The following is a 57,361-nucleotide window of genomic DNA, read 5'->3' on the forward strand; positions in this document are numbered from 1 at the left end:
TCCTATTTTTGGGGAAGCTTACACCGAAACTGTTCTAAAAACTGACGGATGAAATTTGGGAGTTCAGGACAAAATATAGCGGACTGCAATATCGACTTTTCGCATTTTGGGACAAAACTGACAAATCTGAAACACTTGTCATTTCAACGCATGGAATTGTGAAAAAAGTTGATAAAGTTCCGAAAGCTGATATCGAAAAAGCGGAAAGGATTAGAAAAGAATACCTTGCCTACCGGCAGGCAGGCTTTGAACAATAAAATTATGGAAACAAAGAATAAAAAAATGAAAATGATGACCCTTGACCAGCTCAAAGACAGAGATATAGGGGAAATCGGAACTCCAGAAAGGGATAAATACGAATTTGACCTGCGAATGGAATTACTTGGAGAAATGATAAAATCCGTGCGGAAAAAAAGGAATTTGACCCAAAAACAACTTGGAGAACTTATAGGTGTCCAAAAATCCCAGATTTCAAAATTAGAACGGAGTACAAAAAATGTTACCATCGAAACGATTTTGAAAGTCTTTAAAGCATTAAAAGCTAACGTTAAGTTCAGTGTAGAAATGAACGAATTAGAATTTAATGTAGCGTGAAAATAAAGATACTACTGGCAACAGCACCTAAGAAAACATGGTACGGTCAGTGATATCCGATAGGTTTGTTCCACGAACTTATTTTGTCCTTGGTGGCAAGAAAATCGCTCCGAAATGCCCCACGTTTCTTAGCTGAGAAACGTTATTATTCCCCTAATTCAATCCTTTATTTCTTTAACTCCGGTCCCGTCACTCACAGTGACGGGGAGTTCAATTCCATTCAAAAACCTTATTTAAAAGCCGGAATTCCAGTAATCTCATTGCCTAAAATGAGCAAATGGATATCATGGGTGCCTTCATAGGTAATTACAGATTCTAGATTCATCATGTGTCTCATGATAGGGTATTCACCGGTGATTCCCATTCCTCCATGAATTTGTCTGGCTTCACGGGCTATATGAAGCGCCATATCCACATTGTTGCGCTTGGCCATGGAGATATGCACGGTCTTGGCTTTGCCTTCATTCATCATTTTTCCCACTTTCCAGGCTAATAATTGAGCTTTGGTGATCTCAGTTAGCATTTCTGTCAATTTCTTCTGAACCAACTGGAAGCTTGCGATAGGCTTATCGAATTGGATACGCTCGGCAGCATATTTTCTAGCAGACTTATAGCAGTCCATGGCAGCTCCTATAGCGCCCCAGGCGATTCCGAAGCGGGCCGAATCCAAGCACATCAAAGGGGCTCTTAATCCTGATTTACCTTTGCATATCATACCGAATAAACCTTCAGCGAAAATAAACTCGGACAATGCTGTTTCTATATTTGGAAACTTCAATTATCTTTGTGACGTTAAACAAGACAATATTGAATGAGATTTTTTGAGACAAAATTTTTAGAAGAAGCTGACAAGTTCATTTCAAAACTAGATCCAAAGACAATTAAGAAAATCTTTTACAATATTGACCTTGCAGAACAGACGAATGACCCAAAACTTTTTAAGAAACTTCAAAATGATATTTGGGAGTTTCGGACAAAGTTCGCGGGACTTCAAATAAGACTTCTCGCTTTTTGGGACAAGACGGATAACAAAGAAACTTTGGTAATAGCAACCCACGGATTTATAAAGAAAGTTGACAAAGTTTCGGCAAACGAAATTAGCCGGGCGGTAAGACTGAGAGATAAATATTTTAGTAACAAACAAAAAAAGTAATCATATGGCAACCAAGGAATTGAAGACATACTCACTTGCCGAGATGAAAGACAAGTATATCGGCAAAGTAGGAACGGCCGAACGAGACGAATACGAATACGAACTTCGTATGGACGTTTTGGGAAAAATGATTAAGGCAGCAAGGCAAGAAAGAAATTTGACACAAGAAGAACTTGGTCGGCTTGTGGGGGTTCAAAAATCTCAAATTTCAAAGCTTGAAAGTAGTGCAAATAGTGCGACCATTGACACCATTATTAGGGTGTTCAGAGCATTGAAAGCAGAAATCAACTTTAACGTAAAAATAGAAGACAATTTTGTTAAACTCGCTTGACAGAAAAAGCCCTACCAGGAGTATCTTTCATTAATGACCCAAAAACGATGGAAAGCTTTTATTCTATCGTCTATTCACCAATCTCCGCCATTTCTCAAGAGCGGATTATGATGTAAAGCCATTCGTGGAAAAAAATTAAAGCGATTCCGATAAAGGTTGGGGGAGAGCCTTCACTCCGCTTTGTTAATTATGTTGTAATTTCCCCTCCTTAGAGGAGAATGTTAAACGAGTACTAAGCGTAGATTGAATCTACACTTTTCTATCTTAGAGAATTTACAATTCTATTAAAATCCCATTTTCAAAAGCCCCAAAAACCCCATCCTGAATTTCAGGACGGGGCTTAAGACCTACATCAAAAACCTTATTTAAAAGCCGGAATCCCGGTTATCTCATTTCCTAAAATCAGCAAGTGAATATCATGGGTTCCCTCATAGGTGATCACAGATTCAAGGTTCATCATATGTCTCATGATTGGGTATTCACCGGTGATTCCCATACCTCCATGAATTTGTCGGGCTTCACGGGCGATATGTAGCGCCATATCTACGTTGTTGCGCTTGGCCATGGAGATGTGGACAGTCTTGGCTTTGCCTTCATTCATCATTTTTCCCACTTTCCAGGCCAGTAATTGGGCTTTGGTGATCTCAGTTAGCATTTCAGCCAATTTCTTCTGAACTAACTGGAAGCTTGCAATAGGCTTATCGAATTGGATACGCTCGGCAGCGTATTTTCTTGCAGACTCATAGCAGTCCATGGCAGCTCCGATTGCTCCCCAGGCGATGCCAAAACGGGCAGAATCCAAACACATCAAAGGAGCTCCCAAACCAGATTTATTTGGAAGAAGATTATCCTTTGGTACTTTGATATTATCAAAAACCAACTCACCGGTACAGGAAGCCCTTAAGGACCATTTGTTATGTGTCTCTGGTGTAGAAAACCCTTCCATGCCTCTTTCTACAATCAATCCATGAATTCGGCCTTCCTCATTTTTAGCCCAGACCACAGCAATATCCGCTTTCGGAGAATTGGAAATCCACATTTTTGCACCATTGAGCAAGTAGTGGTCTCCCATATCTTTGAAATTGGTTGTCATACCAGATGGGTTAGAGCCATGGTCTGGTTCTGTCAAACCGAAGCAGCCTAACATTTCTCCTGATGCCAGTTTAGGAAGGTACTTTTTGCGCTGTTCCTCTGAACCAAACTTGTAAATCGGATACATCACCAAAGAACCCTGAACTGAGGCTGTGGATCGCATCCCAGAATCGCCACGCTCAATTTCTTGCATGATCAAACCATAGGCGATATAATCCAGTCCGCCGCCTCCGTATTCCTCTGGAATCTGAGGACCAAAAGCTCCCACATCACCAAACTTCTTCACTATTTCATAAGGAAAATGAGCCTTTTGAGCCCAGTCCTCTATGTATGGAGAAATTTCTTTTTTCACGAAATCTCGAATGGAACCTCTAATCAATTTATGCTCCTCAGTGAGCAAATCGTCCATATCGAGAAAATCTACCCCCTCAAACGTATCCTGCTTCTGTGACTTATGGATTTCTACTGCCTCCATGGTATTTTGGTTTATTAAAATGAATCTCTGATTTTTGTCGGGAAGAATAAGTGTTCCCGCCTTTCGAAGTAAATAGATAAGCACCTAAAAAACTATCATTTTTCCCAAAAAATCCCCATGCACGAATCTGAATTTGACCCGAAGATATTAGACAAAATCAAGCAGCTGGAAGAGAAGTTCAAAGCCTCCGGTCAGGATATGCTTTCCTATCTCGAAGGTCTGCTATATGCTGATTATTTGACCTATTGGGAATACATCAATTTAGATGTGCTCTTGTCCTTACAGCAACCCAAAACCAGCTTTAAGGATGAGAAAATTTTTATCATTTATCATCAGATTACAGAGCTCTACTTCAAGCTGATCATCTCTGAAATGGAGCAAATTGCTGATGAAAAAGAATTGACTGAGGAATTCTTTCAATCCAGATTGGAAAGGATACTGATGTATTTTGATCATTTGATCAGCTCTTTTGCCATGATGTGGAAAGGGATGGAAAAGGAGCAGTTTTTGAAGTTTAGAATGTCTCTTTTGCCTTCTTCCGGTTTTCAAAGTGCCCAGTATAGAGAGATTGAATTGATGGCTACGGATGCTTTTCAATTGGTCACTTTATCCAAAAGATCTCAATTTGATTATCATTCTCCTGCTGATGATTTATTTGAACACCTGTATTGGCAGCAAGGAGCCATAGAATTGGCCAGTGGGAAAAAGACCTTGACGCTCAAAAACTTCGAACTGAAATACGGGAAGAAATTAAAAGAACTCATTGAAGGCTATAGAAGGAAAAACTTATGGCATAAGTATATGGAGATTGATCATCCTTCTGATGAGTTGACGGATTTAATGAAAAAGTTTGATTTAAAAGCGAATGTATTTTGGCCATTGGCTCATTATAAATCAGCTGTAAGGTATTTACAAAAAGACCCGGTGGATATTGCTGCTACTGGCGGAACCAACTGGCAAAAATACCTTCCTCCACGCTTTCAGAAGGTGATATTTTATCCTGAGTTGTGGACAGAAAAGGAAATGGAAGAGTGGGGGAAAGGCTGGGTTGTAAAGGAGATTTTTGGAGAGGAAAAGGAGGGGTGAGGATGGCCTATGATTATCTAAGATGATGCTTTTTTAATTTTGTTCTTTGCTTTTAAGGCCTGATGTCCGATGTCTGTTCCACGGACAGGTGACGGATGTAGGCATAAACTGATCATTTTTGCAGAAATTCAGCCATTCATTTCGCTATTGTTAAGGTAGCGGATTTACAAGACTCTTGATAAAGAAAAGGTGCTTTTCTTCTTTTCTGACTTTCCAAAAGCAACATTGCGAAAAAGAGTACCACAGGCGCGATTTATTAAAGCCTCTTCCTAATTCCCACTTCTTTCTTCCCACTACTCTTTACGAATTGAAGGTACTGCTTCTGGAGAAGCAGCACAACTAGACTGCAAATTTGTTTTATCGGATTACAAATCCTAGGTTAGGAGTTCGGAATTATATCCCGATGGTTATTGGAAACCGAACAGTTTGAATATTGGGCCCCGAACAGCGAGATATTTTAAGTAATGACTTTAGCACTTTTTGTCAAGGTTATTTTTAAAGAAATTATAGTTTTTTTGAAAAAAAACTCCTAATTGTTTGTTTGTTTGTTTGTTTGTTTGTTTGTATAATTGATTAGTTGATTGATTTTCAAACACTTAAACTACTCAATTATGAAAAAGTTAGATTTCTTAACAAGTTTAGCAGTAGTGCTAATGTTTGTGGCATTTTCGTTATTCTCTTTGCCAAAGTCTAGTGACGCTCAGGGAGGAAGTAAGCAATGGATCAGTACTACCTGTCAAGTTGAGGGTGGAGGTTCTTGGCCTTGTAATGATTGTACTTTTGGTGAAAATACCTGTAATGACAATACCTGTTTGCAGTGTAGAAACCCAGGTATGGGTGAATAGCTCTGATTCACATTTAAAAATTGCTCAAGCCTATTCCGATGGCTTGAGCCTAATTTATTTTATCTTATGATTAGTAAAATTTTAAAAATTTTAATTGTTTTTTCTATAGCCTCATGTGTTAGTAAAAGTGATAAAGATTACATCGAAAATCCTACAATCATCGATTTTAACAATGTTGAGAAAACAGATGAACTGATATCAATTAGAGCATTGTTGAAGAATATTGAGTATCTAAAGTTAAATACCCCTGATACTGTTCAAATAACAATCGCTCAAAAAATTTTGGAATTTCAAGATAAAATTTTAATTCATGATAAGAAGAAAAAGGTGGTTTTTGCTTTTGATCAATCAGGGAATTATTTAGGGATGGTAGGAAACAAAGGTCAAGGTCCTGGCGAATTTATAGAGGTTACAGATGTTGCAGTGAGTGATGATTTAATTTTTATCTATTCAAGAGGAGATTTTAAGGTTTTTATTTTTGACGATACTTTAAGTTTTTTAAAAGATTTCACAACCAAAAAATGGGGGACACAAATAAGTATTCTTTCTTCTGGTAATTTGGCACTATATTCATTTTTAATTGAAGGTGATGATGAATATAACATAGATATTTATGATTTAGAAGGAAATCTCTTAGGAAAAAGAATGTTTGTCGATAGAAGTGGGGACTATCAGGCAATGGATTTTTCAGGTTTCCTTGATAATAATTATTTTTCATACCCTTTATCATCAAAAATATATAGGATATCAGAAGATCATTCCAAAGACTCGTTAGTATTCGAAGTATTATTTCCAAATCAGTTTCCTGAAAAGGATTTTGTAAATTATACACAATATCTTAGAAATTCCAGAGATCAAACCGATAGTAATATATTGACAAAATATCAGATAGTTTCAAATCAGGAATTTATATGTTACTATGGATTTCGGGAAGGTGAATTAAATGGATATACCTTAGGTGTAAGGTTATCTAGTGGTCAAACCTTTGGCCATTTAAATCTAATTCATGGATCTTTAGACAAAGAAGAAATGGATGTTTATGTGAAATTATTTTTTATAGGACCTTACAATATCCCTCATTTTTCAAATGTAAGTAAGACTTACTTAATTGCATCTAATATTGAATCCATTGGGTTTTATTATAATGATATTCAGGAATCATTGACAGACCTTAGAGTTTCTGATCCAGAATTATATAATGTATTATTAGGTAGCGATCCAGAGGAAACGATTCTAATGAGATTTAAATTAAAAGAGCGGTTATGAAAAATTTTTTTGTTTATTCATTACTATTTATTTCTATTTTGCTATTGTCTTATGCGATTTATAATCGTTTTTTTAAAGAAAAAACGTATGATCCGCTTGAAGGGGTTGAACTTACAACAGTTTCAATTTCTAAACGAAATATTAACCTTGGCGAAGTAGGAAAAAGAGAGGATGCTGTTGGAGAATTTATTGTAAAAAATACGGGTAGTAATGACTTGGTTATTACAAATGTTGAGGTTTCCTGCACCTGTAGTGCAGCGGTATTATTGGATAATAAAATTGCTCCAAATGATTCTGTTTTCATTAAAGTTCGCTATGCTAAGAAACTCCCGAGTTACTTTTATTCAGATGTTTTGGTGCATGGGAATTTTCCAGGGTCACCTCAAATTTTAAGTTTTGAGGGAATTTACAATGGTAATGATATTGAGATTCCAAATTAAATTATCCTTCATTTGTTGTAGTTTTACAAAACAAACCGCTTCGAATTATTAAAACAAAAATCCTCCACCGCTTTCTCTACATCTTCACGGGATTTGAAATGGGCGAGGTGTTTTTGTCCGATCTTCTTGCGTGCCTGCTCGATTTCGAAAGTCAAATTGTTGTTGAATAAACCAAACTCCAAAGCAGTAGGGTAGTAGTCTACCGGATCGATCAAGCCTTCAAAGTCCGTCCCGATGGTCAGGCATTTCCAGACCAGTGGTTTTTCTTCATCGTTTAAATTTGGATTGGCATAGGCACTTTTGATGATGGTTTCGATATTTTGCCAAATGAGCTGAATGCCGTTTCGTTTGGGATTGGTTTTCAGATCATGCTTGGTAATTCCCAGAATCCGCTGATCGAAGGAAATCCCAAACATCCCTCTGGTTCGGACAATCCATTCGATATCCTTATTACACATGTTGATGTTCCAGGCATTGAATTTCCAGCTTTCATCTGTGTAATCGTCCACCTCGCAGTTTTCCAATTCGATATGCCTATCCAGGGTAGAAATCTCATACTATGCCAAATTCCATTTTTTCTCCATGGTGGGAGAGCGATTATCCATATTAAGAAATTGATAATTTCTATTTTGGATAATTTTTATCCAGATTATTTTGGTCATTTTTAAGCTTTTCAATCAAAATATAGATCCATGTTTAATAGACGAGATTTCATCAAAGGACTTGGCTTAAGTTCTTTGGGTTGGTTAGGCTTTCAGTCCTCCTCCTTGGCAAAGGAAGTTTTAGATGCTCCTTATTCTGATGAATTGCGATTATTTAATCCGATTAGGATTAAAGGAAAGATTACATCCAATGGAAAAGGCATTCCCAATGTGGGAGTTTCTGATGGTAGGGTTATTTCAAAATCAAATTCGAATGGAGAGTTTGAATTGGTTTCCGGATCTGATAAGGAATTTGTTTTTGTGATACTTCCATCCGGATATACCATAGAAAAGCAGGCAAATGGCTCAGCCAGTTTTTTCAAGAAAATTGATACTAGATATGCTGAGCAGAATTTTAGCTTTGAATTAAAGCCTCTTCGTAATTCCGATGGTAATCATCACTTTTTGTTATTGTCTGATACCCAGATTCAGAATGAGTATGAAGCCAACCAGTTACTGACTGTGTCAATTCCTGATGTGCAAAAAACCATTCAAAATATAAATGACCCAAATATATTTGCAATAGGTTGCGGGGATTTGGTTTACGATAGACTTGAACTGTTCAAAGAATACAACCAAGGAATAGCCGCTACAGGAATTCCATTTTTTCAAGTAATAGGAAATCATGATATGGATTTCAAAGTTCGTTCAGATGAGGGTACGGCAAAGACTTTCAAAGGTCATTTTGGACCTACCTATTATTCTTGGAACAGGGGGGAGGTCCATTATATCGTATTGGATGACGTCTTTTATCTGGGAACTGGATCAAAATACATTGGATATATTCCTGAGGAACAATTGGCTTGGTTAGAGCAAGATTTAGCTTTGGTTGAGAAAGGGAAAACGGTAGTAATTTCTTTACACATTCCCACTTTTACAGGAAATGTAAAGCGTTATCCTGAGAGGGATGTTTTGGGCGGAACTGTCAGCAATAGAGAACATCTTTATCGTATGCTGGAGGGGTATCAGGCCCATATTTTATCAGGACATACTCACTTCAATGATAATATGATTATGGGGCATGTGTATGAGCATTGTCATGGTACAGTTTGTGGAGCTTGGTGGTCCGGACCCATTTGTTACGATGGTACCCCAAATGGCTATGCTATATATGAAGCTAGAGGAAGTGAATTAAAGTGGACTTACAAGGGCACAGGTTTAGGATTAGATGAGCAGTTTAGAGTTTATGGAAAAGGCTATCATCCAGATTTTCCTGAATATCACACCGTGAATTGCTGGAATTATGATCCAAACTGGGAGATTTCATGGTATGAAAATGGAATCAAAGTTGGTGCTCCCCAGAAAATTATGGCTGTGGATCCTTGGAGCATAGAATTACATGCTGGTCCTAATTTGCCTGCCAGAAGAGAGTGGGTAGAGCCTCAGTTGAATGACCATATGTTTTTCTTTAAGCCTAATTCTATCGATAATTTGGTAGTTGAGGCAAAGGATAGATTTGGAAATGTATATTCTAAAAAAATATGATCTCTCACTAAAGCAAAAAAGCCTCATTTATGTTAAAATGAGGCTTTTTTTTAGAACCCTGAAGCTGCATCATCTCCTCTAGGATCTGCACCGCCTTCTAATTTCCCATTAGGTAGCTTTAAAATAGCATCTACCTTTCCGATAATTGGATTATTATTTTCCAAGATGATATAGCCTTTTGATTTTAAGTTTGAGATCAAGGTGGTATCAAAAGAATTTGGCTCAAAACTTACCAAATCGGGGAGCCATTGATGATGAAATCTCGGTGATTCCACGGCTTCCTGCATACTCATTTCAAACTCATAGACATTCAAAATTGTCTGAACCACAGATGTTATAATAGTTGATCCTCCTGGAGTCCCTACCACCATCCATAATTCACCCGCCTTTTCTACAATGGTTGGAGTCATGGAGCTCAGCATGCGTTTTCCCGGAGCAATGCTATTGGCTTCTGCACCGATCAACCCAAACATATTGGGCTCTCCAGCTTTGGAGCTGAAATCATCCATTTCATTGTTCATAAAGAAACCCAACTCATCGATATACACCTTGCTTCCATAAGCTCCATTCAAGGTTGTCGTTACGGAGATAGCATTGCCTTCTTGGTCTACAATGGAATAATGGGTCGTCTCCATGCTCTCGGCAAAGGCTATTTTTCCTTCAGAAATATCCTCTGATTTAGTTGCCTGATCCAAAGAGAAATCTTCCATTCTTGCTTGAAGATAGGAGTCATCTAATAGTTCATCCACGGGAATTTCCACAAAATCAGGATCGCCCAGGTAGTAGTTTCTATCCGCATAGGCTCTTCTTTCTGCTTCAACGAGTACTTGGATGTATTCTGGTGAATGATGTCTCATAGATTGGAGATCGAATGGTTCCACCATTTTAAAGATCTGCCCGATTGTAATTCCACCGGAACTCGGTGGCGCCATGGAAATAATCTTTAGATCTTTATAATTGAAAATAATAGGGTCTCTCCATGCTGCCTCATAGGAAGCCAAATCTTCCTCGGTAATAATTCCTCCCAAATTCTGCATGTGTTTGACAAGAATTTGAGCTGTTTCGCCTTTGTAGAATTCATCCTTTCCATTCAAGGCTATTCTCTTCAAGGTCTGTGCTAAAACCGGGATTTTTAAAGTGTCTCCTGCATTGATTTCCTGTGCAAAGAAAGTTTCAGGCCCATTGACTTCGATGAAGGTATCTCTCAATCTATCAAAGCGTTCTGCTTGTCTTTGGGTTACCACGAATCCTTTTTCAGCGAGTTCAATTACAGGCTGAAGAACCTCAGCAGGGCTTAATTTCCCATATTTCTCTTGAGCTGTGAATATGCCCGAAATCGTTCCGGGAACTCCTGAAGCCAAGGCCCCTTGCGTACTTAAGCCAGGAATTATATTTCCTTCTTCGTCCAAATACATGTCCCTGTCGGCAGCTAGGGGAGCTTTTTCTCTATAATCGATGGATCCAGTGCTTCCGTCAGCCATTCTAAATACTGCAAATCCTCCTCCTCCTAGGTTGCCTGCAAAAGGGTAGGTCACAGCCAGCGCCATTTCAGTTGCCATCATCGCATCAAATGCATTTCCCCCCTTTTGAAGGATTGCAATTCCAATATCTGAGGCCTCTTTTCTTGCTGATACGATCATGGCTTGATCAGCTATCAAACCTTGTATTTTTTCAGCCTCAGGTTGTTTCTCGGAACAAGAAAACAACAAAAAAGCTATTGCATAAACTTGCAATAGCTTGATCGATTTAAAACTCTTAATCATTGAGTAGGGTGTTATTGAATAATTTAAGAATTCTCTTGTATTCGTCTGTCCAGGAGCTAGGCTCCACAAATCCATGATCCTCGACAGGGTAAATAGCCATTTCCCAATTGTCTTTTCCTAATTCTATGAGTCTCTGGGATAATCTAACTACATCTTGGAAGTGAACATTCACATCTACCATTCCATGAGCCATCAAAAGGTTCCCTTTCAAACCTTCAGCAAAATAGATAGGAGAGGATCTTCTATAAGCTATTGGATCTTCTTCAGGAGTATTGAGAATATTGGAAGTATATCCGTGATTGTAATGTGCCCAATCGGTTACTGAGCGAAGGGCAGCTCCGGATTTAAATACCTCTGGAGCCGTAAATAGTGCCATGAGCGTGATAAAACCTCCATAGCTTCCTCCGTAAATTCCAATCCTATCAGCATCTACCCCATACTTTTCTACCAAATGCTTGGCGCCGTCAACTTGGTCGGACAAGTCCTTTCCTCCCATATGTCTATAAATGCCCGTTCTCCAATCTCTTCCATATCCAGAAGAAGCTCTATAGTCTATGTCCAAAACGGTGTAACCCAAATCTGTCAATAGATTATGGAACATATATTCCCTGAAATAACTGCTCCACCATTTGTGTACATTTTGAAGATATCCAGCTCCATGTACAAAGATGACAGCAGCTCCATTTTTCTTTGAGGCTTCTGGTTGGTAAATTCTCGCAGGTACCATGGCTCCATCTTCAGCCTGGAATCTAATAATTTCCGGGTCTCTCCAGTTATAAGCTTTGAATTCCTCACTCTGCCCGTTGGTAATTTGAACAGGTTTGGCTCCGGGTTTTAAGTCCTGTATGTAAAGCTCCTCGGGTCGGTTGCTATAAGAATGAATAATTGCCATTTTACTCTGATCCGGAGATAGACTTACCTCATTATTTCCAGTCATGGAAGTGAGTTGAACCTTTTTTCCTCCCATCAGAGGCATTTGGTAAAAATGTCTTTCTCCAGGATCTACCTCTGAACTAGTAAAGAACCAGCTTTTTTTATCTCTGGAAATGAATGGATCAAATACCTCGTAAGCACCTGAAGTCAAAGTCTTTTTATTTCCATTTTCTACATTTAAGAGATATAGGTGAGAATATCCGCTTTCTTCAGATTGAAAATAAATATGCTTGCTATCTGGGAGCCAACCTAAGGTTCCTCCTGAAAAAGTCCAGCCAATTCCAGGTCCTGCAATCCAAGCCTCATCTCTTTGCCTGTCCAAATTTTTTAATTCACCTGTTTGAAGGTTTACCTCAGCAATCCATCTATCCTTATTGTCAAAAGATCGGGCTTGAACGATTGCTCTTTTTCCGTCAGGAGAAAATATGGGCCCAAAAAGAGATAATTTTCTATTTGTGCTGTCCCACTTTTTGTCTGGGTAGTCTTTGGTGTAATCAGGAAGGTCCTGAAGACCAGGAAGCTTAGAATAATCTATGAAATAAACGCTGTCTCTTTTCAGATCATAAATTCCGATTTCCGACGTGGTAGGATCGGTACCTACTTTTGGTCTTGCATTTAGGTCTTCTGTATAACCTGAGGCAGCGACATAGTCAGGTACCTTCGTGTTTTTGTTGCTGGATGAATTATAATAGGTGAAGCTTGCAAAGTTGCCATCAGGTGAAAGTTGGAGGTTAGCCGGACTTTTTCCCTCGGTGTAATAGACAAATTTTTCCTCCGCCTGTTCTCTGGTAGCCTCTCTGTAGGCTGCACGTTTTTTCTCCGCCTCCTGCCTTTCTTTGACCACTTGAAGAAGTTCTAAATTTTCAGTTTCCACAAATCCTTTAACCTGCTCTGCTTGGGCAGCATTAGATTTTTTGGAAGGTTTAGAACCGGAGGATATTTGAGTAACCTTTTTAACAACTCCGGTACTGAGATTAAGCGTGAAAATATTTTGATCAGAGACAAATGAGATCAAATTTTCATCCGCCAAGAAAGTTGGGTTTGAAACTCTTGAGTGCCAATTTAACAGAACCTTTTTTTGGCCTGTTTTCATATTTTCCAAAGATATCTGGTCTGATGCACTCAAATAAACTCTCTGAGAATAATCAGTATTCCAATTGGCCTGATCTCTCCTCATAGCACTCTCTTCTTTCCAGTTCACTTTCTGGATTTGTTTCGGAGAGCTTACTTGAATCTTGTAAGTGGAATCAGCAGGATTTTTTTCTGGATTGTATTGAAAATAAATAATTTGACTATCATCACTCCATCTTGCTCTACTTGGGAAAGTACCCATCCATTGAGGATCCCGCATGATGTATTCCACGCTTAATTGAGATTGGGCAAAAAGGGGAGAGGATAGGCATATAAATGCCAGGATAAGTAGACAATTACGAACCATGCTTGTTAAATATTAATCAAGAGTTTTGACGAATTTTTTCAATTCATCCTCAATGGTTAAAAGGTGATTTTGAAGTTTTGCATTCAGAGGAAGTGAGTTGGGTATATCCGCCTCAATTTCTTCCAGCAATTTCCTAGTCTTGATAGCTCCAATATAGCTCATGCTAGGCTTTGCTTTATGACATCTTTTTTTGATGATTTCAAATTCCTTTTTTTCGTAAAAATCCCCTAACTCCTTAAGGTCATGGACGTTGGTTTCCAGAATAATTTGGATCATATCCCTGATCATATCCGGATCATCATCTCCAAAATATTGGTAGATGCTTTGTTCACTGATTAGCTGATACATGAGCGATTTGACTAGTCAAAATAAAAATGATTGTTTGGTACCTATCCTTAAAATTAAAAACATTTTTCAATATCAGGGATTTCTTAATCAAAGATTCCATAAATCAGTTATAAAGATGTGTGTTTACTGGTTAAACATTAATTTTGAACCAGAATAAGGAAGTACTGTTATGAAAAAGAACAAGAAAGTCTTTTTGATAGTCTTTGTGATATTCATGCTAATCATGCTTTGGATTGGTTATGATATTTCTCAGAGAACTACTTTCCCTGGCTCAAAAGGGAATCTAAAAGAACGTATTACAACAGGAGAAGAATAAAAAGTCAATGACTGGAAAGAAGATAGATGTAGATAAGTTGGATCTGGAACGCATGAAGGATAAGACGACCGAGGAACCCGGAACTCTTCCCTATGCTCATCACTCGGGCAGTGCTCTGATCAAACCTGAAGATAAGGGTAAAATTACCGGCAGAGCCGTGGCTGCTATGCAAAGCCAAACGGATATGCAGATGGCTCAAATCTATGAGCAGATGCAGCTTTTGGCCGATCAGGCAAAAAAGATTAAAGCCCGGGTAGAGGTTTCTGAACGGATTTATCAAGCATCCATTGCATTCGAACCTTTAATTAACCATACCTACTTTCTTTACCAGAAAGAGGATGGTTCTGATTTTTTGAGCATGATAGCCCCTGAAGAATGGGGGAGAAAGAAAGACTTTGCTGCTTTTGTGGCTGAAGTAAAATTACTGGCAGACCATACTTGGGAAGTTGTCAGAGAGAATATATAGTCATGCAACAAGTACTTTTAAGCAATCTCCTCTCCATCTTAAAAGAAGGAGAAGTAGATTTTGATGATCGTTTTCAATTGGAGTTCAATCCCTCATTTCTGGATTCTAAAGGACAAGCTTGGCTTCATGAAATCTATGATGACTTAGGTGGAAAAGGAAAGCATCCACTTTTGGAAAAGGCAAATTTTGATATGAAAATCAACAGGGTCTTATTCCTCTTTGATTCACCCATTCACTTTAACAGATATAGATTAATAAGCTTAAGATCAGATTTTTATAGTGAAATGTCTTTCCCTTTTTCGGAAGCCTACAAGAGACTTTGCAGAACTTATGAAAAGGAATGTCAGAAAGCCGGTTTGCAGGAAAGAATTTGGAATGGTCCACCTGTTGCGGGGACTTGGTTTGGACAGGCTTCCGAGCCGGGAGACTATTCCGGTGTAGGTGCTTCAGGCTGGAAATTAACAGCGTTCAATGATGCGCAAATCGACCTTCAGTCCAGAATTCATGGTTATAAGTTGATTCGCATAGCTCCTTACGAAACCATCATGACTGGAGGCAGCCTGAAGCGTTTGGATCAAATGCTGGTTAACCCAAATGAGGATCAGAGAAAAGTAATCTGTAACTGGTTTTTGAGGAAATTGGAGTAAAAGAGCTGTTTAAAAAATAGAGTTTTTTACATTGAGCATCCTGACAATTGTACGAGATCGAAATGTTGTCCAAAACAATAAAAATGTCCTTTGACTCCTTGCCAGCGTCAGACAGGCTCTACCAGTGATGGGTTGAATCTTATTCCTAAAATTCAATTATTTCGAAATTAGATTTTTTGTTATGGAAAGTTTGTTTTACCTAGATTAAGCGCTTGCTGCTTCAATTAAGCATTTTCTTTTTTCTCTTTGTTCTTTTGCCTTGAAGCAAAAGAACCAATCCCGACAGCCGTACGGGACAAGACAGGGCAAAAACGAAAGTTTTTGAGCCAGAAAGTGCGTAAGGAAGCTCCAGCCCTGTCTCGCCGCCAGGCAGGCGCACTAGACCGGACGCTGGCCCGCTGCTGCGTCAGCCCACCGCGCCCTCACTAATTATGTTTTTTCTAAAAGAAATGGAATTCAATTTCGAAAGGATAACACACGAATCCATTTTGGATTAACCTGTCATATCATTTTTTTGAATGCTTAGAATATTTAAGAATCAGGCTGATACTTGAGCAAGTAAGAAGAAAATATGGCTTAATATTAGCCCAAAGGATCAGAATTCCGAAGCTTCGGTCTTTGGTCTTCGGTCTTCCAATCGATAGAGCAAAGAGGAAATAGCAACTGGCATAACTACGGTTAATCAGATCAGATTATTTTTTAAGCAAACAATCCAAAGATTTCTCTATGAACCTTATCTACAATAAAAGAGAAATCCTCAGGCCTTTCTACAAAGTCCAGTTCATTGACATCAATAATCAATAACTTCCCTTCTTTATAATTCGATATCCAGTCTTCGTAATGGGAATTTAGATTTTTGAGATAATCAATCCTCATGGCCGTTTCATAGGATCTACCTCTTTTTTCTATTTGTCCAACTAATTTGGGGATATCAGCTTTGAGATAAATCAGCAAATCAGGAGCCTTTACATGAGAAATCATGCTATCAAAAAGACTTCGGTAATTGTAATAATCCCTTTCACTCAATAGCTTGCTTTTATACAAGTTGGCCGCAAAGATGTAAGCATCCTCGTAGATTGTTCTATCTTGGATAGTAGGGGTTTTACTTTCCTGAATAGTTTTAATTTGATTGAATCTAGAATTCAAAAAATAAACCTGAAGGTGGAAAGCCCACCTTTTCATGTCTTCATAAAAGTCAGGCAAGTAAGGATTATCATCTACCGCTTCAAATTCAGCTTTCCAACCATAATGCTTGGCTAACTTTTCTGTAAGCGTAGTTTTCCCGCTACCGATATTTCCGGATACTGCTAAGTGCATGATTTGCTAATGCTTATTTAATGAATCTTGGAGCTACTTTAATATCCTTGCTTCCCGGAGTATACTGATAAAAACCTTCACCGGTTTTTACTCCTTTGTAACCTGCCTCTACCATGTTTACTAACAAAGGACAAGGAGCATACTTAGGATTGCCAAAACCATCGTGCAATACCTTTAGAATAGATAAGCAAACATCCAGACCAATAAAGTCAGCCAATTGAAGAGGACCCATAGGGTGCGCCATGCCTAATTTCATGACCGTGTCGATCTCTTCCACACCCGCAACTCCTTCGAATAAAGTGATGATAGCCTCATTGATCATTGGCATCAATATTCTGTTGGCAACAAATCCTGGATAATCATTTACCTCAACTGGAACCTTCCCTAAATTTTTGGATAGGTCCATGATCTTTTCCGTAACCTCATCAGAAGTTGCATATCCTCTGATTACCTCTACAAGCTTCATGACAGGAACGGGGTTCATGAAGTGCATTCCAATCACCTGTTCAGGTCTTTGGGTAACCGCTGCAATTTTGGTGATAGAAATGGAGGAGGTATTGGTTGCCAGAATCGCACTTTTAGGTGCAAACTCATCCATTTGTCTGAAAATATCGAGCTTGATATTCATATTTTCAGTTGCCGCCTCAACGATCAAATCTGCTTCTTTAACTCCTTCTTTGAGTTCGGTAAATTTCTTGATTCTCCCTAGAGCTTCAGTTTTTTGATCTTCAGATAGAAGGCCTTTGCTCACCTGTCTGTCCATGTTTTTGGAAATAGTAGCCAGAGCCTTGTCCAAAAATTCTTCTTTAATGTCTACTAAGGACACATGATATCCAGTTTGGGCAAAAACGTGTGCAATACCATTTCCCATGGTTCCAGATCCTATGACAGTGATATTTTTCATAATGAGGCGATTAAAATTTAAAAACAGTTCTATTTGGGTTTTTTTGACTTTGCCTTCAAGCAAAGGGATTCAAAACTACTTCCAACAGCTAGGAAATCCAATTTTTAAACATGCGTTTCCTGACTTTGTTTGTCACAAAATTTCAAAATCCTTTTAGATTAATAGCTACCTTTGAACTATGAAAGAACTTGGCTTAGTCAGCAAATTACCCATCAATAGATTTACAGATTTTGGAGCATACCTTCAGTTAGAGTCCGGTGAAGAGGTCTTGTTACCCCAAGGTTATTTGAAAGGGGAGGAGCGTGAAAATGATGAGCTTGAGGTTTTTGTATATACTGACAGTGAAGATAGACCAGTTGCTGTAACCACTCGGCCTATTGCACTTTTAGATGAATGGGGTGTCATGGAAGCTAAGGAAGTCACCTCATTTGGAGCTTTTATGGATTGGGGTTTGCCGAAAGATCTTTTGGTGCCTAATGCTGAGATGGGTAAAAACATGGAGCCTGGGAAAAAGTACTTGGTCAAGGTCTGTGTGGATTACAGAACCAATAGGCTGATAGGAAGTACCAAGCATAAGGACTTTATCTATCCTGCGCCTAAAGACTATGAGCCGGGAATTCAAGTTGAGGGTTTGATATTTGACAAAACTGAGCTTGGATATAAAGTCTTACTAGAAGACCGATACGAAGGCTTGGTCTATGCAAATGAAGTATTTCAACCTTTGGAAATAGGAGAGCAGCGAACGCTCTATGTGAAGAAAAGGAGAGATGATGGTAAAATTGATTTGCAATTGTTGCCTACTGGTCGAGAAAAATACGAGGAAGGTGCGGAACGAATTCTGAAAATATTGGAAGAAAAGAAGTTTCTTCCCCTTCATGATAAATCAGATCCTGAGGAAATAAAAAAAGTGCTTTCTATGAGTAAAAAGCACTTTAAGCAATGTATAGGGCAGTTGTATAAGGCCAGAGAAATAAAAATTCTGGAGGATGGGATTGCATTAGCTGATTAATCCAATTTCAAAATATCACTGGGAGTTCGGCAGAGAATCGCTTTATTTCTGAAAAGGGCAATCGGTGATTTGATCAAATAGGGATATTTGACCAAGATTTTGAGCCAGTCTTCATCATCCCAGTTTTTACCTGCGATGTATTTCTGGTAATCAGGATGGGCTCGATTGAGCAGGTCCTTGGCACGCAGTCCAAGTTTCAATAATATGCTATCCCATTGAGTTGCAGTGATTCTTTGTTTCACCACATCGATCTCGTTGACAAATTTTGCTAGAGATTTTGCGTAGGCTTTGGTTTGCTTATCAATTGGTTGACCTGCGCTGTGATAGAATAAAAGTTCTGATGGATGTGTTTTCATAGTCATTGGGGTTTAGTATCTTATTAAGATACAAAAAATACGTAATAAATTGAAAATAAGATAGATGTGACTGCATCAAAAGATTCATTGAATTTAGAATTATTTAACATTGAGAGTAAATCTGAATTCCCAACTCATAAAAAGCTGAAGGAAAGGCTGCGAAAAGTAAAGCCTAAAAAGCTAGATGAAGACTTTGAAAATCTACACGATAAAGTGTTCGAAGATCTGGATTGCCTCGAATGTGCAAATTGCTGTAAGACAACAAGTCCCATTTTTTTGCAAACAGACATAGATCGATTGGCCAAAGTTTTTCGCCAAAAAAGCAGTGAATTTATAGACGAATATCTTCACCGTGATGAAGAGGGAGATTATGTCTTGAACTCTTCGCCTTGTCCTTTTTTAAACTCGGATAATAAGTGTTTAGTCTATGAGGACAGACCTAAAGCCTGCAGGGAGTATCCTCACACGAATCGGAAGAATATTCACGGAATTTTGGGTTTAACTTTAAAAAATACGCTAGTTTGTCCTGCAGTTTTCAAAATTTTCCAGCAGATTGGCAAAGAATATAGGAAGTAAAGCAATTTTTTGGCTTTTTTGAGAATCAAACCTATGAAGAACAAAATGAATAATTCGGAGACACACTTTTTAGGAGTGGACGTGGGCGGGACCCACCTTAAAATCGGACTTGTAGACAAAAACGGAAACATCCTCGATTTTCAAAAAGAGGATACTACGCCATTCAGAGACCATGCCGAAGGTTTTGGTCAAGCATTTATCTCCGGGTTAGACAAGTATTTCAAAAAATATCCTCAGGTTGAGAAAGTAGGCATAGGACTACCTGGGTTGATCAGTAAGGATAGAACAACACCGCTGGAAATCCCTGCTATTCCAAGTCTGAATAATTTCAATCTGAAAAACGGATTGGAGAAAGCTTACCCTGATAAAGAGTTCTTCTTAGAAAATGATGCCGCTGCTGCAGCAATCGGGGAGTTTTATTACGGAAAAGACGATCCATCAGATAATTTCCTCTTCATTACTATGGGTACTGGAATTGGAAGTGCTATGGTTTTGGATGGTGAGGTTTTCAAAGGTTCTAGAGGTAATGCCCTTGAAATGGGTCACATGCTATCAAGCGGTAGTGCCAGATTGGAAACACTGATCGGTAGAAAGGGCATTTTATCCATTCTTGAGAGAATGATAGCTGCTTATCCTGAGAAGGCTGGAAGGTTGAAAGGGGCTGATTTGGGAACTCATTTATTGGTCGACACCGCTAAGGAAGGAAATGAAGTTTCCCTGATGGTTTTTCAGGAAGTAGGCATTATCCTAGGCGAAGCTATTGTTTCGACTGTTCGAATTTTGGACGTAACAGAGGTGTATTTTGGTGGTGGGATTTCTGCTGGATTGGAGTTTATGATGCCTTCTATGGAAAGAACCATCCGTCAATACTTGACTAATTACTATAATAAGGATTTGAGGTTGAAAAAAGCCACTCTAGAAAATAATGCCGGCACATTAGGTGCTGCCGCCTTGTGTTTTATGGGTTCAGGGTTGTAATAGTCACTTCAGAAACCTTAGATATTGCATTCATTCGAAAAAGAACCTTGAGAGGTTCTTTTTCTATTTCTACCCCTTCGCATGCATTGCTTGGCTCTAGAAAATAAAAGAAGAAGCTTTGGCTTTTATCAACCAATTCCACCCGATCCGGCCTACCAAAAGTTTTGATGATTTCTTGATTATTAGCTCCTAAAAAGCTGTTTTTGATTTTTTCCAATTCATCCAAATCTTGGATTCGAAGACCACTGCATCCATATCTGTCATTTTTCCAATTCTCAATATTGATGTTGCCGGTATCCAGAGGACCTGAACAAGCAGCAATAAATAGTAGAAATACGAAAATGAAAGAAATTGAATATTTCATTGGGCAATAATTAATTTGAAGCAAAGGTATAGCGCAATCTTAAATCAGGACTATGTTTTCTATAAAACTATTTGAATCAATTTCCAGTACTATTGAAAATTTCCGGATTTGTTTTTTGCCTTAATCAGCTTATGCTCACGGTTTTTTGAAATTAATGACAAATATTGTCATAGCATGAAACCCAGATTGGCACATTCTGTTTGAGCAAATCCTTTATATTAGCACATCTAATTACCCGTGAATTATGTACTACCGTTTTGGGAAAGCCTTTTACTACATCAGCATCATTTTCTTTCTCTTTTTTCTTCTTTACTTCTACTCAGCATTGACCGATCAGGTCACTTATCAGATGGATGGAGAAGGAGGAATTTCTACTATTGGAAAAGGAAACTTTTTCTATGGGATGATTGCGACATTTGTGGCTTTGAATGCTTTGGTGCTCGTTCCGCCAAAAATGTTGGAGACCAAATCGTATAGAAAACTCCACAAGCTTTTTCCGATAGGAGATAATTATAGAGATTATTTATTGACTTGGTTTTACTCCTTTGGAGGCATTATCAATCTGAGTCTTGCGACTATTGTATTTTACATCCATGCCACCAATAATCAGGAGGAGATCGCAGCAGATGAATTTGGCTTTTTCTTTTATTTGATTCCTGGGCTTTTGGTGCTTTGGATCATTGCACTCTTTTTGCTTTTCGTAGGAAAAGCCAAACAGCTACAAAAAAGAGATTAAGGATAAGACTATGGCAGAAACAGTTAAATATACCGAAGACAGTATTAAATCTCTGGATTGGAGAGAGCACATTCGCCTTAGGCCGGGGATGTATATTGGTAAACTCGGAGATGGAAGTGCCCAGGATGACGGGATTTATGTTTTGGTCAAAGAGGTTTTGGATAACTCCATCGATGAACACATGATGGGGTATGGACGAAGCATAGAAGTAAAAATATCTGAACACCGAGTTGAAATAAGGGATTATGGTCGTGGCATTCCTTTGGGGAAAGTGATAGACTGTGTTTCCAAAATCAATACCGGTGGAAAATACGATTCAGGAGCTTTTCAGAAATCAGTAGGACTAAATGGTGTCGGTACAAAAGCTGTAAATGCTTTGTCAGACTATTTTAAAGTTCAATCCTATCGTGATGGGGAAACCAAAATAGCTGAATTTGAGAAAGGGGTATTGAAGGAAGATAGACCGATTGAGAAATCTTCTGATAGAAATGGCACCAAGGTGATTTTTACCCCTGATGCCAGCATATTCAAGAATTACCACTTCATCCCTGAGTATCTTGAAAATCAAATCTGGAATTATGCTTACCTGAATGCAGGCTTGACCATTAATTTCAATGGTAAAAAGTTTTTCTCAGACAGAGGACTTTATGATTTGTTGTCCAATAAAGTTGATGAGGAAAGTGCTAGGTATCCCATCATCCATTTGAAAGGGAATGATATAGAAATAGCGATCACTCACTCCAATCAATATGGTGAGGAATATTATTCATTTGTCAATGGACAGTATACCACCCAAGGAGGAACTCACTTGGCAGCTTTTAGAGAGGCTATTGTTAAGACAGTTCGGGAGTTTTATAAAAAAGATTATGACTCTTCAGATATCCGCCAAAGTGTGGTTGCAGCCATTGCGGTAAGAGTTCAGGAGCCTGTATTCGAATCCCAAACAAAGACGAAATTGGGTTCTCAATCAGTTGGTCCCGAAGGTCCAACCCTTAGAACCTTCGTCAATGACTTCATCAAGACTGAACTGGATAATTATCTGCATAAAAACCCTGCAGTAGCAGATGCTTTATTGAAGAGAATCTTGCAGTCTGAGAGAGAAAGGAAAGAGATTTCCGGAATTAAGAAGCTGGCAAACGAAAGAGCCAAAAAAGCTAATCTTCACAATAAAAAATTGAGAGATTGCCGTGTCCATTATGATGATGCGAAGGCTAATGAGGACTTGAAGAATAATACCATGCTCTTCATCACAGAGGGGGATTCAGCTTCTGGATCTATTACCAAGTCGAGGGATGTGCAAACTCAGGCAGTTTTTTCATTGAGGGGTAAGCCGCTTAATTGCTTTGGAATGACCAAAAAGGTGGTGTATGAAAATGAGGAATTTAATCTGCTACAGCACGCCTTGAATATTGAAGATGGTATTGAAAATTTGAGGTATAGAAAAATTGTCATAGCCACCGATGCCGATGTGGATGGAATGCATATCCGGCTATTAATTATGACCTATTTTCTACAGTTTTTCCCTGATTTGGTGAAAAATGGGCACTTATTTATTCTTGATACCCCTCTTTTCAGGGTAAGGAATAAGAAGGAAACTATCTATTGCTATTCAGATGAGGAAAGGCAACGTGCGATCCATAAGTTAGGAAATAAGCCGGAAATTACCCGATTCAAAGGATTGGGAGAGATTTCACCAGAAGAGTTCGGGAATTTCATTGGAGAGGATATCCGTTTGGAGCCTATCATCTTGAACAAGGAGACGAAAATCTCTGATCTTTTGAATTTCTACATGGGTAAAAATACGCCCGATAGACAAAACTTCATCATTGATAATTTGAAGATCGAGAAGGATTTGGCTTTGGATGACCCAAGAAATCAAGCAGAGGAAGAAGAGGCGGCATAAAAGCCTAACAGAAATATCAATTAATATTTCTGAAGAAAATTAAACCTGAAGACTAGTCAGAATGACTTCTGATCTTTATAAATAGTGGATTAATTAAATGAGCGAGGAAACAAATAGACCTGAAGAAAAAGACGAAAGCTTACACGATTCGGTGCCTGTTACCGGAATGTATAAGGATTGGTTTTTGGATTACGCTTCTTATGTAATCCTAGAGCGGGCTGTCCCTGCAATTGAAGATGGATTGAAGCCAGTTCAGCGTCGTATCCTTCATGCTATGAAGGAAATGGACGATGGGCGATTCAATAAAGTGGCCAACATTATTGGACAGTCCATGCAATACCACCCACATGGTGATGCTTCTATCGGAGATGCTATCGTCAATTTGGGGCAAAAAGATCTTCTTATTGAAACCCAGGGAAACTGGGGGGATATTCGTACAGGTGACAGAGCTGCAGCTGCTAGATACATTGAGGCTAGGCTTTCTAAATTTGCCCTAGAGGTAGTATTCAATCCTCAAACCACCGAGTGGCAATTATCTTATGACGGTCGAAAAAGAGAACCTGTAACCCTTCCGGTTAAGTTTCCTTTATTGCTAGCGCAGGGTGTTGAAGGAATTGCCGTAGGTCTTTCCACTAAAATTCTTCCTCATAATTTTCTTGAGTTGATAGATGGCTCAATTGAAATTTTAAAAGGCAATAAAACCAATGTTCTTCCAGACTTCATCACAGGAGGATTGGCAGACTTCAGTGAATATAATGAAGGCCTTAGAGGAGGAAAAATCAAAGTTCGAGCTAAAATAGAAGAAGAGGATTCTAAAACTCTTTTAATCAAGGAGATACCTTTTGGTACAACTACTGATTCTCTAATCGATTCTATTCTAAAAGCCAATGATAAAGGGAAAATCAAAATCAAAAAAGTGGTGGACAACACTGCTAAAGATGTTGAGATTCAGGTTCATTTGGCTCCGGGAGTTTCGCCCGATGTAACTATTGATGCGCTCTATGCCTTTACTGATTGTGAGGTTTCTATTTCTCCTAATGCTTGTGTAATCATTGAAGATAAACCGGTCTTTCTAACGGTCAATCAGATTCTTGAATACAACACCAAGCAAACTAAAGCACTTTTAAAGCGGGAGCTGGAGATCAGAAAAGGAGAGTTGATGGAAAAGCTCCTATTCTCTTCTTTGGAAAAAATATTCATCGAAAACAGAATCTACAGGGACATAGAAGAATGTACTACTTGGGATGCTGTTTTGGAGGCGATTGACAAAGGTTTGGATCCTTACAAGCCTGATTTTTACAGAGAGATTGTTCAGGAGGACTTAATCCGACTTACAGAGATTAAGATTAAGCGTATTTCGAAATTTGATGCATTCAAGGCAGATGAATTGATGAAAAGGCTTCAGGATGAATTGAAGGAAGTGAATCACAACCTAAAGCACCTGACAGACTATGCCATCAAGTATTATGAAAATCTAAGAGATAAATACGGAAAAGGCAGAGAAAGAAAAACTGAAATCAGAGCCTTTGATACCATTCAAGCCAGCGTCGTAGCAGCGAATAATGCCAAATTGTACGTGAACCGAAAAGACGGTTTTGTGGGCATGGGATTGAAAAAAGAAGAGTTTGTCTGTGACTGTTCCGATTTGGATGATATCATCGTTATCCGTAGAGATGGAGTGATGATGGTTTCCAAGATTCAGGAGAAGAACTTCATGGGGAAAGACATTCTCCATGTAGGAATCTATAGAAAAACTGATGAGCGTCTGACTTTCAATATGATCTATTTGGACGGTGCATCTGGTAGAGCCATGGTTAAAAGGTTCCAGCCTGGAGGTGTCACGAGAGATAAAGAATATGATCTAACAAAAGGAACGAAAGGTTCAAAATCGCTTTATCTCACTGCTAATCCGAATGGGGAAGCCGAAATAGTTACTGTTTATTTGACCCAAGGTGCCAAAGCCAGAGTCAAAGTATTCGACTTTGATTTTGCTACGATAGAAATCAAAGGGAGAGGAGCAGGAGGAAATATTCTGACCAAATATCCAGTTAGAAAAATCCAACTTAAAATGGAAGGTGTTTCCACTTTGGGTGGCTTGGATATTTATTACGACCCTATTGTTGGAAGACTTAATACAGATCAACGCGGTAATTTAATTGGTAATTTCCTGGGTGAAGATAGAATATTGGTTTGCTATAAGTCTGGAGATTATGAGTTGACCAATTTTGAACTGACCAACCGATACGAACCGAATGAGGTGGTATTGATAGAAAAGTTTGAACCAGAAAAGATTCTTTCTGCGGTGTATTTTGATGGAGGGAGTAAGACTTTCTATGTCAAGCGATTCCAGGTGGAAACCACTACACTCAATAAAAAATTCAACTTTATTACTGACCATAAATCATCCTATCTCAAGCTTGTTTCGACCAATAAGCAACCTCAGGTCTCTGCAACCTTAGTAAAAGGTAAGAATGAAGAGTCAGTAGAGTTTGATTTGGATATGCTAATCGACGTCAAAGGCTGGAAAGCTATTGGTAACAAGTTAAGTTCTCATGATATCAAGGACTTGCAGTTGATTGAAGTTAAAAAGGAATCCAAAAAGCAAGAGGCGGACAGTTCTGAGGAAGAAGGTGAAACGGATGATGAACTTGAAGTAGGTAGCACCATAGACTTGAGTCCCAAAAAGGATGATGAAGAACAATTGGGACTGTTTTAAACAGTCCCTTTTTATTTGAAAATGGAAGAAAAAGAGCTTTACAAGAAGGAATTGGGGCTGTTATCCTATCTGGGACAGTACATTACAGATCATAAAAAGAAGGTAATGGAAACTGTATTAGCTCAAAGAACCCGATTTTTCACAGTCGTTTTAGAGGATATTTACAAGCCTCATAATGCCAGTGCAGTATTAAGAACTTGCGATTGCTTCGGTATTCAGGATGTTCATATCATTGAAAAAACCAATCAATACAAAGTCAATCCTTATGTCACCCGTGGTGCATCTGATTGGGTAGATATTCATAAATATTTTTCCAATGAAGGAAATGCAGTCAAGGACTGTTTCTCTGCTCTCAAGAAAAATGGTTATCAAATATTCGCCACCAGCCCAAACCCCGGATCCATTTCTGTCTATGATTTGCCTGCAAACCAGAAAATCGCATTAGTTTTTGGCAATGAGCATGAAGGCGTAAGTGAAGAAGTGAAACAGCAAGCAGATGGCTTGGTTCATATTCCTATGTTGGGATTTACAGAGAGTTTTAATATTTCAGTCTCCGCTTCAATTTTTCTTTATGAATTGACTAAGCAAATCAAGGATTTAACAATCGAGGGCTTCCATTTATCAGAAGATGAAAAACATGCTTTAAGGCTTAAATGGTATAAGCAGATTGTAAAGAGGTCAGATCTACATGAAAAAATGTACTGGGAAACTCTGAATTCCTGAGTTAATTCTTCTTGAAAATAGAATTGATTTTTTCTCCAAATGAACTGGTATTTTGCTGATTTTTCGCTCTTTGTCTTTGTCTCTGACGCTTTTTCTGGTCCTTACTTTTAACTAAGACCATTCTCGCTGATATCCCCGCTTGTCCTCTGAAAAACTCCTCTCTTCCTGCCACATTAATATTGGGCTTATAATCAAAAGAGAAAACCGTATTCAAAAAGGTCATTTCAAAACCCAGGATAAAATCTACTCCGACTGTTGAATTCCCATAGGTATGCACTATCTCTTTGTTCACTGCATCTTTCATAAAGCTCTCTTCGCTTCCGAAAGCTAAGCCTCCTCCATAATAGTAGTTCAAACGCTTGGAGATGATAGGTCTATGAATTTCATATAAAATATGGGCCGTTGTGTTTCTTGAAAAGTCCGACTGAAGAATAGCCTCTATGGTATTTCTTTTACTGATTCTTTGTTGAAAAGAAAGTCCTACTGTTCTTCCCAAATCATTATTTCCAAGGCGTATACCCAATGAATTCCCATAATGCTGGGCTTGAAGAGAATTGATGGAACCAAAAAAAATCAGGAATAATAAATAAGTATATTTCATAGATCAGTTCTTTGAACTTCCCCTTGTTCAAGAACTATTCCAAGAATTGTTAAAAAAAAAGAGGCTGTCTCAAAAGTGCAATATGTCACATTGAGCGTCCCGACAATTGTGCGGGATCGAAATGTAGGCCACAACGATAGAAAAGGACTTCGACTCCCTACCTGCGACAGGAAGGCGCTACCAAAGAAAGTTTAAATTAAATTCCGAAATAAGAGAAATTTCGGAATTTAATTCTTTGTTATGGAAAGTAAGCTTTAGCTAACTTAAAATCCTTTTGCTTCTATTAAGGATTTTCTTTTTTCTCTTCGTTCTTTTGCCTTGAAGCAAAAGAACCAAAAATTCAAGACGCAGCAAAGCTCCAACCGCACTTGGCCGGACGCTGGCCCGCTGCTGCGTCAGCCCACCGCGCCCTCACTAAATAAGTTCTTCTAAAAGGAAAGGTTTTCAATTGTGAAATAACAACACATAAATCCATTTTGGAAGACCATGTCATGTCCTTTTTTATATGTTCGAAGAATATTTAAGACTCAGGCTGACACTAAAGCTATTAATGAGACAGCCTCTTGAATTTATGCTTCGCTGATCACTATTTTTTCAATCTTATCTCCTGCTCGGATAGCATCTATGACTTCAAGTCCTTCTACTACTTTTCCAAAGCAAGTATGGTTTCTGTCTAAGTGAGCTGTATTATCTCTGCTATGGCAAATGAAAAACTGGGAACCTCCGGTATTTCTTCCAGCATGTGCCATTGAAAGTACACCTCTATCATGGTATTGGTTACCTCCGTCTAATTCGCAATTGATTTTATAGCCTGGTCCACCGGCACCATTTCCGATTGGACATCCTCCTTGAATCACAAAATTTGGAATTACTCTATGAAAAGTAAGTCCATCATAGAATCCTTTTTGCGATAATTCAACGAAGTTATTTACTGTGTTGGGAGCATCTTTCTCATAAAACTCCACCTTCATTGTTCCCTTTTCAGTGATAATTTCAGCTGTCTTCATGTTGTGTTTTTTGATCTGAATTTTTCGAGGGGTAAAAATAGTCTTTCCCTAGAATAATCATTCAATTATTTATTGGGATAATTAAATTTTGGATGGTAATCAAGAAAAAAAGCCCATACAATGATGTATGGGCTTTGGTTATAGAGGGTTTATATTGATTAAATTTTTGGTGCTCCAGCCAGAATATCCTCAGAGGCGTATGATTCAAACTGCTTGAAGTTTTGAACAAATGATTTTGCCAAGTCTGATGCTTGCTTATCATAATCTGCCGGATTGTTCCATGTGCTTCTTGGGTTTAATACTTCACTAGGAACATTTGGACAAGATTGAGGAACCTCAAAACCAAAAACTGCATGAGGTTTAAAATCAACAGACTCTAAGCTACCTTCCAAAGCCGCGGTGATCATGGCTCTAGTGTAAGCTAACTTCATTCTAGAACCTACACCATAAGGTCCGCCAGTCCAGCCTGTGTTGATCAGCCAAACATTGGTCTCGTACTTTTCCATTTTCTCTCCAAATAGAGAAGCATACGCTGTTGGGTGTAGAGGAAGAAATGCTGCACCAAAACATGCGGAAAACGTCAATTTAGGCTCTGTGACTCCCATTTCTGTACCTGCTACTTTAGCAGTATAGCCAGAAATAAAGTGATACATAGCTTGACTCTTGTTCAGTTTAGAAATCGGAGGGATCACTCCAAATGCATCTGCTGTAAGGAAAAATATATTTTTTGGGATTCCCGCAGTAGAAGGCTCTAAAGCGTTTGGTATATAATGAATAGGGTAGGCTGTCCTCGTATTTTCGGTTACACTTTTATCTGCGTAATTCACGATTCGAGTTCCCGGATTAAATCTGGTGTTTTCCACGATGGAACCAAATCGAATGGCATCCCAGATTTCAGGCTCTTTTTCTCTGCTTAGGTCAATGACTTTAGCATAACAGCCACCTTCGAAATTGAACACGCCATTTTCTGTCCATCCGTGCTCATCGTCTCCGATCAATCCTCTTTTGGGATCAGCAGATAAGGTGGTTTTACCTGTACCTGAAAGACCAAAGAAAATAGCCGTATCACCTTTCTCGCCAACATTGGCTGAACAGTGCATAGAAAGCACATTCTTTTCGTGAGGAAGGATAAAATTCAGAACAGAGAAAATACCTTTCTTCATTTCTCCAGCATATCCTGTACCTCCAATCAAAATCATTCGCTTTGACATATTTAATATGGCAAAGTTTGGATTTTTAGTACCGTCCGTTTCAGGGTCTGCCTGGAATCCCGGAGCGCAGATAATGGTAAAATCATGCTCAAAGTCTTCCAACTCCTCTTGAGTAGGTCTCAAGAACATGTTGTGGCAAAAGAGGTTATGCCATGCCCAAGTATTGATAACTCGAATATTCAATCTATGCTGAGGATCAGCTCCGGCAAAAGCATCTCTAACAAAAAGATCTTTGTCAGAGAGGAAAGCTTTCATTTTCTCCAATAATCGATCAAATTTTTCTTCATCGAATGGAATGTTGATGTCTCCCCACCAAACAGCATCTTCTGTTTGAGCATCTTTGACAACGTAACGATCCTTAGGAGATCTACCGGTGAATTTACCGGTGTCTGCCATCAACGCTCCCGTAGAGGTGAGGTATCCTTCCTTTCGAGCCAATGCCTGTTCCACCAATTCGGCTTGTGGAAGATTAAAGTGAACTTTTCCGCTTGTCTGCAAGTCGAGAAAATTCAAAGGAGAGGTCTGGGTGTCCAGAGCTAAATCCTGCATAAAATTTTGGGTTTACAAACTGAAAATTGTCTTCCCAAAATTAGGAAAAAGGTCTTAATTCAAAATGAAAAATCTTTAAAATTTCGCTTTTCAATCGATTACGAAGAAAAAACAGATAATTATTTGGCAGTCTTGAATTTTCATTTATTGAACTGCTCACAAATCCTTCAGATTTACATATTTTAAAATGAAAATTGGGTGTATTTAAATCAATCCATTTTGAAGAACCTGCCAAATTCTTTTATCATTGTAAAATTTATCAACCTAAATCACTGACTTAATTGGAAACTCCAAACAATCCTGAATTTGAAGGGCCAACTATTTTTGGCCACCCGAAGGGTCTGATGACCTTGTTTTTCACAGAAATGTGGGAGCGCTTCAGTTACTACGGAATGAGAGCATTGCTCATTCTTTTTATGACCACCGCTATTGCTGATGGAGGTCTTGGTTTTGATGATAAAACCTCCGGTGCTATTTATGGACTCTACACCATGGGTGTATATTTATTGGCTTTACCGGGAGGTTGGTTAGCAGACCGTCTTTTTGGTTTGAAAAAATCTGTTTGGTACGGTGGTATTATTATCGCCATGGGTCACTTTATGATGGCTTTGCCAGGAATTTTTGGATCTGGTGCTTATGAAGGAAAAACAGAGCTTTCTGCCTTAGATACCAATTCATTTTTTCTAGGGCTTATATTAATTGTACTTGGAACAGGTTTATTAAAACCCAATATCTCATCAATTGTAGGTCAATTATACCCTGCCGGAAGCTCAAAAAGAGATGCGGGTTTCTCTATTTTCTACATGGGAATCAACTTGGGTGCTCTTATCGCACCTATCGCTTGTAGTACGCTTGCTGAATATGATTGGCACTTAGGATTTGGTTTGGCTGGATTAGGGATGGTTTTTGGCTTAATTCAGTATAAAATTACTGGTGCTTCCTTGGAAGGATATGGTGAAGCTCCAGTTGTGGCTGAAGAGACTGAAAAAGTTCAGCAGAAAAAGTTGCGCTCTTTGGTAACCTGGATTGGATTAGCTTTAGCAGTTTTTGTGGCTGTTTTGTTTACTGGACTTATTCCTATTGATGTATCTGCTATCGCAGGAGCTTCAGGAACCATCATCGCATTGGTTGCTTTTGGATATCTAGGCTATGTAATCCTTTTTGGTGGATTGGATAAAGGGGATAAAAATAAGGTTGGAGTAATCGCCATTTTGTTTTTGTTCTCTGCTATGTTCTGGTCGGGTTTTGAGCAGGCAGGTTCTACGCTCAACTTATTTGCAGAAAGATTTACAGACCGATCAGTTTTAGGCTTTGAAATACCTACCGGTTATTTCCAATCTATCAACTCCATGTTTATCATCATTTTTGCTCCGATTTTTGGAGGAATGTGGGTATGGTTGGGTCGCAAAAATTTGGAGCCTAGCTCTCCATTGAAATTTACATTTGGTCTCCTTCTTTTAGGTTTGGGCTTTTTTGTGATGTATTTCGCAGCTAAAATTGCTGCTTCCGGTGACTTGGCGGCTCCTACATGGTTGATCATGACTTATATGCTTCACACATTTGGTGAGCTAAGTTTGTCACCTGTAGGATTGAGTTTGGTTACCAAACTAGCTCCAAAAGGCTATGCAGGACAAATGATGGGTATTTGGTTCCTATCTGTTTCTCTTGGAAACTTGTTTGCCGGCCTGATAGCAGGTGAAGCGAGTGGGGGAACTGAAGAGGCTTTGGCTCAGATGCCAGACCAATATATGTTGATCGTTTACACCGTTATTGGTTCAGCATTATTGCTCTTCCTACTGAAACCAATTATAAAACGAATGATGGGCAATGTCCATTAAATGAAGGGAGGCTGTCTCAAAAGTGCAAATGTCACATTGAGCGTCCCGACAATTGTACGGGATCGAAATGTAAGCCAAAACGAAAGAAATGGCCTTCGACTCCGCTCAGGCTGACACAAGGGCTATTAATGAGACAGCCTTTTTTTAGAATAAACTTGTCTGAACAGTAGTTGGCTTACTCGCTTGAATGGTTCCTTTGAGCATCTCTTGCATTAGTTTGATAAAGCCAGGCTCCCAGTTTTCAGGATTAATTTTAACTTCCTTGGCTTCATATTCAATAGGGCCTCGCATTTTCTCAAATCCAATCATCATGCTCCAGATGGTGTAGAAAGTGATTTCAGGTTGTAATTCCGGCCTGATACTCCCATCCTTGATCCCATGACTGACCATTAGGATTCCCAGCTTTGCTGGTTCATGGTGAATTTCTAAAAGTTTTTGGAAGTGAACGCTTTCTAAGATCAAGGCATTGATAGATTCCCGCTCTTTTTCTGAGTTATATTTTTTCATCAGATCTAAAAAGTTGATCACAGAATCATAAAGGATCTGATTGTTTTTCGCAAAATTTGATATTCTGATTATCAAATCAGAAAGCATAGCTAAGCCTGATTTCCCCCGGCTTCGGTTGGACCATTCATCTCGGAATTCGTCTTTTAATTGGTCGAAGGCCTTTTTGGTCAATGCCATAAAAAGGTCTTCCTTATTTTTGAAATAAAAATAACTCAGCCCTTTACTAATCCCTGCTTTTTTTGCCACATCCTCCATTCGGGTTGCTTGAAATCCCTTACTGGTGAAGAGTGCTATTGCGGAATCCAGAATTAGCTTTTCCTTATTTTTTTCGCCTGCCATACCTTTTGATCGTCTGTATAAAAAACATATCAAAGATATTAAACCTTAGTCAAAAACCGGAATTAACCCTGAGTCAATTTTCAGTGTAAAGACATAAAAAAAGCCCTAAATTTTAGAATTTAAGGCTTTTTGCTTGATCCTCATAGGATTAAACAATCTCTACGATGAAGTAATTCTTCTTTCCTTTTTGCACTAGTAAATACTTTCCTTGTAGCAATTCAAAATTTATGGATGCGTTAGGATCAGCAATCTTTTCCTTATTGATACTCAAGCCACCTCCCTGAATCATTTTTCTCGCTTCTCCTTTGGAACCGAAAATCACTCCCTGAGAAATTTCTCCAAATAAATCTAAAATAGAGGTAAGTGCTGTGTATTCAGATTTCTCAATTTTTACTTGAGGCACTCCATCAAATACTTGCAAAAAGGTTCGCTCATCCAAAGCTGCCAAGTCTTCTGTAGAAGATTTACCGAATAGGATTTCAGATGCTTTTACAGCCATCTCATAATCTTCCTGGCTATGGACCATGATGGTAACTTGCTTGGCTATTTCTTTCTGTAAGCTTCGTAAATGAGGTGCCTGAGCATGTTCAGCTTCCAATGCCTCTATGGTCTCCCTGTCTAAAGTGGTAAATATTCGGATATATTTAGATGCATCTTCATCAGACACATTCAACCAAAACTGGTAAAACGCATAAGGAGAAGTTTTTTCCGGATCAAGCCAAACGGAACCGCCTTCAGTTTTCCCGAATTTGCTTCCATCAGCTTTAGTAATCAAAGGAACCGTTAAAGCAAATGCACTGCCGCCACCCATTCTTCGGATGAGTTCAGTACCTGTTACTATATTTCCCCACTGATCTGAACCTCCAAGCTGAACAGTACAGTTTTTATTTTTCCAGAGGTGGTAAAAATCGTAACCTTGAATCAGCTGGTATGAAAACTCGGTAAAAGAAAGCCCATTTCCATCTTCAAGTCTTCTTTTAACGGAGTCCTTGGACATCATGTAGTTTACTGTAATGTGCTTTCCTACATCTCTGATAAAATCCAAAAAGGAAAACTGAGACATCCAATCATAGTTGTTGACTAACTCAGCTTTGTTGTCAGCATTGGTTTTGAAATCCAAAAACTTAGACAATTGATTTTGTATGCAGGATACATTATGATCTAATGTCTGTTTGTCCAAAAGGTTTCTTTCTGCTGATTTAAAAGAGGGGTCTCCAATCATTCCAGTTGCCCCGCCTACCAAAGCAAAAGGCTTGTGACCCGCTCTCTGGAAATGCAAAAGCGTCATTACTCCCACCAAATGGCCAATATGAAGAGAGTCTGCTGTCGGGTCAAAACCCAGATATGCCGAAGCGGTTCCCTTGTTTAAGTGTTCTTCGATTTCGGGTGTCATATCTTGGAGCATTCCTCTCCAGCGCAATTCTTCTATAAATGGATTCATGGAATTATTAAAATTTAAGCCGCAAATATAGCCTTGTCCATCGAAGGATGGAAGAAAAGTATAAAAGGATTGCTGGATGCATCCATTCTTCCTTGAAAAGACACCAACGGTGAAGTTTTGAAGCTATGTTTTTTAATTTTCATTACTTTCACAATCGAAATTAAAAGCTATGAGATATTTATATAGTATTCTAACTCTGACATTATTCACTCTGATCAGTTCAGGAATCAATGCCCAAGAGAATCCCTCTTGGATGAGATATCCTGCAATTTCTCCCGATGGAAGCACCATTGTGTTCACCTACAAGGGCGATTTGTATACGGTGTCTTCTCAAGGTGGAGAAGCTAAGCAAATCACCTTTCACGAAGCTCATGACTATCAACCAGTCTGGAGCAAGGATGGAAGCAAGATTGCTTTTGCATCTGACCGGTATGGGAATTTTGACATCTTTATCATGGATGCTGCTGGAGGCCCGGCAACAAGATTGACATATCATTCCAATGATGAGCAACCTTTTGATTTTTCAGCAGATGGAAAGTTTGTCCTATTCGGAGCAACCCGAATGGATATTGCTTCTCATAGACAATATCCTACTGGATCTCAGCCTGAATTATATAAAGTGCCGGTAAGCGGTGGGAGAGTAGACCAAGTTTGGACTATTCCAGCAGAATATGTAAAGACCAGTAAAGATGGATCTAAAATAGTCTATCATGACAAAAAAGGAGGGGAGAATGAATGGAGAAAACATCATGAGTCTGGAATAGCCAGAGATCTTTGGATCTATGATGCAAGCTCTAATTCGCATCAGATGCTCACCACATTCTATGGAGAAGACAGAAACCCGGTTTTTTCACCCGATGAAAAAGAGTTGTATTATCTAAGCGAGCAAAATGGAAGTTTCAACGTGTTTTCCATGGCCTTAGATAATCCCTCGCAGACTACTGCCTTAACTAGCTTGACAAATTTTCCAGTTCGCTTCTTAAGTATTTCCAACAATGGATTGATGAGTTTTGGATACGATGGAGAGCTGTATACCTTAAGAAAAGGTGAAAATCCTAAAAAAGTAGCCGTTAGTCTTAAAACTCAGGCTATTTCCAATCCTGATAACTTTATTTCTATTAATGGTGGAGTTAGCGAAATGAGTATTTCTCCTGATGGAAAAGAAATCGCCTTCGTAGCCAGGGGAGAAGTTTTTGTAACTTCTGTCGATGGATCACTTACAAAAAGAATTACCAATACTCCAGAGCAAGAGAGATTTGTGGAATTTGCTCCTGATGGAAAATCTATAGTATATGCCAGCGAGAGAGATGGAAAATGGCAGATTTTCCAAAGTACTAAACCAAGAGCAGAAGAACCTTTCTTTTTTGCTTCAACCTTGCTGAATGAGAAGTTATTGCTAGAGGTAAATGATGATGCCTATCTTCCAAAATTGTCTCCTGATGGGAAAAAGCTCGCTTATGTAGAAGGACGCAGAACCTTGAAAGTTGTCGATTTATCAAGCAAAGTGGCTGTTACTTTAATGACTCCTGAGCAGCTCTTTCACATGAGAGATGGAGATCAATATTTTGTATGGAGTCCTGATAGTAACTATTTATTAGCTACCTACAGACCTACCATGGTCAACTCTGAAGTGGTTTTATTGGATATCACTGGCAAGCAACCCATGAAAAAGATCACCCAAAGTGGCTACAGTGATGACAGAGCTACCTGGGTAAATGAGGGGAAACAAATGCTTTGGATGTCTAATAGAGATGGTCTGAGAAGCTATGCCACATCAGGAAGAAGTGAAGAAGATGTGTATATGCTCTTCTTCGATAAAGCAGCTTGGGACAAATTCAACTTGAGTAAAGAGGAATTTGACTTGATGAAGGAAATAGAAAAGTCCAAAAAGAAAGATGATTCCAAAGAGGAAAAAAAGGATGAGAAAAAAGAAATCGCTCCTCTAAAATTTGACTGGGATGGATTGGAAGAAAGAAAGGCCAAACTGACCATTCACTCTTCCATGTTGGGAGATGCTGTACTCAGTAAAGATGGGGAGAAACTATTCTATTTGGCCAGTTTTGAAAAAGGACAAAACCTCTGGAGCACTAATTTAAGGACTAAAGAAACCAAGCAGGAGCTTGCTCTCAATGCCGGGTATGGTAGGTTGATGTGGGATAAGGATCAAAAAAATCTTTATCTATTGAGTGATGGAAGTATTTCCAAAATCAACACAGAGTCCATGAAGAAGGAGGGTATAAAGATCAGTGGCGAGATGAGTTATGATAAAGACGCAGAATTAGCCCATTTATTTGATCATGTTTGGTTAAGGACAAAGGGTATTTTTTATACTCCGGATATGCATGGTGTAGACTGGGAAAAAGCCAAAGTAGATTATCAAAAATACCTGCCGCACATTGGTAATAATTATGAGTTTGCTGAAATGCTCTCTGAAATGATCGGTGAATTGAATGTTTCACATGCTGGAGCTCGATACAACAGATCTATTCCAATGGCTGATCAAACGGCTGCTTTGGGGATATTCTGGGATTATAAGCATCAGGGAAATGGACTGAAAATAACTGAAGTGATCTCTGGAGGCCCATTGGATAAAGCAGAATTCTCTGTAAAGCAGGGTATGATTATTCAAAAGATCGATGGTGAAGTAATCAGTCCAGAAGTGGATTTTGCTAAACTATTGAACAGGAAAGTGGACAAGTTTACCTTGCTTGAACTGACTGATGCAAATGGTGCAAATGTTCAGCAGATCACAGTAAAACCAATTTCCTTGGGGGAAGAAAACAGACTTCTTTATAAAAGATGGGTGAAAAAGAATCAGGAAGAGGTTACAAAATTAAGCGATGGAAAATTGGGGTATGTACATATTCCAGGGATGAGTGATGGACCTTATCGAAATGTGTATGAGGACATGATGGGTAAATATCATGACACAGAAGCAGTTATCGTAGATACTCGTTTCAATGGTGGTGGAGACTTGGTAGCTGATTTAGCTATGTTCTTTACGGGCGAAAAATTCCTGACTTATGCCACTGCTGATAAAGTGGTAGGTTATGAGCCAACAGCAAGGTGGACTAAACCTACATTGGCGATGTTCAATGAAGCCAATTATTCAGATGGACATTGTTTTGCCTGTGGGTATACAGATTTGAATATTGGCAAAACTGTGGGTATGCCTACTCCAGGAACTTGCTCTTTTGCAGGTTGGGAAGGTTTGCCAAATGGAGTGAGATGGGGAGCTGTTCCTATTTCTGCCAAAAATAAAGTAGGAGAGTGGCTGGAGAATAATGAAACAAAGCCACAGTTTGAAGTGAAAAATATGCCAGGGAAAATTGATCAGGGAATTGACCAGCAGCTCGAAAAGGCAATTGAAGAACTTCTGAAAGAGGTGAAATAAAAAAAAGCCGGGCAATTTGCCCGGCTTTTTCTTTTATCTAATGCTTATCCATTATACGTATCTGATTATTGATAATTCTTATTGTTCAAAGACTCATCATTCTTGAAGAACTGAGTCATTTTTGCAAATGAACTATCAAAATATCCCTCTAGCATTTTCTTGATGATGAATGTTCTGTACTCATCTTTAGATACGATTGGGAAATACTCATGGCTTTTGCCATAAGACTTGTGACTCACAAAGCCTTTTCTTTCTAGAATCCTAACGATAGTGGAAACTGTGTTGTAGGCTGGCTTTGGTTCTGGCATCGGTACAAGGATGTCTTTGACAAACCCTCTTTCGATGTCCCAGAGGATTTGCATGATCTCCTCTTCTGCTCTGGTTAATGGTTTCATAAGGTGTTAAGTTTTAATTCCTTAGAAAATTATTGGTTTAGTTTCGAAAATCCAAGAAAAGTACAAAAATAAGTTTGCCTATTTAGTTAAAAAAAATCTCAAGTAGCTGAAAACTAGGGAAATAAAAAAGGAGCAAATTTTGCTCCTTTTTGATTATGCTGTTCTTAATTTAATTATACCCGATGCGTGTAATAGTTTTACAATGGGATAGGTCGGATCAAATTCGTACCATTTCACTGCAAAGTTGGGACGGTTTGGAAGCTTATGATGATTATTTTGGAAAAGCTCTCCGAGCATTAAAACATCCAACAATAACGAATTTTTTGATTTATCATTATTGTCAAAATTAGCATATCCGTATTTGTGGCCGCTCCAGTTAACAATAGCACCATGAACAGGACCCATCAAGAAATGGATTGGAAGTAAGAAGTACATCCACCAGTGAGTTCCAGGCAATTCAAATACAGTAATTGCCAATACGTAGATTGCTACATATAATAATCCCCAAGCTACTCGGACTCCCATGCTGTCTGCAAATTTGTCAAATCTGTTCCAATCAGGAATATCTTTAGAAAAACGCTCCTCAGGCTTCAATTTAAAGCTGAAGTAATCATTGTAAATGTTTTTTGTTTTCCACATCATGGTGAAAAGGTTCTCTGTATGATGTGGGGAATGAGGGTCTTTCGGAGTATCGCTATATGCATGATGCATTCTGTGAAGGATAGCGTATGCTCTAGGGGATAAATAGGAACTACCTTGCCATATCCAGGTGAAAAGATAGAAAAATCTCTCCCAGTATTTATTCATGACAAACATTTGATGAGCTGCATAGCGGTGCAGAAAGAAGCTCTGGCAGAATAATGAAAAGTACCAGTGCAGAAGAAAGAAGATAATGATAATCACTCGTTATTGGTTTGTTTAATTTGTACAAATATAAGAGGCAGTAGCCCAATAGTAAAGCTTCCAGGAGATCAACCTCGATCTAATTTTCATGATTTAAATCAATTTTTGCTTAATTTGGTGAAAACAACTTTTCATTATGTCTCAGCAATCACAAGCAACTTCGATTCTTGTCAAAATTCTATTAGGTGGCATTGCAGTATTAATAGCAGCTTTTTTTCTTCCGGGAATCTCCATTGATGGATGGATTACTGGCTTTTTGCTCGCTGCTCTGTTGATTTTAATCAACCTGACTGTAAAGCCTTTGATGATCTTACTTACTTTACCCTTAACCATCATCACCTTTGGTTTGTTCCTCTTGGTGATTAATGCTTTAGTAATATTATTAGCAGATGCGATTATTCCAGGTTTTGAAGTAAACGGATTTTGGTGGGCTTTATTATTTGCAATAGTCTTGAGCTTGATCAACTCGCTGTTTGGAAATAATTTGAATTTAGATCGTTGAGGTACTTTGATCGTTTACCCTTCGATAAACTTTCAAAATTCCGTTTTTATCTGGACTCTTTATTTCCTGTTTGGAAGGATGAATCATGGCCTTTAGAATGAATTTTTCAGAAGGTTCATTGTAAGCTGGCGCTTCATCAATCCATTTGATAGTCTCAAAGTCTATGTTTGCCGGGGGGATGCAGAATTTATCATTGGCATCCTGAATCATATACATTTCCTCGTTTGGGTCTATGCCAGTTATTTTTTTTTGATCCGAAATACCTACTACAATGATACCTCCTTTTGTATTGGCCAAAGCAGAGATTGTGCGGGCTATTTTCTCTTTCGAACTTACTTTCAGCTTGAAATCCAATGAGATACCTTCTTCTGATTTTAAAACTTTTTTGATGAATTCTTCATCAAACTTTTCTATATTATGTTTATTCATTTACAATTTGTGACGTATATTACTTGCTATATTCAACTTGAAGATTATCTTTCCCAACTGAAACTTAAGACTAATAATTTTTAATCTATGTCAACTATGAATCCTGGCTTTGATCCAAAAGAAATTTCCAAGCTCAAGCAGGAATTGAAAGCCTCTGGCAAATCATTTCAATTAATTCCTGAGGAGGAAAACTCTGATGAATTTGTAAATTTTTACTTCATTGGAATGTTTGAAGGTAAAGAAGTTATATACGATGCTGCCTTATATACGTTGAGACTACACCATGCGAGTGAGGTTTATGAGCTTGCAGAACATGAAGCGGCTAAGAAATTCCCGAATTTCAGTGGAATTAGATACGAAGAAGATGAAAATGGCAATCTTATGCCATTGTCTAGTGAAGAAGAGGAAATCGGTTGGTTTATCACTGAGATGATCATGGAAATCGAAGAGGAGGAGTCTGTGAAAGTTCAAGAATTCATAGACATCGATACAAATCACGATTATGGAATCGGTTTAGATGCAGCTTTGAATGTGGAATATATTGATGAGAAAGTAATAACTAAATTTATCAAGGAATTTAATGATGATACAATTCAGCTAGATGAAACCATGTATGCTTTTCAATCTGAAGAAGAAGACGTTTAAATTTTAATTTGGAACAAAAAATTGGAGCGCTTGTTAAAATACAAGCGTTTTTTTTATGCTTAAAATTGCCTGGTCTTCCGAATATGCTCATCCTTTGCCTCCGGGACATAGATTTCCGATGGAGAAATATGAGCTTTTGCCTCAGCAACTGATGTATGAGGGCACAGTTTCTGAAAGAAATTTCTTTGCTCCCGATGCAATAGATGAAAGTCTTATTGTACAAGTCCATGATGCTCAATATTGGGAAAAACTCAAAAATTTAGCCTTAAGCAGGTCAGAAGAACGAGCTACTGGTTTTCCTTTAAGCAAAGAATTAGTGAATAGGGAAACTATCATTGCTGGTGGATCGGTTAGAGCTGCTTTGTTTGCACTTGAGTACGGTATTTCCTTAAATATTGCCGGTGGTACTCATCATGCGTTTACGGATAGAGGAGAAGGGTTTTGCTTGTTAAATGATATAGCTTTAGCGAGTCGATATTTGCAGAATGAAGGACTTGCCAAAAATATTCTAGTCATAGATTTGGATGTGCATCAGGGCAATGGTACGGCTCAAATTTTCAAAGATGATCCTTCCGTATTCACATTCAGCATGCATGGAGCCAAAAACTATCCTCATCGAAAAGAAAAGTCTGACATGGATATTGAATTGCCGGATGGAACGGGAGATGAGGAATATTTAACTCAGCTAGATCTGGCCTTAGAAAACATACTGAAGAAGTTTCATCCTGACTTCATCATGTATCAATGTGGTGTCGATGTGTTGGAAACAGACAAACTTGGACGTCTAGGCATGAGCATAGAAGGTGTTAAAATGCGTGACAAGAAAGTGCTGAACCTTGCAAAAGAGTTGAAGCTTCCAATTATGTGTTCGATGGGAGGAGGCTATAGTGAAAAAATCAGCCATATCATTGAGGCGCATGCTCAGGTTTACAGGCTAGCTCAGGACATATTTTTTTAAATACTCCTAAAAAAAGCTTTTTCAAAAAGGTCAGACCTTGGAAAATCAATACTTTCTTTATATTTGCGCCCTTGTCAACAATAAAATATACAAAGTGAAAAAAGGATTTAAATTCATAGGAGTACTTGGTTTTGCAACAGTGCTTTTTTACGCTTGTCAACCAAAAACTACAGAAAACACAACTGCAACAGCTTCAGGAGAGGCTGCTTCAATTTCTGATTTGAGTATTGCATATGTGTATACTGACAGTGTGATCAATCAATACGAGTTCTTCAAAAAGAAATCCGAAGAAATCACAGAAAAAGGAAAGAAGTTTGAAGGAGATCTTCAAAGCAGAGCTAGAGGTTTTGAGCAGGAGGTAGCTAATTTCCAGCAAACTGGTGGAAATATGACTCCTAACCAGCAAAGAGCAAAGCAGGAAGAGTTGGTAAAGAAAGAGCAAAACTTGATGACTTACAGAGATAATCTGATGCAAGAGCTTTCTGCCGATGAGTCTAATCTATATAGCGATGTTTATGACAAAGTTCAGAAATATCTAAAGAGCTATGCGGAGGAAAATAACATTGATTTGATTTTGAGCTACACTAGAGGTGGAGCAGTATGGTATGGAAAAGATGCTTTGGATGTAACCAAAGCCGTGATTGAAGGTCTGAATAAAGAGTACAATACTACGCCTGCTGATTCAGCCAAATAAGTATTTACTTATTGATATATCGAAACCCGGCTTAAGGTCGGGTTTTTTTGTACCCTATTTTTAGGTATTTTTGACGCCTAATTGATAAATCCAAGTAATGAAAATCACAGAATTTCTAAAGCACCACTACAGACATTTTAATGCAGCTGCCTTGATTGATGCGGCCGAAGGATATAAGACTCATTTGGAAGAAGGAGGGAAGATGATGGTTACCCTAGCAGGAGCCATGTCTACCGCTGAATTGGGTATTTCCTTGGCAGAAATGATTCGTCAAGACAAAGTCCAAATCATTACCTGTACAGGTGCCAACCTGGAAGAGGACGTTTTTAATCTGGTTGCTCACGATTATTATGAGAGAATCCCAAATTACCGGGAATTATCTCCTGCACAAGAGCAAGATCTTTTGGAGAGACACATGAACAGGGTTACAGATACTTGTATTCCTGAGATGGAAGCCATGAGAAGAATTGAAAATGTGATTTTGGAAGAGTGGATGAAAGCCGACCAGGCCGGTGAAGCATATTTTCCTCATGAATTTTTCTACAAAATATTGCTTTCCGGTAAGTTGGATGACTCTTTCCAAATTGATCCTAAGAATAGCTGGTTATTAGAAGCTGCCAAAAAGAACCTGCCTATCATAGTGCCAGGATGGGAAGATTCAACTTTGGGAAATATGTTTGCAGGTCATGTGATCTCCGGAGATGTAAAGAATGTACATACTGTAAGAAGCGGTATAGAGTATATGATGTTCTTAGCTGAGTGGTATACTCAAAATGCTACGGAAGAAAGTAAAGTTGGATTTTTCCAAATTGGCGGGGGAATTGCAGGAGATTTCCCAATCTGCGTGGTTCCGATGCTGCATCAGGACTTGCAACGTGATAATGTGCCTCTTTGGGGTTATTTCTGCCAGATCTCTGATTCTACTACTTCTTATGGATCATACTCTGGAGCAGTTCCCAATGAGAAGATTACCTGGGGTAAACTTGGTTTAGAAACTCCGAAATTTATCATTGAATCTGATGCAACAATTGTGGCCCCGCTGGTATTCGCCATCGTTTTGGGTCAATAATTATGAATAAGTTCAAGTCATTTTATGTGAAAGCAGGCAGTCTAGTATTGCTTGCTTTTTCTTTTTCCTCAGGCCTTTCTGCTCAAGCTATCCGAAGTTTGTCAGGAGCAAATAGTCCACAGGATGATCAAAATCCTGTTTGGATTGGAAATAATACGCTGCTCTTTACCAGAGCATTTCACCCAGATAATAAAGGTGGAATTACTGATCCCGGTGATATATGGATGAGTAAAAAAGATGAAAATGGGGAATGGTCAGAGGCCATTCACAGACCTGATCTCAGTACACCTGGCTATGATTTTCCCTTGGGTTTGGAGGATCTTCTGACTTTACTAGTATATCACAGAGATACTGAAAGGAATGGGGTTTATCAGTACTCCAAGTTTGGAACTGACTGGAATTTTCTGAGAAAAGTCAATGTGGAAGGAATTTCAGAAATGGAAGGAAACCTGACCGGTAGAGTTTCCAAAGGAGGAACTTTAATTTTTATTTCAGGGAAAAGAGCAGACAGCAGAGGAAATGAAGATATTTACCTAATACAAAAGGTTGGTACGATAGATTGGTCAAAGCCGGTTCATCTCGGAAATGTGATCAATACTCCAGGTCAGGAAATAAGTCCATTCTATAATCCTGACAGCAAGCTCCTTTATTTTTCATCAAACATGCAGGAAGGAGCACAGGGGAAAGATATTTTTATCTCCAAATCTTTGGACGGATCCCTTTCCAATTGGAGCCAGCCTAAAAGATGGGAACAAATCAGTTCTCCGGGATCTGAGGCTTCCATCACCTTTATTTCTGATGATGAAATAGTATGGACGAGTACACAAAACAGTGATGGATTTGCGGATCTTTTGACTTTCCAAAACCCAGAAAAATTAATTATTCCAGAGAATTTTGAGTCTCCGAGTGCGATTGTATTGAATCAAACAGAAGCTGAAGAAAAGGTAGAGATACAGGAGATTGTTCCTATTTATCCTTCAAGTTCCGTAGGATTTCCGGAAGTAAAAGTTCAGGAAAAATCTGTACCCGTGGATGAGCCCAATCTTTCTTGGTTGGTCATAGATGAAAATTCAAAATCCAGAATTTTGGATTATTCCTTATTCTCAAAAAAAGGTGCAGAATGGGGAATAGAAAACGGCCCATTAAAATTGAATGAATTAAAGAAGTCTGGAGTAACTGAGCTTCGATTCCAGGCAGCAAAATATTTCCCCGTTGCAATTCCTGTGGATCGGATTTTAAGTGGAGAACCAAATGTGATTTTGCTGAGAAAAGCGGCTCCCGGCAGTACCTTTACTTTGGAAAAAGTTGCTTTCAAAAGAGGCACAGCTGAACTAGAAGGAGTAGAAACGCTGGAGTTTTTGAATGAGATTGCAGAGTTTTTAATAGAAAACCCTGATCTGACAATCCGAATTAGTGGACATACTGATAATGCCGGTGATCCTGGATTAAATAAAGCCCTTTCCTTAGAACGAGCAGCAGCTGTGAGGGATTATTTGGTTGAGAAAGGTATTGAGTTTGAAAAATTAAGAATTGCAGGATGGGGTGGAACTCGCCCTGTGGCTTCCAATGCAACTGAAGCAGGAAGAGCAAAAAATAGAAGAGTAGAATTAACAGTAGAAAATTAGAAAAGGGGATATTCTTTAAAATAAAAAAGAGCGCTGGGCTTATTTAAAGTCAGCGCTCTTTTATTATAAATAAATGCTTCTAAAGTGTGTAATCCCCTCGATATTCCCGCTTTACAAATTGATTTGCTGGATCAAAATTGGTGATTTTCATATTTGGTCCATCCCAAACCAATTTGATTCCTCTGCCTGGGTAATCGAATTGATTGTCATTTCCTCCAGGTCTTGGTACTCTGTAGTCATAGGACCTAATTGCAAGATTTCCCATCAAAACAGATTCAGTCAATGGCCCTGCCACACTGAAAGGAGAACTCAATTGTTGATATTCTTTTGAGCCATAACCTCCGATACAAGCTTCTACCCAGTTTCTGTAATGCCCCCTGTCTCCATCCGGTACTCGGTACAATGTTTCAGGAACATTGATGTCTTTGGTTTTGGAAGTAGGTAATAGTTGTGGGTTGACCCCATATGTGGAGCACATCATTTTTCCTTTTGTTCCCTCGATAATTACTCCGTTGCCTCCGTCTCCCATTTGTTCGTTAGGCTCCAATTCCTCAGGTCTCGTTGGTTGAATACCTCCATCCATCCAGTGAAACTCTAGATCTTCTTTTCCAGGTCTGTCAAACCTTAATGTGATATGGGAAGAAGGAGGGCAGCTGTCTGGGAAGTATCCTCTTTGAAATTCACCTACGTAGACTGATCCTACTGAGCATTCTGCGGATTTAGGGTAGCCTAATCCTAAAACTCTAAATGGTGGCTCCATAATATGGCATGCCATATCTCCTAATGCACCTGTTCCATAATCCCACCAACCTCTCCAATTAAATGGAACCAGATTTCCTACATAATCTTTGTAAGGAGCTGTCCCAAGCCATAAATCCCAATCCAGATCGCTTGGAGGTGTCATGGGTTCATTGGGCCATGGAATACCTTGTGGCCAAACAGGCCTATTGGTCCAGGAGTAAACTTTTGTAGCTTCTCCAATCAACCCTGCATTATACCATTCTACCATTTTTCTGACACCGTCCCCAGAAGATCCCTGGTTTCCCATCTGGGTTACCACTTTGTACTTTTCTGCAGCCTGAGTCAACATTCTTGCCTCATAGATGTCATGAGACAGAGGTTTTTGAACGTAAACATGTTTTCCCATTTTCATGGCCATCATCGCCTGCACGGCATGCATATGATCCGGAGTAGACACTGTGACCGCGTCAATGTTTTTTTCCTCCTTTTCCAACATGACTCTGAAGTCTTTGTAATAAGGAGCTTTTGGATGTTGATCTCTTGCTCTTTGGGCTCTGGTATCGTCTACATCACATAAGGCAACTATCTCAGCCTTTTCACTTCTATATACTCCACTAACATCATTGTAGCCCATTCCTCCAACTCCAATTCCTGCTACTCTGAGTTTGTCACTAGGTGCCACAAAGCCCGGTCCGCCTAAAACATGTCTTGGTACAATATAGAATCCCGCCAAGGCTAAAGTTGAGCCTTTGAGGAATTCTCTTCTTGAATTAGTTTTTATCTCTTTTTTGTCTTTCATGGTTACTTGGGAAAATCAATAAAAGGTATGCTTATGTTCTTTATTTCAAGTGTAGTCTATTACTGATTGAGGAGGATAACTTTCAATGATCCAGAAAGCTCAAATCCATTTATATGATTTCAATTTAAAAAAATCATGGGGATACTGATTTTAATTTTTGAATAATGGAAAGGATTTGATGCAAAAGGCGCATTCATTCCCATATTCATCTTTTTCAAATAAATTTGATAAAAGGAAATGGATAAAAAAAATTTTTATTTAAGTTTACTCAAACCCAATCAATAATCATGAAAAAATTCAAACTGGCTTTCGCGATGTCAATCGTGCTGTTAGTGACTGCCTGCCAAAATCAAAAGGAATCATTAGATGCTGTGGGTATCATGCCCTTACCAGCGAGTGTGGTTCCTGCCTCGGGAAGCTTTCAGGTGAATGAATCGACTTCTATACAAATATCTGGTGCTGGAGAAGAACTTTCTTTCATCGCAGATTATTTAGCTCAGAAACTCCGTAATGCTACGGGTTTTGCGATCCCAGTATCTGGTGATGCTGGCTCTATTGTTTTGGACCTCAAATCAAATTCTGGAGATGAATCCTATGAATTGGAGATAGGAGAAGAAAAAATAGTCATATCCTCGAATGGAGCTTCAGGAATATTTTATGGTGTTCAAACCCTTCTACAAGCCTTTCCAGCTGAGTTATTAGCTCCTAATCCGAGCAATCAAACCTGGGAAGTACCTGCAGGGAAAATTGTAGACAAACCAGAGTATGCCTATAGAGGGTCTATGCTGGATGTTTCCAGACATTTTATGGGTGTTGAGGAAGTGAAGCACTATATAGATCTGATGGCCGAGCTAAAGTTAAACTATCTGCATTTACACTTAACCGATGATCAGGGTTGGAGAATTGAAATCAAATCCTGGCCTAAACTGACAGAAATAGGCGGAAGTACTCAAGTTGGAGGTGGAGAAGGTGGATATTATACACAGGAAGATTATGTGGATATAGTAAAGTATGCCTCTCAGAGGTTTATTACTATTGTCCCTGAAGTGGATATGCCTGGGCATACCAATGCTATTTTAGCTTCCTATGGTGAGTTGAATTCCGGGATCAATTTACCGGATGGTGATACAGAGACTGTTACCAAATCTGTCGAAAGAGCTGAGGGGGATTTAAAAAAGTCCAATATTATTAGAGAACCGGCTGAGCTATATACGGGAATTGAAGTAGGATTCAGCACTTTGGATACTGATCTGGAATTAACTTATCAATTGATTGATGACGTAGTAAGGGAGCTTTCAGCAATCACTCCAGGGCCTTATTTTCATATTGGCGGGGATGAGTCCCATGTAACCAAAAAAGATGATTATATCTATTTCATAGAGCGTGTTCAGGAGATAGTAAAGAGTCATGGTAAAACCAGCATTGGCTGGGACGAAATTGCCACCACTACTTTATTACCGGGGAATGTTGCACAATTTTGGGCTATGGCGGATAATGCTAAACTGGCTCAAGAGCAAGGAAATCAGGTATTAATGTCCCCTGCAAAAAAGGCTTACTTGGATATGCAGTATGATTCCACCACTAGAATAGGATTGCATTGGGCTGCCTATATTGAACTGGATTCTGCTTATCTATGGGATCCAGCCAATTACACTGAAGGAATCAGCAAGAAGGACATTTTAGGAGTCGAAGCGCCTTTATGGACTGAAACCGTGGTCAATAGAGATGATTTAGAATACCTGGTTTTCCCGAGACTGGCAGCAATTGCTGAGGTAGCTTGGACTCCAACGGAAAAAAGAAATTGGGAAAGCTTTAAAAAGCGAATTGCTATTCAAGGAAAAAGATGGGAATTGAGAGATATTAATTTCTATAAATCACCCAAAGTGGAGTGGTAGAAAAAACTAAAATTTGAGCCCAAGTTGAAATTATCAGCTTGGGTTTTTTACTTTTAGGAATAGTTCGAAAATCTAGGATTTTGAGGAAAATCGGCCTAATATGGTCCTTTTAAAATAAATTAGAAATGACAGAGTCATCTGTCTGATAAACAAAAAGATAAGAATGGGAGACATTATTATTTCCTTTGCAAATTGGATATGGGGTACGCCCATGTTGCTTTTATTGATGGGTGGCGGTATGATTTTGTTGTTTCACTCCGGCTTTGTTCCATTTCGGAAAATCGGACATGCCATCAGCCTTCTTAGAGGAAAATATGACGATGATCTGGCTCCAGGGCAGATTACCTCATTTCAAGCTCTTTCAGCCGCAATAGCCGCTACAGTAGGATTGGGGAATATCAGTGGCGTGGCAATAGCAATCAATATGGGAGGCCCAGGCGCCATTTTTTGGATGTGGGTTTCCGCATTCGTGGGAATGGCAACCAAATTTTATAGCTGTAGCCTTGCCATCATGTTTAGAGGAAAAGACACTGCCGGTGTGGTTCAAGGTGGTCCTATGTACGTGATAGAAGAGGGCATGGGGAAAAAATGGAAATTTCTCTCCATCATATTTTCAGTTGCCGGTGTAATAGGTCTTTTAGCAATTTTTCAGGCCAATCAATTATCTGCTGTATTCAGAGCTGTGATGCTTGAACCATCAGGAGTTCCTACAGGAGAAACGACAAGGTGGATAATCGGTATTTCTATGATGTTGCTTGTATCTATCGTAATTCTGGGAGGGATACAACGAATTGCTGTCGTGGCATCCAAGCTGGTTCCTTTTATGGTAGCCCTTTACTTTACAACGGTCTTGATTATTGTTGCAAAATATATTGGTGATGTTCCTGAAATGTTGGTTAGAATCGTAACCGATGCATTTACTGGAGAGGCGGCAGCAGGTGGTGCTGTTGGAGCAGTAATTATAACAGGAGCCAGAAGAGCTGCCTTTTCCAATGAAGCAGGTATTGGTACAGCCCCTATGGTTCACGGAGCATCCAAAAATAGAGAGCCTATTAGAGAAGGATTGATAGCGATGTTAGGTCCATTTATCGATACGATCGTGGTTTGTACTCTAACTGCTTTGGTTATTATGTTGACAGGTGTTTGGCAAAGTACAGAAGCTGATGGAGTAAGACTTACCTTGAATGCTTTTGAAACGGCCCTACCTGGAATCGGAAAATACCTACTAATGACTGCCGTACTAATTTTTGCACTTTCCACCATGTTCACCTATTCTTACTATGGTCATAAGTGTTTCAATTATCTTTTTGGGGCTAAAAAAGCTGACTTTTACAATTATTTCTATTTGATCACGATTGTAATGGGAGCTGTAGCTTCTTTGGAAGTGGTAGTCAGCTTGGTAGATGGAATGTATGCGATCATGGCAATTCCAACGATGATTTCCACCATATATCTGGCACCGAAAGTTAAAGCAGCTGCAAAAGATTATTTCGAAAGAATGAAAGCTGAAAAATGAAAGTCTTGATTGCCCCGAATGCTTTTAAAGGTACCTTAAGCGCTGAAGAGGCCGGGGCAATTATAGCTTCATTTTGCATTGATAAGTATGCTGGAGTTCACACTCAAGTTGTTCCTATAGGTGATGGAGGCGATGGAACCTGTAATCTTCTCAGTAAATTTTTAAATCTAGAGCAGGTAAATGCCTGGACTTTAGATCCAATTGGGAGACCAATGATAGGTTTTTTTGGTTTTGACAAATCCTCTAAAAAAGCATATCTGGATGTTTCAACAGCCTCTGGAATTGCATTAATAGCTGATAGTCAAAAAAATCCTTGGATAACTTCTACTTTCGGAACAGGGCTGTTGATTAAAAAAGCTATAGGGATGGGATCCAAGGAGATTATTCTTGGCTTAGGAGGGAGTGCTACAGTAGACTTGGGCTTGGGGATTCTTCAAGCTTTGGGATTTGTCTTTCTGGATCAAAATGGAAGAGAGATTCTACCATTCACTGATCGTGTGCAACAGGCAATCAGTCATATTCAAAGCCCAGTTCCCTTACCTAATATCCGCTTTACTTGCTTGTGTGATGTACGAAATCAATTTTTCGGGAATCATGGAGCTATTCCGGTTTTTGGCCCTCAGAAGGGTTTAAAACCTGGAGAATTGACTGCCTTTGAAACTTCCTCCGAAAAAAATGTTTCCCTACTATTTAGGAAAGCGAAAAAGGAGTTTGTAGATAAATCAGGATTTGGAGCGGCTGGAGGAATTGCTTTGGGCTTATCTGCGTTTTTTAATACGGATATTGAATTTGGTTCCCCCTATTTTTTTGAAAGAATAGGATTAGAAGATCTTATCAAAGAAAGTGATTGGGTGATTACGGGAGAGGGGAGATATGATGCTCAGTCGGAAGAGGGAAAGGCTTGTTTCGAACTTTTAAAACTTTGTCGGAAGCATGGTAAAAAATCAGTCTTGATCAGTTCCGGGGAGGAAGGAAAAAAAGCAGGGTTTGACCAGTTTATTAAGCTCGAAGATTTAAATTTTTCGTCCCATAGCTTGAAAAATGATGCTGAGAAAGCGCTATTAAAAAGTTTATCTCTTCAGTTAGACCTACAATAAAAAAAGGAGGCTAGGCCTCCTTTTAAATGTATAAATTTTGAATAATTAATCCTTCTTGCTTTTAGAGAATGTACTTCTAGCATCAATTGCGGAAAGTCCTGCACCTAATCCGATAAGAATGCAAACGATCAAAAGGAATAACTGAGCACCTGAAGCAATTGGTGAAGTGAATATATCAAGTAGAATCATAATTTTATTGGTATATAATGATGGCCCGAAGATACTTTCAAAGAAGGAAAATACCAACATAAAGGCACCACAATTATGGTTTAGTCTAAATCGTCTTCGAAATCATCTTCGAAGTCCTCGTCGAATTCATCGTCTTCGTCGAAGTCCATGATGTTGTCATCTACAAATTCATTTTCCTCATCGAGATCGTATTCGTCCTCGAAATCAGAATCGAAATCATCTTCGTCTTCGATATCATCGAAGTCATCGAAATCGTCGTCAAATTCCTCCATAGTTGTTTGTTAAAGGGTACTTAGTTTAGATTGCGCGAATTAAAATAAAATTTTATTTAGCTCAATGCATGCGAGATGAATTTTTTTTCATTTTGCACTAAGTCGAAAGCAGGCGTTTGCTTTTCCCATCTTTCTCTTAATACTTGAGCCCAAGTTTCTAAGTAAAGGATGACATCATTTTTTCTGTTTTGGGAAAGATTGTTTCTGACCTCAAACGGAAGTTTGGCTAAAACTTCGGGAGCTGATAATCTTTCCAAATGACCCAAATCATCTAATGTCAACCCATAACTCAGCATATTTTCTATAATCAAGTCAATAGGATAACCAGAGGTAGGACAAAACTCCAGAATCTGATCATTCCAATCTCCTGATCTTTCCATAGCAAATCGATGTATTTCGGCTTTTGACAAACTTGTCAATTCCTGAGCAAGATTCCCACAGTTGCAGGCACCCATGTGACCCCACTGATAGGCTGCTCCATTCTTCAACTTCTTCGCGGTTCTCTCTATAGCTGCTATTAGTTCGGCTTTAATCTCTTTCATGTGTTTAGAATTTGTTTTTCGAAGGTCACATGGAATCTCGCACATATTACAATCATCTCAGTGAGTGTCGTTCTCGTCGAGCTCGATTTCATCTGTTTATAGTTTGTTTTTTACAGATCAGATGGAATGCCCACAATAATTATCCTGCTTTGTGATATTTTTCCTTATGGGCATTTCATAAGGTTTAATTTACATAAAATTAAACTTATGAGAAGTTGAAAAGTTGGAGAAAAGGCAAAAAAAAATGACCCTGTGGGTCAGTTGAAGATGCTTTTGATGTATTTCTTAATAAGTGGCTTTGATAAATAATCTTTGACCACTTGATACTTGCTAGCTTTGTTGATATCTCTTTCATCAACCGAGCTGCTGAGGATATAAATTTCAGCTTCATTTTTTTGACTATCGAAATTATCGAGGAAATCCCAGCCTGTCATTTCAGGCATATTCAGATCTAAAAACAGATAATTTGGTCTGATTTGATAGATTTCATTGAGAGCAGTTTTGGCACTTTGATACTTAAAAAACTGACAGGGCTGCTTGACATTCTTGGAAATCAGCTTTTCAGTCACAAATGTGCTGATAGGGTCATCATCTATTAATACTATCGTTAACATCAAAATGCAAATATTTGCGCCTGAACTACATTAAAGCTATTACAAAAGTAATATACTTTTCAATCTTCGCAAATATATTGCCAAATAAATAAGACTGGTTTATATACTTTTTTTTGGATGAAATTTTTCTTTTCCAAGTAAAAGGTCAAAAAACAGTTTGAAATCAGAAATCAAGCTATAACCGGGATATTGAAAAGTAGCAGGTTTATTTTTTTCAAAGAAAAAATGTCCCACCCATGCAAAACCGTATCCTACAAATGGGATAGCTATGAGCCACAAATAATTTCCTGTCAAGATTGCGCTAAACAAAATCACAAATAGCAAGGCTGTACCAATGAAATGAAGGATCCTACAAGTTGGGTTTTGATGCTCTGAGAGGTAAAAAGGATAAAATTCATTCAAGGATTGATAGCGCTTTTCCATTTTATTTAGAGTTGATTAGTACGTCAGTTATAAATCTCTCAAGAATCTTGTCTGTAGTTTTCAGCACTTTTCTTTCCTTGAATTTAGCACTTTGAACCTCTGTAACACCAGTAAGGGTCATCAAAAACTTATCTTTTTTCGGATCAATAAAATCTACGATCACTTGAAGAAGCTCATAGCTACTGGATCTTACAGGTGTATTGAAAGAGGAGTAAGGATTGAAAGTCCAAGGATCCCAAACTCTATATCCCCAGAATGGCATAGGATAATTGAAATTATTGATTTCCCTCATTCTTTGGTCCTCGTTTGATGTGTATCGAATGACTAAATCAGGCTTAGTCCTGTCATATACCATGCCTTGAGCCTCTAGCGCCTCTCTCAAATGGTCCTGAACTTTCTCATCCAATAATTGCGCACTGAATCCTCGCATATTCACCTCTTGATTGATAATGACAAAGGATTTGTAGTTTGATACAGGAGCAATTTCTGTGTTCTCTTTGAAAATATCTATTGAACTACATGAGCATAGCCCAATGGCTAAAATGCAGACAAGGTGTACGGATATTTTAGATAAACTCATGAATATTTCTTTTTAGCTCAAAACGACTAAGCTGCTTAAAAGTTGAATATGTATAATATTTGACAAATTTTGGAAGGTTTCTGTTCCAATTTTGTTCCTACCTCACCTTAAGTAGTATTTTTGAGCAAATTATTAATTATGAGTAAACCCGATTTTGACGATATTTTTATGGAGTTGGCAGTAAACCTAGCCAAACGCTCTCATTGCATCAAAAAACACGTAGGCGCAGTTTTGACAAAGGACACCAGAATTATCTCCATCGGGTATAATGGTCCTCCTGCTGGTACGCACAACTGTGATGTTGAATTTCCAGAAAATGGTTGTGCGAGAGATAGCAAGGGGAGTTGTTCGCTAGCATTGCATGCGGAGCAAAATGCCATTCTTTATGCTGTAAAAAATAACACTTCAGTAGAAGGCTCTACATTGTATGTGACTTTAGCACCTTGCTTGCCCTGTGCCCGGATTATTTTCTCCATGGGGATCTCCAAAGTTGTGTACCTATTTTCCTATGCTGAATACAAAGGAATTGGGGTAGATGAAGGAGTTGAATTTTTGAAGAAATTTGGCGTTAGCGTAGAGCGTTATCAAAAAGAACTGGAGGTTCAGGATAGCCTGATTTAGAGAAAATTTACCTCTGGATGCAATTCCACTCCGAATTTTTCCCTAACTGAGTCACGGATTTCCTTCGAAAGCTCAGCAATTGCTTTTCCGTCACCATTGCCATGATTGACAAGTACCAAGGCTTGCTTGTCATGAACACCTATATTACCTACTCTTTTTCCTTTCCAGCCAGCTTTTTCTATCAACCATCCGGCTGCCAATTTCATACCCTCAGGAACTGGGTAGGCCGGGATTTCAGGGAATTCGCTTTTCAGTTTTTCAAAAAATTCTAAGTCTATTGTGGGGTTTTTGAAAAATGAGCCAGCATTTCCAATTTTCTTTGGATCTGGAAGTTTGGATTGTCGGATAGCAATCACCGCATCTGAGATAGCTTTAATGCTGAGGTCTCTGACTCCTTTTTCTGCTAAAACATCTCTAATAATGCCATATTCGGTATGAAATACGGGTTTTTTGGAAAGTTGGAATGTAACATAACAAATGACATAAACATCCTTTAATTTATGCTTGAAGACGCTTTCTCTGTATCCAAATTCACATTGCTCGGCATCAAAAGTTTCAACCTCTCCGGTAGATCTATTGAGGGCTCTAAGGCTATGAAATACATCTTTAAGTTCCACACCATAAGCTCCTATATTTTGCATGGGAGAAGCTCCAACTGTACCGGGAATAAGCGACAGGTTTTCTATTCCTGCCCAGTCATTCTGAATAGTGTACAGAACCCATTCATGCCAGTTTTCTCCAGCTCCAACTTCAACCAAAACATGATCCTCAGTCTCCTTTAGTAACTCAATTCCTTTGATTTCAATTTTGATAATCAAGGCCTCCAGATCCTCAGTCAATAAAATATTGCTGCCTCCACCAAGAAATATGGTTCCAAGCTCATTTCTTTTTGCATAAGCCAATGCTTCTTTCAAATCTAAAATGGAGCTAACGATGACAAAAAATCTAGCTTTTTTATCAATACCAAAGGTGTTGTAGGGCTGAAGGGAAATGTTTTCTTGTATCTTCATAGCGGAATCAAAGATGCGAAATAAAGAAGTTTTGTTTGGAATAGAAATTTATTATTCCTTTCCCTTACTATGAAAGAGTTTCAGATCAACGGTGTCAAGATCAGACAAGGTCAGGCAGTGAATATTGAATTGCCAATTGCAAAATTACCCACACATACATTAATTGATTTACCGATTTTCATCAGGTCTGCCAAAGAGGAGGGACCCGTAGTATTGGTTAGTGGGGGAGTTCATGGGGATGAAATCAATGGAATAATTACAGCCAAACGGATTTTGGAAGAGATAGACAATGGGTTGGAGTTACTGAGGGGTACGCTGATTATCATTCCTCTAGTAAACATCTATGGTTTTCTTTCAAATAGTAGAACCTTTCCAGATGGACGAGATTTAAATAGGAGTTTTCCCGGTAGCAAAAAGGGCTCTTTAGCTGGGAGAATAGCCTACATTCTTAATGAGCAAATTATTCCCCACATAGATTATGGAATTGATTTTCATACCGGTGGAAGAATGCTGACCAATCACCCCCAAATTAGGGTCGATTTTCAGGATAAAAAGGCGATTGAATTAGCCATGGCTTTCGGGACCCATTTTGTGGTTAATTCTAAGTTGATTGAGAAATCATTCCGAAAAGCTGCTTTTAAAGCCAAAAAGCATCTTCTGGTTTTTGAAGGCGGAGAATCCATGAGGATAGATGAATTGTCTACTGACGAAGGAGTTGCCGGAATCAAGCGTATGTTATTTCATTTGGACATGTTGGAAAGTGGTCCTGAAAAGAAGGAAACCGTTATTTTACAAAGTAGTGACTGGATAAGAGCACGATCTTCAGGGATTTTCAACTCCTCTGTTCGCTTGGGTGATGAGGTTAAAAAAGGTCAGGTTGTCGCTAGGATTTCAGATCCTTATGGACATATCAAAATCCCCATCAAAGCTCCCTCCAATGGATATGTGATAGGTATCAATAATCTTCCGGTAATTAATGTAGGAGAAGCACTGATTCATTTGGGGAAAGCCTAAGTATTTTTTTATATTAGAAAAACCAATAACTACCCGTTTTTAATGAGACTTTTAGACGATTACAGGAGGATTCGAACCCACTCGATTTACCTTTGCTCCGACTTGATTACTGAGGATTTTAGCCTGCAAGCGTCGGAAGAAGTAAGTCCGCCTAAGTGGCATTTGGCACATACTTCCTGGTTTTTTGAGCAATTTATTTTAATTAAATACGCTGAAAAATATAGGGTTAAACATCCTCATTTCAACTTTCTATTTAATTCTTACTACAATGCAATGGGGCAAAGAACTGCCAGAAATCAGCGTGGCTTGATCACGAGACCATCAGTAGAAGAGGTGAAAGAATACAGGAAATATGTGGATCAAGCCATGGAAGGATTGATTAGAAAAGATAATCCTGAGATTAATGAATTGATTATTCTTGGATTGAATCATGAGCAGCAGCATCAGGAGCTTTTGCTGACTGATTTGAAATACAGCTTTTGGTTTAATCCTTTGGATCCTATCGTCATGGATATTGATGAATATCCACATGAAGAAAAGACTAAGTGGATTGAGATGGATGAAGGAATTTACCAAATAGGTTACGAGGGTGATTCCTTTTGTTTTGACAATGAATTAGGCAGACATAAAGTTTATCTACATCCTTATGCTATCTCATCTGCATTGGTGACTAATGGAGAATATTTGGAGTTTATAAAATCTGGAGCTTATTCTGAGCCAAGATATTGGCATGATGAAGGTTGGGCTTGGGTGAAAGAAAATAATATTGAAGCCCCCTTATATTGGGAAAAACAAAATAATACATGGACCTATTATACTTTAAACGGGAGGAAGTTTCTGGATCCCAAAGCAAGTCTATCTCATGTAAGCTTTTATGAGGCATCAGCTTTTGCCAGTTGGAAAGGCATGCGTTTACCTACTGAATTTGAATGGGAAGCTGCTCAGGAAAAATTCAATTGGGGAAATAGATGGGAGTGGAC

At 38.7% G+C, this 57,361-nt stretch carries 58 protein-coding genes and 1 pseudogene (1 of these 59 cut by a window edge); 33 read left to right on the forward strand and 26 right to left on the reverse strand.

Annotation, left to right across the window (positions count from 1 at the left end; genetic code table 11):
• Positions 1–53: 53 nt before the first annotated feature.
• Positions 54–257, forward strand: coding sequence for a type II toxin-antitoxin system RelE/ParE family toxin (locus B2906_RS02460; RefSeq protein WP_286935565.1), 204 nt, complete (start codon positions 54–56; stop codon positions 255–257).
• Between the two features lie 4 nt (positions 258–261).
• Positions 262–594 carry a helix-turn-helix domain-containing protein gene (locus tag B2906_RS02465; protein ID WP_414631662.1) on the forward strand — a complete coding sequence of 111 codons (333 nt, stop codon included), beginning with the start codon at positions 262–264 and terminating at the stop codon, positions 592–594.
• A 229-nt stretch (positions 595–823) separates the two neighbouring features.
• Here B2906_RS02465 and B2906_RS02470 read toward each other — a convergent pair.
• A pseudogene (locus tag B2906_RS02470) lies at positions 824–1,297 on the reverse strand (acyl-CoA dehydrogenase family protein); the annotation flags it as partial.
• 108 nt (positions 1,298–1,405) lie between these two features.
• Here B2906_RS02470 and B2906_RS02475 point away from each other — a divergent pair.
• Positions 1,406–1,747, forward strand: coding sequence for a type II toxin-antitoxin system RelE/ParE family toxin (locus B2906_RS02475; RefSeq protein WP_286935453.1), 342 nt, complete (start codon positions 1,406–1,408; stop codon positions 1,745–1,747).
• A gap of 4 nt (positions 1,748–1,751) precedes the next feature.
• Positions 1,752–2,078, forward strand: coding sequence for a helix-turn-helix domain-containing protein (locus B2906_RS02480; protein ID WP_286935454.1), 327 nt, complete (start codon positions 1,752–1,754; stop codon positions 2,076–2,078).
• A gap of 361 nt (positions 2,079–2,439) precedes the next feature.
• On the opposite strand, the gene B2906_RS02485 is transcribed toward B2906_RS02480, so the two are convergent.
• A complete protein-coding gene (locus tag B2906_RS02485; RefSeq protein ID WP_286935456.1) occupies positions 2,440–3,645 on the reverse strand; it encodes an acyl-CoA dehydrogenase family protein in 1,206 nt (401 codons plus the stop codon).
• A 117-nt stretch (positions 3,646–3,762) separates the two neighbouring features.
• Between B2906_RS02485 and B2906_RS02490 the strand changes: the two genes are divergently transcribed.
• The 4 genes from B2906_RS02490 (at position 3,763) to B2906_RS02505 (ending at position 7,282) form a co-directional block, all read left to right on the forward strand.
• Complete coding sequence (locus tag B2906_RS02490; RefSeq protein WP_286935457.1) at positions 3,763–4,731, forward strand: tryptophan 2,3-dioxygenase family protein; 969 nt, start codon at positions 3,763–3,765, stop codon at positions 4,729–4,731.
• 611 nt (positions 4,732–5,342) lie between these two features.
• Positions 5,343–5,576: a hypothetical protein gene (locus tag B2906_RS02495; RefSeq protein ID WP_286935458.1), complete on the forward strand. Its 234-nt coding sequence runs from the start codon at positions 5,343–5,345 to the stop codon at positions 5,574–5,576.
• A gap of 66 nt (positions 5,577–5,642) precedes the next feature.
• A complete protein-coding gene (locus B2906_RS02500; RefSeq protein WP_286935459.1) occupies positions 5,643–6,842 on the forward strand; it encodes a 6-bladed beta-propeller in 1,200 nt (399 codons plus the stop codon).
• A complete protein-coding gene (locus tag B2906_RS02505; RefSeq protein ID WP_286935460.1) occupies positions 6,839–7,282 on the forward strand; it encodes a DUF1573 domain-containing protein in 444 nt (147 codons plus the stop codon). The genes B2906_RS02500 and B2906_RS02505 overlap by 4 nt, the downstream gene beginning before the upstream one ends.
• A 23-nt stretch (positions 7,283–7,305) precedes the next feature.
• On the opposite strand, the gene B2906_RS02510 is transcribed toward B2906_RS02505, so the two are convergent.
• The gene (locus B2906_RS02510; protein WP_286935461.1) at positions 7,306–7,791 is read right to left on the reverse strand and encodes a hypothetical protein; all 486 of its coding nucleotides are present in this window, start codon (positions 7,789–7,791) and stop codon (positions 7,306–7,308) included.
• Positions 7,792–7,974: 183 nt separating this feature from the next.
• Between B2906_RS02510 and B2906_RS02515 the strand changes: the two genes are divergently transcribed.
• A complete protein-coding gene (locus B2906_RS02515; RefSeq protein WP_286935462.1) occupies positions 7,975–9,468 on the forward strand; it encodes a calcineurin-like phosphoesterase family protein in 1,494 nt (497 codons plus the stop codon).
• 50 nt (positions 9,469–9,518) lie between these two features.
• Here the strand turns inward: B2906_RS02515 and ggt are convergent, their stop codons facing one another.
• The 3 genes from ggt to B2906_RS02530 are packed head-to-tail and all read right to left on the reverse strand — an operon-like array spanning position 9,519 to position 13,950.
• Positions 9,519–11,231 carry a gamma-glutamyltransferase gene (ggt, locus tag B2906_RS02520; protein WP_286935463.1) on the reverse strand — a complete coding sequence of 571 codons (1,713 nt, stop codon included), beginning with the start codon at positions 11,229–11,231 and terminating at the stop codon, positions 9,519–9,521.
• On the reverse strand, positions 11,224–13,602 hold the full coding sequence (locus tag B2906_RS02525) for a S9 family peptidase (RefSeq protein WP_219958742.1): 2,379 nt from the start codon (positions 13,600–13,602) through the stop codon (positions 11,224–11,226). The genes ggt and B2906_RS02525 overlap by 8 nt, the downstream gene beginning before the upstream one ends.
• 12 nt (positions 13,603–13,614) lie before the next feature.
• The gene (locus B2906_RS02530) at positions 13,615–13,950 is read right to left on the reverse strand and encodes an Hpt domain-containing protein (protein WP_091653995.1); all 336 of its coding nucleotides are present in this window, start codon (positions 13,948–13,950) and stop codon (positions 13,615–13,617) included.
• Positions 13,951–14,119: 169 nt separating this feature from the next.
• Here B2906_RS02530 and B2906_RS02535 point away from each other — a divergent pair, with 169 nt between their 5' ends.
• The 3 genes from B2906_RS02535 to B2906_RS02545 are packed head-to-tail and all read left to right on the forward strand — an operon-like array spanning position 14,120 to position 15,379.
• Positions 14,120–14,266 carry a hypothetical protein gene (locus B2906_RS02535; RefSeq protein WP_175557892.1) on the forward strand — a complete coding sequence of 49 codons (147 nt, stop codon included), beginning with the start codon at positions 14,120–14,122 and terminating at the stop codon, positions 14,264–14,266.
• A gap of 7 nt (positions 14,267–14,273) precedes the next feature.
• Positions 14,274–14,732: a DUF2452 domain-containing protein gene (locus tag B2906_RS02540; protein WP_091653991.1), complete on the forward strand. Its 459-nt coding sequence runs from the start codon at positions 14,274–14,276 to the stop codon at positions 14,730–14,732.
• A 2-nt stretch (positions 14,733–14,734) separates the two neighbouring features.
• Positions 14,735–15,379, forward strand: coding sequence for a DUF7255 family protein (locus B2906_RS02545; protein ID WP_091653988.1), 645 nt, complete (start codon positions 14,735–14,737; stop codon positions 15,377–15,379).
• 699 nt (positions 15,380–16,078) lie between these two features.
• On the opposite strand, the gene B2906_RS02550 is transcribed toward B2906_RS02545, so the two are convergent.
• Both B2906_RS02550 and B2906_RS02555 read right to left on the reverse strand, forming a co-directional pair.
• Complete coding sequence (locus B2906_RS02550; protein WP_091653984.1) at positions 16,079–16,696, reverse strand: deoxynucleoside kinase; 618 nt, start codon at positions 16,694–16,696, stop codon at positions 16,079–16,081.
• A 13-nt stretch (positions 16,697–16,709) separates the two neighbouring features.
• The gene (locus B2906_RS02555; RefSeq protein WP_286935466.1) at positions 16,710–17,600 is read right to left on the reverse strand and encodes a 3-hydroxybutyryl-CoA dehydrogenase; all 891 of its coding nucleotides are present in this window, start codon (positions 17,598–17,600) and stop codon (positions 16,710–16,712) included.
• A 178-nt stretch (positions 17,601–17,778) separates the two neighbouring features.
• On the opposite strand from B2906_RS02555, the gene B2906_RS02560 reads away from it, so the two are divergent.
• On the forward strand, positions 17,779–18,609 hold the full coding sequence (locus B2906_RS02560) for a CvfB family protein (protein WP_286935468.1): 831 nt from the start codon (positions 17,779–17,781) through the stop codon (positions 18,607–18,609).
• On the opposite strand, the gene B2906_RS02565 is transcribed toward B2906_RS02560, so the two are convergent.
• Positions 18,606–18,965, reverse strand: coding sequence for an arsenate reductase family protein (locus B2906_RS02565; RefSeq protein ID WP_091653979.1), 360 nt, complete (start codon positions 18,963–18,965; stop codon positions 18,606–18,608). The genes B2906_RS02560 and B2906_RS02565 overlap by 4 nt on opposite strands.
• 87 nt (positions 18,966–19,052) lie before the next feature.
• On the opposite strand from B2906_RS02565, the gene B2906_RS02570 reads away from it, so the two are divergent.
• The gene (locus tag B2906_RS02570) at positions 19,053–19,541 is read left to right on the forward strand and encodes a YkgJ family cysteine cluster protein (RefSeq protein ID WP_219959417.1); all 489 of its coding nucleotides are present in this window, start codon (positions 19,053–19,055) and stop codon (positions 19,539–19,541) included.
• Between the two features lie 45 nt (positions 19,542–19,586).
• Positions 19,587–20,519 (forward strand): ROK family protein, encoded by a 933-nt coding sequence (locus B2906_RS02575; protein ID WP_286935577.1) that lies wholly within the window; start codon positions 19,587–19,589, stop codon positions 20,517–20,519.
• Here B2906_RS02575 and B2906_RS02580 read toward each other — a convergent pair.
• The gene (locus tag B2906_RS02580; protein WP_091653978.1) at positions 20,500–20,883 is read right to left on the reverse strand and encodes a hypothetical protein; all 384 of its coding nucleotides are present in this window, start codon (positions 20,881–20,883) and stop codon (positions 20,500–20,502) included. The two genes, B2906_RS02575 and B2906_RS02580, sit on opposite strands and share 20 nt — an antisense overlap.
• A 244-nt stretch (positions 20,884–21,127) precedes the next feature.
• On the opposite strand from B2906_RS02580, the gene B2906_RS02585 reads away from it, so the two are divergent.
• The 4 genes from B2906_RS02585 (at position 21,128) to B2906_RS02600 (ending at position 26,961) form a co-directional block, all read left to right on the forward strand.
• Positions 21,128–21,619 carry a DNA topoisomerase IV gene (locus B2906_RS02585; RefSeq protein ID WP_286935471.1) on the forward strand — a complete coding sequence of 164 codons (492 nt, stop codon included), beginning with the start codon at positions 21,128–21,130 and terminating at the stop codon, positions 21,617–21,619.
• Positions 21,620–21,629: 10 nt separating this feature from the next.
• Positions 21,630–23,522 carry a DNA topoisomerase IV subunit B gene (locus tag B2906_RS02590; protein WP_286935472.1) on the forward strand — a complete coding sequence of 631 codons (1,893 nt, stop codon included), beginning with the start codon at positions 21,630–21,632 and terminating at the stop codon, positions 23,520–23,522.
• Between the two features lie 97 nt (positions 23,523–23,619).
• Positions 23,620–26,238 carry a DNA gyrase/topoisomerase IV subunit A gene (locus B2906_RS02595; RefSeq protein ID WP_286935474.1) on the forward strand — a complete coding sequence of 873 codons (2,619 nt, stop codon included), beginning with the start codon at positions 23,620–23,622 and terminating at the stop codon, positions 26,236–26,238.
• A gap of 21 nt (positions 26,239–26,259) precedes the next feature.
• Positions 26,260–26,961 (forward strand): TrmH family RNA methyltransferase, encoded by a 702-nt coding sequence (locus tag B2906_RS02600; RefSeq protein ID WP_286935476.1) that lies wholly within the window; start codon positions 26,260–26,262, stop codon positions 26,959–26,961.
• A gap of 1 nt (position 26,962) precedes the next feature.
• On the opposite strand, the gene B2906_RS02605 is transcribed toward B2906_RS02600, so the two are convergent.
• The 3 genes from B2906_RS02605 to pckA form a co-directional block, all read right to left on the reverse strand.
• Positions 26,963–27,562 (reverse strand): hypothetical protein, encoded by a 600-nt coding sequence (locus tag B2906_RS02605; RefSeq protein ID WP_091653968.1) that lies wholly within the window; start codon positions 27,560–27,562, stop codon positions 26,963–26,965.
• A gap of 569 nt (positions 27,563–28,131) precedes the next feature.
• A complete protein-coding gene (locus B2906_RS02610; RefSeq protein WP_091653964.1) occupies positions 28,132–28,569 on the reverse strand; it encodes a peptidylprolyl isomerase in 438 nt (145 codons plus the stop codon).
• Between the two features lie 158 nt (positions 28,570–28,727).
• Positions 28,728–30,329: a phosphoenolpyruvate carboxykinase (ATP) gene (gene pckA / locus B2906_RS02615; RefSeq protein WP_286935479.1), complete on the reverse strand. Its 1,602-nt coding sequence runs from the start codon at positions 30,327–30,329 to the stop codon at positions 28,728–28,730.
• A gap of 344 nt (positions 30,330–30,673) precedes the next feature.
• Here pckA and B2906_RS02620 point away from each other — a divergent pair, with 344 nt between their 5' ends.
• The gene (locus B2906_RS02620) at positions 30,674–32,167 is read left to right on the forward strand and encodes a peptide MFS transporter (protein ID WP_091654318.1); all 1,494 of its coding nucleotides are present in this window, start codon (positions 30,674–30,676) and stop codon (positions 32,165–32,167) included.
• A gap of 144 nt (positions 32,168–32,311) precedes the next feature.
• Here B2906_RS02620 and B2906_RS02625 read toward each other — a convergent pair whose 3' ends face one another.
• Positions 32,312–33,013, reverse strand: a complete 702-nt coding sequence (locus tag B2906_RS02625; RefSeq protein WP_286935481.1) for a TetR/AcrR family transcriptional regulator — start codon at positions 33,011–33,013, stop codon at positions 32,312–32,314.
• Positions 33,014–33,161: 148 nt separating this feature from the next.
• Positions 33,162–34,454 (reverse strand): tyrosine--tRNA ligase, encoded by a 1,293-nt coding sequence (gene tyrS, locus B2906_RS02630; protein WP_286935482.1) that lies wholly within the window; start codon positions 34,452–34,454, stop codon positions 33,162–33,164.
• Positions 34,455–34,623: 169 nt separating this feature from the next.
• Here tyrS and B2906_RS02635 point away from each other — a divergent pair, with 169 nt between their 5' ends.
• Positions 34,624–37,848 (forward strand): S41 family peptidase, encoded by a 3,225-nt coding sequence (locus tag B2906_RS02635; RefSeq protein ID WP_286935483.1) that lies wholly within the window; start codon positions 34,624–34,626, stop codon positions 37,846–37,848.
• Positions 37,849–37,913: 65 nt separating this feature from the next.
• Here the strand turns inward: B2906_RS02635 and B2906_RS02640 are convergent, their stop codons facing one another.
• Positions 37,914–38,243: a BlaI/MecI/CopY family transcriptional regulator gene (locus B2906_RS02640; RefSeq protein ID WP_091653955.1), complete on the reverse strand. Its 330-nt coding sequence runs from the start codon at positions 38,241–38,243 to the stop codon at positions 37,914–37,916.
• 153 nt (positions 38,244–38,396) lie between these two features.
• Entirely contained in the window at positions 38,397–39,146 is a 750-nt protein-coding gene (locus tag B2906_RS02645) for an acyl-CoA desaturase (protein ID WP_091653953.1), read from the reverse strand.
• Between the two features lie 136 nt (positions 39,147–39,282).
• Between B2906_RS02645 and B2906_RS02650 the strand changes: the two genes are divergently transcribed.
• Entirely contained in the window at positions 39,283–39,648 is a 366-nt protein-coding gene (locus tag B2906_RS02650; protein WP_219958752.1) for a phage holin family protein, read from the forward strand.
• Here the strand turns inward: B2906_RS02650 and B2906_RS02655 are convergent.
• Positions 39,637–40,077, reverse strand: a complete 441-nt coding sequence (locus tag B2906_RS02655; protein ID WP_286935485.1) for a helix-turn-helix domain-containing protein — start codon at positions 40,075–40,077, stop codon at positions 39,637–39,639. The two genes, B2906_RS02650 and B2906_RS02655, sit on opposite strands and share 12 nt — an antisense overlap.
• 87 nt (positions 40,078–40,164) lie before the next feature.
• Between B2906_RS02655 and B2906_RS02660 the strand changes: the two genes are divergently transcribed.
• From B2906_RS02660 to B2906_RS02680, 5 genes are all read left to right on the forward strand, one after another.
• Positions 40,165–40,722, forward strand: a complete 558-nt coding sequence (locus tag B2906_RS02660) for a hypothetical protein (RefSeq protein WP_286935486.1) — start codon at positions 40,165–40,167, stop codon at positions 40,720–40,722.
• Between the two features lie 55 nt (positions 40,723–40,777).
• The gene (locus B2906_RS02665; RefSeq protein ID WP_286935487.1) at positions 40,778–41,680 is read left to right on the forward strand and encodes a histone deacetylase; all 903 of its coding nucleotides are present in this window, start codon (positions 40,778–40,780) and stop codon (positions 41,678–41,680) included.
• Positions 41,681–41,774: 94 nt separating this feature from the next.
• Entirely contained in the window at positions 41,775–42,374 is a 600-nt protein-coding gene (locus B2906_RS02670; RefSeq protein ID WP_091654317.1) for an OmpH family outer membrane protein, read from the forward strand.
• 97 nt (positions 42,375–42,471) lie between these two features.
• Entirely contained in the window at positions 42,472–43,443 is a 972-nt protein-coding gene (locus B2906_RS02675) for a deoxyhypusine synthase family protein (protein WP_091653945.1), read from the forward strand.
• Positions 43,444–43,445: 2 nt separating this feature from the next.
• Entirely contained in the window at positions 43,446–45,068 is a 1,623-nt protein-coding gene (locus tag B2906_RS02680; RefSeq protein WP_219958755.1) for an OmpA family protein, read from the forward strand.
• A gap of 79 nt (positions 45,069–45,147) precedes the next feature.
• On the opposite strand, the gene B2906_RS02685 is transcribed toward B2906_RS02680, so the two are convergent.
• On the reverse strand, positions 45,148–46,608 hold the full coding sequence (locus B2906_RS02685; protein WP_219958756.1) for a Gfo/Idh/MocA family protein: 1,461 nt from the start codon (positions 46,606–46,608) through the stop codon (positions 45,148–45,150).
• Between the two features lie 287 nt (positions 46,609–46,895).
• Here B2906_RS02685 and B2906_RS02690 point away from each other — a divergent pair, with 287 nt between their 5' ends.
• The 3 genes from B2906_RS02690 (at position 46,896) to B2906_RS02700 (ending at position 51,116) form a co-directional block, all read left to right on the forward strand.
• Positions 46,896–48,503 carry a beta-N-acetylhexosaminidase gene (locus B2906_RS02690; protein ID WP_219958757.1) on the forward strand — a complete coding sequence of 536 codons (1,608 nt, stop codon included), beginning with the start codon at positions 46,896–46,898 and terminating at the stop codon, positions 48,501–48,503.
• 163 nt (positions 48,504–48,666) lie between these two features.
• A complete protein-coding gene (locus B2906_RS02695; protein ID WP_219958758.1) occupies positions 48,667–50,019 on the forward strand; it encodes an alanine/glycine:cation symporter family protein in 1,353 nt (450 codons plus the stop codon).
• Positions 50,016–51,116, forward strand: a complete 1,101-nt coding sequence (locus B2906_RS02700; RefSeq protein WP_286935488.1) for a glycerate kinase — start codon at positions 50,016–50,018, stop codon at positions 51,114–51,116. The genes B2906_RS02695 and B2906_RS02700 overlap by 4 nt, the downstream gene beginning before the upstream one ends.
• 45 nt (positions 51,117–51,161) lie before the next feature.
• On the opposite strand, the gene B2906_RS02705 is transcribed toward B2906_RS02700, so the two are convergent.
• The 6 genes from B2906_RS02705 to B2906_RS02730 form a co-directional block, all read right to left on the reverse strand.
• Positions 51,162–51,305 carry a hypothetical protein gene (locus tag B2906_RS02705; RefSeq protein ID WP_175557890.1) on the reverse strand — a complete coding sequence of 48 codons (144 nt, stop codon included), beginning with the start codon at positions 51,303–51,305 and terminating at the stop codon, positions 51,162–51,164.
• 80 nt (positions 51,306–51,385) lie between these two features.
• Positions 51,386–51,577, reverse strand: a complete 192-nt coding sequence (locus B2906_RS02710; protein WP_091653931.1) for a hypothetical protein — start codon at positions 51,575–51,577, stop codon at positions 51,386–51,388.
• A 56-nt stretch (positions 51,578–51,633) separates the two neighbouring features.
• Complete coding sequence (locus tag B2906_RS02715; RefSeq protein WP_091653929.1) at positions 51,634–52,119, reverse strand: hypothetical protein; 486 nt, start codon at positions 52,117–52,119, stop codon at positions 51,634–51,636.
• A gap of 257 nt (positions 52,120–52,376) precedes the next feature.
• The gene (locus tag B2906_RS02720; protein ID WP_091653927.1) at positions 52,377–52,733 is read right to left on the reverse strand and encodes a response regulator; all 357 of its coding nucleotides are present in this window, start codon (positions 52,731–52,733) and stop codon (positions 52,377–52,379) included.
• 99 nt (positions 52,734–52,832) lie between these two features.
• Entirely contained in the window at positions 52,833–53,156 is a 324-nt protein-coding gene (locus B2906_RS02725; protein WP_219958760.1) for a DUF962 domain-containing protein, read from the reverse strand.
• 1 nt (position 53,157) lies between these two features.
• Positions 53,158–53,736 carry a DUF4136 domain-containing protein gene (locus tag B2906_RS02730; RefSeq protein ID WP_219958761.1) on the reverse strand — a complete coding sequence of 193 codons (579 nt, stop codon included), beginning with the start codon at positions 53,734–53,736 and terminating at the stop codon, positions 53,158–53,160.
• A gap of 138 nt (positions 53,737–53,874) precedes the next feature.
• On the opposite strand from B2906_RS02730, the gene B2906_RS02735 reads away from it, so the two are divergent.
• A complete protein-coding gene (locus B2906_RS02735; protein WP_091653922.1) occupies positions 53,875–54,357 on the forward strand; it encodes a deoxycytidylate deaminase in 483 nt (160 codons plus the stop codon).
• On the opposite strand, the gene murB is transcribed toward B2906_RS02735, so the two are convergent.
• Complete coding sequence (murB, locus tag B2906_RS02740) at positions 54,354–55,367, reverse strand: UDP-N-acetylmuramate dehydrogenase (RefSeq protein WP_286935489.1); 1,014 nt, start codon at positions 55,365–55,367, stop codon at positions 54,354–54,356. The genes B2906_RS02735 and murB overlap by 4 nt on opposite strands.
• Positions 55,368–55,436: 69 nt before the next feature.
• Here murB and B2906_RS02745 point away from each other — a divergent pair, with 69 nt between their 5' ends.
• Positions 55,437–56,381, forward strand: coding sequence for a succinylglutamate desuccinylase/aspartoacylase family protein (locus B2906_RS02745; protein WP_144605117.1), 945 nt, complete (start codon positions 55,437–55,439; stop codon positions 56,379–56,381).
• Positions 56,382–56,423: 42 nt separating this feature from the next.
• Positions 56,424–57,361, forward strand: the 5' portion of a protein-coding gene (egtB, locus tag B2906_RS02750) for an ergothioneine biosynthesis protein EgtB (protein ID WP_219958762.1). The gene runs 208 nt beyond the window's last position; only the first 938 of its 1,146 coding nucleotides appear in the window; the start codon lies at positions 56,424–56,426; its stop codon lies beyond the right edge, outside the window.

The sequence above is a fragment of the Algoriphagus sp. UBA3586 genome (genome assembly GCF_002376385.1).
GTDB classification, from domain to species: domain Bacteria; phylum Bacteroidota; class Bacteroidia; order Cytophagales; family Cyclobacteriaceae; genus Algoriphagus; species Algoriphagus ornithinivorans.

Coding starts and splice junctions, on each gene's coding strand:
- B2906_RS02465 (WP_414631662.1), top strand. CDS start 262: ATGGAAACAAAGAATAAAAAAATGAAAATGATGACCCTTGACCAGCTC.
- B2906_RS02475 (WP_286935453.1), top strand. CDS start 1,406: ATGAGATTTTTTGAGACAAAATTTTTAGAAGAAGCTGACAAGTTCATT.
- B2906_RS02480 (WP_286935454.1), top strand. CDS start 1,752: ATGGCAACCAAGGAATTGAAGACATACTCACTTGCCGAGATGAAAGAC.
- B2906_RS02485 (WP_286935456.1), bottom strand. CDS start 3,645: ATGGAGGCAGTAGAAATCCATAAGTCACAGAAGCAGGATACGTTTGAG.
- B2906_RS02490 (WP_286935457.1), top strand. CDS start 3,763: ATGCACGAATCTGAATTTGACCCGAAGATATTAGACAAAATCAAGCAG.
- B2906_RS02495 (WP_286935458.1), top strand. CDS start 5,343: ATGAAAAAGTTAGATTTCTTAACAAGTTTAGCAGTAGTGCTAATGTTT.
- B2906_RS02500 (WP_286935459.1), top strand. CDS start 5,643: ATGATTAGTAAAATTTTAAAAATTTTAATTGTTTTTTCTATAGCCTCA.
- B2906_RS02505 (WP_286935460.1), top strand. CDS start 6,839: ATGAAAAATTTTTTTGTTTATTCATTACTATTTATTTCTATTTTGCTA.
- B2906_RS02515 (WP_286935462.1), top strand. CDS start 7,975: ATGTTTAATAGACGAGATTTCATCAAAGGACTTGGCTTAAGTTCTTTG.
- ggt (WP_286935463.1), bottom strand. CDS start 11,231: ATGATTAAGAGTTTTAAATCGATCAAGCTATTGCAAGTTTATGCAATA.
- B2906_RS02525 (WP_219958742.1), bottom strand. CDS start 13,602: ATGGTTCGTAATTGTCTACTTATCCTGGCATTTATATGCCTATCCTCT.
- B2906_RS02530 (WP_091653995.1), bottom strand. CDS start 13,950: ATGTATCAGCTAATCAGTGAACAAAGCATCTACCAATATTTTGGAGAT.
- B2906_RS02535 (WP_175557892.1), top strand. CDS start 14,120: ATGAAAAAGAACAAGAAAGTCTTTTTGATAGTCTTTGTGATATTCATG.
- B2906_RS02540 (WP_091653991.1), top strand. CDS start 14,274: ATGACTGGAAAGAAGATAGATGTAGATAAGTTGGATCTGGAACGCATG.
- B2906_RS02545 (WP_091653988.1), top strand. CDS start 14,735: ATGCAACAAGTACTTTTAAGCAATCTCCTCTCCATCTTAAAAGAAGGA.
- B2906_RS02550 (WP_091653984.1), bottom strand. CDS start 16,696: ATGCACTTAGCAGTATCCGGAAATATCGGTAGCGGGAAAACTACGCTT.
- B2906_RS02555 (WP_286935466.1), bottom strand. CDS start 17,600: ATGAAAAATATCACTGTCATAGGATCTGGAACCATGGGAAATGGTATT.
- B2906_RS02560 (WP_286935468.1), top strand. CDS start 17,779: ATGAAAGAACTTGGCTTAGTCAGCAAATTACCCATCAATAGATTTACA.
- B2906_RS02565 (WP_091653979.1), bottom strand. CDS start 18,965: ATGAAAACACATCCATCAGAACTTTTATTCTATCACAGCGCAGGTCAA.
- B2906_RS02575 (WP_286935577.1), top strand. CDS start 19,587: ATGAATAATTCGGAGACACACTTTTTAGGAGTGGACGTGGGCGGGACC.
- B2906_RS02580 (WP_091653978.1), bottom strand. CDS start 20,883: ATGAAATATTCAATTTCTTTCATTTTCGTATTTCTACTATTTATTGCT.
- B2906_RS02585 (WP_286935471.1), top strand. CDS start 21,128: ATGTACTACCGTTTTGGGAAAGCCTTTTACTACATCAGCATCATTTTC.
- B2906_RS02590 (WP_286935472.1), top strand. CDS start 21,630: ATGGCAGAAACAGTTAAATATACCGAAGACAGTATTAAATCTCTGGAT.
- B2906_RS02595 (WP_286935474.1), top strand. CDS start 23,620: ATGAGCGAGGAAACAAATAGACCTGAAGAAAAAGACGAAAGCTTACAC.
- B2906_RS02600 (WP_286935476.1), top strand. CDS start 26,260: ATGGAAGAAAAAGAGCTTTACAAGAAGGAATTGGGGCTGTTATCCTAT.
- B2906_RS02605 (WP_091653968.1), bottom strand. CDS start 27,562: ATGAAATATACTTATTTATTATTCCTGATTTTTTTTGGTTCCATCAAT.
- B2906_RS02610 (WP_091653964.1), bottom strand. CDS start 28,569: ATGAAGACAGCTGAAATTATCACTGAAAAGGGAACAATGAAGGTGGAG.
- pckA (WP_286935479.1), bottom strand. CDS start 30,329: ATGCAGGATTTAGCTCTGGACACCCAGACCTCTCCTTTGAATTTTCTC.
- B2906_RS02620 (WP_091654318.1), top strand. CDS start 30,674: ATGACCTTGTTTTTCACAGAAATGTGGGAGCGCTTCAGTTACTACGGA.
- B2906_RS02625 (WP_286935481.1), bottom strand. CDS start 33,013: ATGGCAGGCGAAAAAAATAAGGAAAAGCTAATTCTGGATTCCGCAATA.
- tyrS (WP_286935482.1), bottom strand. CDS start 34,454: ATGAATCCATTTATAGAAGAATTGCGCTGGAGAGGAATGCTCCAAGAT.
- B2906_RS02635 (WP_286935483.1), top strand. CDS start 34,624: ATGAGATATTTATATAGTATTCTAACTCTGACATTATTCACTCTGATC.
- B2906_RS02640 (WP_091653955.1), bottom strand. CDS start 38,243: ATGAAACCATTAACCAGAGCAGAAGAGGAGATCATGCAAATCCTCTGG.
- B2906_RS02650 (WP_219958752.1), top strand. CDS start 39,283: ATGTCTCAGCAATCACAAGCAACTTCGATTCTTGTCAAAATTCTATTA.
- B2906_RS02655 (WP_286935485.1), bottom strand. CDS start 40,077: ATGAATAAACATAATATAGAAAAGTTTGATGAAGAATTCATCAAAAAA.
- B2906_RS02660 (WP_286935486.1), top strand. CDS start 40,165: ATGTCAACTATGAATCCTGGCTTTGATCCAAAAGAAATTTCCAAGCTC.
- B2906_RS02665 (WP_286935487.1), top strand. CDS start 40,778: ATGCTTAAAATTGCCTGGTCTTCCGAATATGCTCATCCTTTGCCTCCG.
- B2906_RS02675 (WP_091653945.1), top strand. CDS start 42,472: ATGAAAATCACAGAATTTCTAAAGCACCACTACAGACATTTTAATGCA.
- B2906_RS02680 (WP_219958755.1), top strand. CDS start 43,446: ATGAATAAGTTCAAGTCATTTTATGTGAAAGCAGGCAGTCTAGTATTG.
- B2906_RS02685 (WP_219958756.1), bottom strand. CDS start 46,608: ATGAAAGACAAAAAAGAGATAAAAACTAATTCAAGAAGAGAATTCCTC.
- B2906_RS02690 (WP_219958757.1), top strand. CDS start 46,896: ATGAAAAAATTCAAACTGGCTTTCGCGATGTCAATCGTGCTGTTAGTG.
- B2906_RS02695 (WP_219958758.1), top strand. CDS start 48,667: ATGGGAGACATTATTATTTCCTTTGCAAATTGGATATGGGGTACGCCC.
- B2906_RS02700 (WP_286935488.1), top strand. CDS start 50,016: ATGAAAGTCTTGATTGCCCCGAATGCTTTTAAAGGTACCTTAAGCGCT.
- B2906_RS02705 (WP_175557890.1), bottom strand. CDS start 51,305: ATGATTCTACTTGATATATTCACTTCACCAATTGCTTCAGGTGCTCAG.
- B2906_RS02710 (WP_091653931.1), bottom strand. CDS start 51,577: ATGGAGGAATTTGACGACGATTTCGATGACTTCGATGATATCGAAGAC.
- B2906_RS02715 (WP_091653929.1), bottom strand. CDS start 52,119: ATGAAAGAGATTAAAGCCGAACTAATAGCAGCTATAGAGAGAACCGCG.
- B2906_RS02720 (WP_091653927.1), bottom strand. CDS start 52,733: ATGTTAACGATAGTATTAATAGATGATGACCCTATCAGCACATTTGTG.
- B2906_RS02725 (WP_219958760.1), bottom strand. CDS start 53,156: ATGGAAAAGCGCTATCAATCCTTGAATGAATTTTATCCTTTTTACCTC.
- B2906_RS02730 (WP_219958761.1), bottom strand. CDS start 53,736: ATGAGTTTATCTAAAATATCCGTACACCTTGTCTGCATTTTAGCCATT.
- B2906_RS02735 (WP_091653922.1), top strand. CDS start 53,875: ATGAGTAAACCCGATTTTGACGATATTTTTATGGAGTTGGCAGTAAAC.
- murB (WP_286935489.1), bottom strand. CDS start 55,367: ATGAAGATACAAGAAAACATTTCCCTTCAGCCCTACAACACCTTTGGT.
- B2906_RS02745 (WP_144605117.1), top strand. CDS start 55,437: ATGAAAGAGTTTCAGATCAACGGTGTCAAGATCAGACAAGGTCAGGCA.